This is a genomic window from Streptomyces sp. NPDC091279 (assembly GCF_044757465.1).
Classification (GTDB): domain Bacteria; phylum Actinomycetota; class Actinomycetes; order Streptomycetales; family Streptomycetaceae; genus Streptomyces.
Genome location: NZ_JBIVVA010000014.1, coordinates 1 through 54,609, shown reverse-complemented (window position 1 = coordinate 54,609; position 54,609 = coordinate 1). Strand labels below are relative to the sequence as shown.

Here is a 54,609-nt window from a genome sequence, read left to right as displayed (position 1 = left end):
CGGGACGAGGGATCGCACGGCAGTCAGGCCGCCATCTGTAGTGAACTCGGCTGGCCAGAATCCAAGTTGAGCCGCGTCGAGTCGGGTCGCTTGGGAATCAGCGAGGCCGACTTGGAGCTGTTGCTCGACCGCTACGACGTCAAGGACAAGAGCCTGCGCGGCTACGTCGTCGACCTGCGCCGACGGGGCAACGTTCGCGGCTGGGAGACCGATGTTCGCTCGGTCGTGACCGCGCCGTACGCCGACTACATCGGTTACGAGGCAGATGCCGCAGAGACGTATAACGCTCAAACGACTCTGATCCCTGGCTTGTTGCAGACCCACGAGTATGCGGCAGCTGTATTTGACCAGCAGAGTCCCGGTACAACTGAGGAAGAGCGCCGAGAGCGACTCGCGATCCGGGACAAGCGGCGTGAGGTGTTCGACCGTGCCCGTCCGCTGATCTTCTGGGGCGTCATTTCGGAGTCTGTGTTTCGGCACGCGATCGGCGGCCCTGATGTGATGGCTGGTCAACTTGGGTACTTGCTGGATCTTTCCAGGGACTACCCGAACACGATCAACCTTCATGTGCTGCCAGAGGACGCGCCGTCCCATGCAGCCCTGTTCGGCCCGTACGTAATCCTCACGTTTCCCCAGCGCTGGGAGCCTGACATCGTCTACTTGGAAGGCTTCACAGGCACGAGGTTCCTGGAGACCACGGACCAAGTGCAGCAGTACAGCCGGTTGTTCAGGCGCCTGATGATGACGGACTCGCTTCGAGGCCCGGAGTCGTTGAAGGTGCTTGAGCGTTACTTCAATGATTACCGCAAGGATGGATAGGGATGTCGCAGCGAAAGATTATGGACTCTTCGGCGATAGACGTTTCTTGGCAGAAGTCTTCGGCCTCCGGCAAGGAGGGCGACTGCGTCGAACTCGCCCCCTACCGGGGCGCCGTAGCCATCCGCGACAGCAAGGCCCCGCACGGCCCGGCGATTCTCTACCCCCGCGCCAGCGTCGCCGCGCTGATCGCCGGTATCCAAGCGGGCGCGCTCGGCTGCTAGTTGGCTGAGAGGGAGGGGGGCGGGGAGAGGCGTTGCAGTCTCCCCGCCCCCCTCTCGCGCGGCTTCGGCTCTGGCGGTCGTTGTGGGCCGGGCGGGATCTTGAGGCCCCGAGTAGCCCATGGCAGGCTCACGCCGCATGATCGACGAATTCGCGAAGGACAACCTGCACGCGAGACTGCGGCGGGACCGCAAGGCGTTGCTCTGGAAACTCGACGGCCTCTCCGAATACGACGGCCGTCGACCTCTGACCGCGACCGGGACCAACCTCCTCGGCCTGGTCAAACACGTGGCCGGCGTCGAGGCCAGATACTTCGGCGAGGTCTTCGACCGCCCGTGCCCGGAACCGCTGCCCCGTTGGCAGGACCCCGACGGCAGCGATCTGTGGGCGGCTGAGAACGAGACGCGCGATCAGATCATCGCGTTCTACCGACGCGCGTCGGAACACTCGGACGCGACGATCGACGAGCTTGCCCTCGACGCCCCCGGCCACGTGCCGTGGTGGCCGGAGCCTTATACCCGCACGAACCTGTTCGCCGTCCTGGTCCACGTCCTCGGCGAGACCAACCGGCATGCCGGGCACGCCGACATCCTCCGCGAAGGCGTCGACGGCCGAACCGGGATGCGCCCCGAACACGAGACGCAGGTCGATGAGGAAGCCCGCGCCGCCTACCGCGCGAAGATCGAACGGGCCGCCAGATCGGCCGCGTCAGCCAAGCGATAGAAGGCTGTGCCACGTGACTGCCGTGTCGGGTACGCACCCGCACGACGGTCTCGCCCTCAAACCGCTCCTCCTCGGCATTCCCGCCCTCCGGTCCCACCGGGGGCCACAGCGGCGCCGGCCTGTCGGACTGGGGTGCCGGTAAGAACGCTGTCACCAGCCGCAAATGAAGGGGCGTCACGTCCGGCGACGTGCGGCGGGGTCACGCTCGGCGACATGACGGGCGACGGCGTCGACGCCGGGGCGGGCGTACCGCTCCAGGGAGCGGACGGAGGCGTGGCGGGAGCGGGCCAGCAGCATCGGCGTGGACGTGCCGTCCTCGGCGTCGTGTGTGAGGGCACTGTGGCGTAGCCGGTGGAGGGTCCAGCCGTCCAGATCCTCGATGTCTTCGGGGGAGGCGAGCGGGTTGGCTAGCAGCCGGGTGTTCTCTTCGAAGATCTCTTCGGCCCGGCGGTAGGAGAGCCGGGCCCGGCCGGTCTCCGGGCACACGTCGAGCGTCGGTGTCCCGGCCGGGGCCTTGCGGTCGGTGAGGAACAGCGGTCCGCGGGTGCGGCGGGCGATGAGGCGGGGCAGCAGTTGGGCGGTGCCGGACTGCCAGTGGATCCACTCCGTGGCCCCGCCCTTGGCGGTGATCTTCCCGCGTTTGTCCTGCGGGTACAGGTCTTCCACGTTCAGGCACAGCACCTCGTCGGCCCGTGCGGCCGACTCGTAGAGCATCTTCCAGAACGTCTTCTCCCGTAGGGCGACGTCCAGGCGCCACAGGGCGGCGATCTGGTTCTCGGCCAGGGCCTTGGTGCGGTCTGGCGGTGCCGGCCGCCGCTCGATGCCGATCGTCGGGTCGCCGTCGATCCAGCCCTGGCGCTGCCACCAGCCGATCGCCTTGCGCGCGATGGACAGCTCCCGGTTGACGGTGTCGGCGTCCATCTCGTCCGCCCGCGCCGCCGCCAACTCGGCCAGCACTTCCGGCAGCGCCGGATCGTCGATCGCGGCGACGGGGAAGACGGGCGGCTTCGCGCCCCGGCGGGCCGGGCCGGTCGGCGCCGCCTCACCGGCGAGCATCCACCCCCACGTCGTCAGCGAGATCCGGTAGATCCGCGCGGAGGATTTCGAGATGCCCGCACCGGTGAGGTACCGCTCGACCGCCGCGGTGTACGACGAGGGCGGAGCGGACAGCGGCACCACCCGGGCACGCGGCAAGCGAAGCGCGCCCCCAGTCCCGAGTTCGGTCACTGGTTCGATCGCCGCGCCTGTCCCGTCCTTCCAGCGCTACCGCAGTAAATGCGTACACCTCGCCTGCGGCGGCCGGAGGGTCTGCCGCAGTAAATCCGGCATTTACTGCGACAGCAACCCAATGCAAGGTCGAGATCAGGCCCGCGGAGAGCCGTTCCACGGCAATGGGCTTGTGGAATGCCATAAGGTCCCAGAAGGAACGTATCGTCGGCCCCCATCACTGGAACGTGATCCCCGAGTCGGCGCCGTGTCCGCCACGGGAGGCAGTGATCCGTGGCAAGGACGGGGCAGGGGGTACGGGCATCAGCGCCGGTGGAGACGACACGGGAGGAAGACCATGCACGCGAACGGCAGCGCAAGGAGCAATGAGGCGGAGAGCAGCCGGCCATCGGCCCGCACGCCTACCGGCCGCGCCGCGACGCCGCTTCCTGCGCTCTTAGCCCTCCAGGGCAGGGTCGGCAACACGGCAGTCGTCCAGATACTCCGCCGGGCCGGACACCCCTGGGCCCAGGACCGACACCGGCACAGCGCCGGCTGTGGTCACCAGCAGGCCGAGCAGCCCGTACAGCGCTCCACGGGCCGCCCCCTCAGCGACGCCGCCGCTCGGCCGGTCCAGCGAATGCTCCAGGGAGGACGCAGCACCGTGCACGGGCCGGGCGGCGAGCTGGACGGCTTGGACTCCGAGGGTAATTATTATCGGTTTGGTCATCAGCATGTGCGCGCGAAGGCGTTGCACGACGAAGCGCACAATCTGATCGGGATATCTTTCCCGACCAAACCGGAGGACACGAGCCAGGTCACGGAGTGGGCAAGGCAGCCCCACCGGACCTCGGACGTGGAGGTCTACAACGTAACTGTCAGCGGCGATATTCGAACACCGACTTTCAGTGTCGAGCCCCCCGAGCCTGCACCATGGCGTAGTAGCCGTCCCCTGTATGTCCATGCTCATGCGGCCTATGAATTTTTTGACGTGCCGGTGGCAGTGGACAGGTCGACTGTCATGAAAATAAAAGTCGACGGGGCCACGTTCGGCGAGATCTTACGAAGTCACCCGGGGTACCAGCAGGCCGCCAGCAACAGCTCGGGTACAAACCCAAATGGCCTGCTCATGGCCTGTATGTCCGGCCATCCGCGAGCCACCGCGGCCGCAGAGATGGCGCAGTACATGCACGATCAAGGCTCGGACCGGACGTGGTACGCACCGACCGGAATGGGCACCCGGATTTATCCTTTTCCGGACAGGCCGAACGCATCCGGCTACGGCTCGACGCAGACTGTGGACGAAAATGGCAACGCGATACCCGGGGGTTTCGTCAGTTACCCTCCCCCTCGGAGGTAGACGTTCGGTTCTCACCCATCTAACCCTCGGCGTATGCACCCATGCCTTACCCGTCCAATTATGCGAGTCATACACCCGACCCTTACCAGGCCCACGGCCTCGGCAAAGTTCCGAGTTGAAGGCTTCTGCCTGCTGAGATTTGATTCGTGAGGTTATGTCTGGTCAAACGTCAGCTTCGTTTCGGCGAGGAAGCCGTCGATCAGGCCGTCGGTGCCGCCGAGCAGCGGCTTGAGGTTGACCAAGCCCAGCCGCAAGTTCGCCCAGACGTCCTCCTGCGGGTTCAACTCGGGCGCCTAACCGGGCAGCTGGAACAGCGTCAGCCACTCGCGCTGGGTGGTCATCTTCCGCATGGCGGCTCTCGCGCATCCAGCAGGACATGCACAAGCGGCTCCAGCAGACTTGGCGGTTGGTCCAGTAGGCGAGTTCGACGCCAGACCGGTGGGCATAGCGGTCATCGTCCGGCAGACGCCACCATGCGGGCGAGGCCAGCGCGGTGGCCCAGGCGCGGACCTCCGGGGCAGCCAGGGGTACGGGCCACGGTTGTCGATCGTCCTCTCGGGGCCTCACCCCGCGCAGCTGTACGACCCCAGACTCACCCACACGGGTGACACCCGCGCAAGATCACCACCGTTTGCGGCTGGTGACAGCGTTCTTACCGGCACCCCGAACTCCGTACCGCTACCGCCGCCTGACCGTCCGATTCGAACGAGAGGCCCGCGCCTCCTCGGCCTGGCCGCCGCCCTGACCCGCTAGAAGAAGCTCTCCCCCTTCTCGGCGAGCCTGGTCGGAGTTCCGTCCGGGGCGAACGAGTGGTGGAACGTGAAGGCGTGCGGCGCGGAACCATGGCCGTGGAGGCGTTCCAGCCTGGATACCCCGTCCTGCCAGCTGGGTATCACGCCGTCGGAGACCCACCAGCACACGTAATTCGGGTGCCCTGTCCTCTCGAACCAGTCGTAACGCCTGTTCAGCGCCTGGCGGTGCGGACCGGTGTAGACGGCGTCGAAGGCGGGGTGCAGGTCGGTCCAGAGTGAGAGGGACGCGGCCAGGGCGGTGGTCTCCGCCGTACGGCCCTTGACGTACCAGGCCGGTGCGGCGAACTTCCCCCACGCACCCCAGTCCGCCTCGAAGAGTTCGCCCTGTTCACCCTCTGCCGCTTCAGCGTGCGCGAGATATCCGGGGTGCTGACCGATCTTCCGGTAGACGGCCTCGCCCAGGTCGTAGAACTCGCGAGTGAGAGGTGCGGGGTCGGCGAGAGGCGACTTCAGGACGCCGAATGTGTACAGAGCAAGCTGGGGCATGCGTCTCTCCCTGATGGAGGCTGCCTGGCGTGCGCCCGGTTCGGTGACTTACGCGGGCGGCGAGGAGGCGTGGGGCGCGACCGACCCATCCCGTCACGGGTGGCTCAGCCTGACGGAACTCCCGCGAAATCGTGGGCGATCGCTGAGGACCAGGTGAAGGTAGCTGCCTCTGCGGGCCATGTCGACGTTGCGTTTTCCTCGCCCAAGTGGCCTCCCGCACTGGTCATTTCAGGGCCGTCCACGGTGACGTGCGCTTCGGCCAGGTAGACGAGCCGACAGGCAGGGGCCTCCGAGGTGAGCCGGACGGAAGCCGTCGCCTTCGTGCCGCCTTTCAGAGCATCGCCGCGCGACCGATCAGGGTCCCGATGTGTCGAGAAAAGTCGGTGCGGGTCTGTTGTGTCCGCCGGTCCCGATACATGAGGCGGAGCGGGAATCCGGCAGAGGTCGCCCGGGGCGCGGGCATGTACCCGGCGAGAAGTCGGCCTCCGGCAAGGAGGGCGACTGCGTCGAACTCGCCCCCTACCAGGGTGCCGTAGCCATCCGCGACAGCAAGGCCCCGCACGGCCCGGCGATTCTCTACCCCCGTGCCAGCGTCGCCGCCCTGATCGCCGGTATCCAAGCGGGCGCGCTCGGCTGCTAGTTGATTGAGAGGGAGGGGGCGGGGAGAGGCGTTGCAGTCTCCCCGCCGCCTCCAACCCACCCTCCAACTCCGCCCTGCGGCCCGTTCCAGCCCGGACTGGTCGAGCTGATCAGGCTGGATGGCCACCGTTCACGTACTCCTCGAACGGCACCGACTCCGCGATGGCGATGCGCTGGTACTCGACGAACGGGGAAACGTCGCCCTCGAACACCTCGCGGTTGATCTGAGCGCCGTCCACCTCATAATTCATGAGGACCACCTCTGACCGGTCGAACATCCAGAAGTCCTGCACCCCCTCAAGAGGGTTCGGCCGATCGGTCACGTCGAGGATACGAATGTGGTCGCCCGCCTGGACGTGCACCGCGTAGTAGCGACTGAACTCGAACCGCAGATAGTCGGAGAGCGGTCGCGTCACGATGTGCACGCGGCCCTGGTGCTTGCCCTCGGTCCGCTGGCGCGCGACGCGCTCGCTGTACGCGGACGTCGTGTAGGGAGCCAGCGGCCGCCCCTCACGAAAGGCCGAGAACTCTTCGGCCTCCTGCGGTACCAGGTACTGCGGGAGAGTTTCGAGCCGCCATGCCTCACGAGTGATCTCCGCGAATCGGCGGCTCCAGTTCTCACCGTCCAGGAACACGTACGGCCTCCCTCAACGTCTCCTCCGGAATCTCCACGAGTCCTTCCCCCTCCGGGGCGCCGAACGCGTGGGACACGTCGCCCTGAACCACGAACGATCCCTTCGCCGTACGGTAGACGTTCGGGCAGTCATCCCCTCCGCACGTGCCGTTTCCATTGCCGGTGAGCCGGGTCAGTTCCTCACGAGCCAGGATTGAACCCCTTGTGCCCGGGGCCGGTTGCCCCTGACGATCACGACGGTACGGACGTGCCCGCCGGGCGTCCACGCGAGGACGCGACTATGCACGTTGTGGCATAAACCCGCACGCCCGGAGGCATACGGAGCACCGAGCCGCCCCTCACAGCACCCCCGCAGGTCGACCACGTTCAGGGCGGCACCGGCGAGGTATCGGGATGCCCGGCCCGCGGCGAAGAGGTCGCGTCGATCAAGGGCACGGCCGTGCCACCCCCAACTCCGCTGCCAGCAGTTCCCGTTGCCCACCCGCTCACGCTCGCCCAACGGCCCAACGGCCCAACGGCCCAACGGCCCAACGGCCCAACGGCCCAACGGCCCAAGCGGGACTTGGACAGGGCCATCGGCCACCACGTCACCCTCGGCCACTGCCAGGGCGACGGCCCCGGCAGCATGACGATCTGCTACTCCTGACCCCGGTGGACAGGTGACGTTCTCACCGCAGGCCGGGCACCCGGCGCAGCTCCGTGACCTTCAGGAGCCGGGCGAGGACGAGGTACCCCACGGCTGTCGTGAGCGTCCCTGCCGCGAGGGCGACAGCCGTGGGCACCGTTCCGCCTTCTGGATCGGCGCACGCGCGCGCCACGGCCCAGCCCAGCCCCGCCGCCGGGCCCGCCGCGCAGAACAGCTTGACGTAGGTGCGGCGCAGGCCACCGTCGTCGAGGCGAACCCCGAGCCTTCGGCGCAGCAGGTACGCGGTGAGGGCGAGGCCGGCCACGTAGGAGAGGGTGTAGGCCCCGGCCATGCCCACCACCGCCCAGCGAGCGGGCAGCACCAGATGACAGGCGGTGGCCAGGGCGACGTTCACCCCCGCGATCCACGCCGCCATGAAGAACGGGGTGCGCGTGTCCTCGAACGCGTAGAAACCGCGCAGCAGCAAGTACTGGGCGGAGAACGGCACCAGCCCGAGCCCGAAGGCCTGGAGCATCTGCCCCAGCGGGCGGGCCGAGGCCGCGTCGGCCGCCCCGTGGGCGAACAGCAACGACGAGATCTGCGGGCCCAGGGCGAGGAAGAGGAACGCGGCGGGCACGATGACCACCCCGCTGATCCGCAGCGCCCGGGACAGATCCGCGCGCAGATCCTGGACGCGCCCCTCGGCGACGGACCGGCTCATCCGGGGCAGCAGCGCCGTCACCAGGGACACGGTCACGATCGACTGCGGCAGCATCCAGATGGTCTGCGCGTAGGTGTAGGCCGAGTAGCCCGCACCGGCCCGCGGCAACTCCTGGTCGGCGGCGTTGGCGTAGTTCGTGACAACGGTCAGGGCGACCTGGTTGGCCAGGACGAACAGCAGCGTCCACTTCGCCGCGTGCACGCTCCGCCCCAGCCCCGTACCCCGCCAGTCGAACCGCGGCCGGAACCGGAAACCCGCCGCCCGCGCGAACGGCACCAACGCCAGCGCCTGGACGACGATCCCGGCCGTCGACCCGATCCCCAGCAGCCGCACCTGGCCGGCGGTGATGTCCTCGACCCGGTCGGGCACCACCATCAGCCCCAGGTAGGCGGCGAACATGCCGACCAGCACGACGTTGTTCAGCACCGGCGTCCACATCATCGCGCCGAACTTCTCGCGGGCGTTGAGGACTTGGCCGTAGATGCTGAACAGTCCGTAGAAGAAGATCTGCGGCAACAGGAACCGCGCGAACGTCACCGTCAGCTCGAACGCGTCGTGACTGCCCGGGGTGTCCCGCATGTACAGGCCCACGATCTGCGGCGCCGCCCAGACCGCCAGCGCCGTCCCCACGCCCAGCACGGACACCACGAGCGTGACCAACCGCTGCTCATAGGCCCGCCCACCGTCGGGCTCCGTCGCCCTGGCCCGCACCAACTGCGGTACCAGAACGGCGTTGAGCGCGCCGCCGATCAGCAGGGTGTACAGGCTCGTCGGCACCGTGTTCGCGGTGTTGTACGTACTGGCCAGCAAGCCCGTGCCCAGCGCCGCGGCCTGGAGCACCTGGCGGATGAGCCCCGTCGCCCGTGACACCACCGTGCCGACCGCCATCAGCAAGGACGAACGAGCCAGCCCGCCCTTGTCGTTGTTCCGCCGGGCGCTGTGCCGCCCGCTCGCCTGCTGCTCCTGCGGCATGGTCCGCGCCGCCGAGTCCGCCCCCTCAACCATGCCCGCCAACCTACGCCTTCACGGTTCCCCGACCCCAACTGCCCACAGAGTCGGCAGACTTCGAGGAACCGAGGAGGCCCGTGTCACCAGAACACGGGCCTCCCCTTTTCGCGCGCATTCCAGGCTTTGAGGATGCGTCAGTACTTGATGACCCACATCATCTTCGGGGAATAGCTCTTCCCGTGGTTGATCAGAATGCGGCTGCCGCACAGGACCTGGCCGTTGACCACCTTGAAGTAGCCGCAGTGCGCTGCCCCGATGGTGGTCTTGGCCTTGTTCTGGAGGCTGGAGTAGAAGAGTTGCGGGGCGTCGTGGTAACTGCGCCCGTACACCGGCTTGTTCCGACCGGCCTCTCCCAGGCAGTAGTCACCGCCGATGGAGACGTAGTTGCACAACTTCGCGGAGTCGTTGGCCCACCACTGCCACTTCGTCTTCCGGCACTTCTCCTGCGTGATCTTCTTGTTGGTGCCGTTCCACTCCAGACACTTTCCCGTGTCCTTGCTGACGATGTAGAAGAATCCCGTCCCGGCGGCCTGCGCGGGCGCGGCCGGTGTGAGAACCGAGAAGCCGAGAACGAGAGCCGCTATCGCCAGCAGCATTTTCTTTACGTGTTTCATGAACTGTTTCCCCCGAGCTCATGTCGATCGTGCACGTGTCCGGCGATCCTCGCCGCGCCGAGGAGCCGAGGCAAAGAGACTTGAGCAACAATTGAGGCTCCCCATCCACCACATACCTTTTCCTTACCGAACCCCCCTCCGAGCCACCTTCCGGCCCCCTTCAGCGCCCTTCAGCTCCGCCCCGCGTCAACTCCCCTTCCTGGACACGGCCGTTGAGGAAACCCCGGGTGGCCGCGAGGCACTGGCGGAGCCGGACGTCGACCGGTCGGCGCCGCTCGATGCGATCCAGGCTCCCGTCGGCGCATCCGACGGCGAACCGGCGCAGCGGGCAGCCGCAGGACCCGGTGTGACCAGGGCCGTTCCGCTCAGTTGGGGAGCGGCGCCAGGGCTCGGCGGATGACGTCGGCGGGGGCCGCCGCGATGACGTCGTCCAGCGCGTTCATGGAGGACTGGAGGTCGTCGATGGCCTGCGCGATGCGGACGCGCTCCCGGTGGAGGTCGGCGACCAGGTCCGCGCAGGTGGGCACGAGGCGGTCGCCGGTGTCCCGCAGACACGGCAGCACCGTGGTGATCGTCGCCGTGCTCAGCCCCGCCGCCAGCAGACTGCGGATACGGCGGACGACGGCCACGTCCTCGTCGACGTACTCCCGATAACCGCTCGGCCGCCGCTCCGGGTGCAGCAGCCCCTGCTCCTCGTAGTAGCGCAGCAGATGCACGCCCACGCCGGTCCGCCGCGCCAACTCACCGATCCGCACGGGACCTCCCTGGTCCGCTCGGGCTTGACTCTCACATCAATATGAGACTTTAGCGTCTGCGGCATGAAGAGGAACGAGGGCTGCGCGACGCTCGCCGCCCCAAAACCGCCGAGTACCTGGCCGCCGGACTCCTCCCGCAGATCCCGGTGCTGCTTTCTCCCGCCTTTCGATTGAGTTGTTCTACAGAAGGAGATCGGCATGTACGCCGTTCAGATCGATCGTCACGGTGGGCCCGGCGTCCTGGTCGTCCGGGAGGTTCCCGCACCCGTTCCGGGTCCCGGCGAGGTGCTGATCCGCACCGTGGCCAGCAGCCTGAATCCGGTGGACTGGAAGACCCGCGCCCGGGACATCGGGCCCGAACTGCCCGCCACCCTGGGCTGGGACCTGGCCGGGGTCGTCGTCGCCTCCGAACACCCCGACCACCGGGCGGGCGACCAGGTGATCGCGATGTCCGCGCAGATCGCGACGGGACTCGGCACCTGGGCCGAGCAAGTCGTGCTGCCCGCACGGCTGTTGGCGCCCGCACCCACGACCGTTGCGTTGGCCGACGCGGCGGCGCTGCCGCTGGCCGGGGTGACGGCGTTGCAGGCGCTGGAGCTGGCGAAGGTCGGCGCGGGGGACCGGGTGCTGGTCACCGGCGCGGTCGGGGGCGTGGGCGGTATCGCCGTCCAGCTGGCCCGGCGGGCCGGGGCCACCGTCGACGGTCTGGTCTCGCGCCTCGAACACCTGGGCGCGGCACGGGAGTTGGGGGCCGTGGACGTCTGGCACACGCCGGTCGACCTGCCCGGCCGTACCTATACCGCCGTGCTGGACACGGTGGGGATCGACGCCGGTGCCGCCCTGGTGGAGGGCGGACGGTACGTCTCCGTCTCCGACGAGCCGCTGGCCGACATCCCGGGTGCCGCCGTGAGCTACGTCCAGGAGAACCAGGACCACCTGGCCCACCTCGCGGCTCTGGTCGACAGCGGCGAACTCCGGCTCCGCGTCGCCCACCGCCACCCCTTCGCGGAGGTCAGGGCCGCGCACGAGCGGTTCGAGGCGGGCGGGGTGCTCGGCAAGGTTCTGCTGACGTTCTGAGGCGGGCGGTCGGCACAGGCGGCGCAGGTCGGCTCAGGAACGGGGAGCGCCCCCGACCGGTGCGGGGCGAGGACGGTCGAGGTCCTTGTTCCCGCTGGTCAGGGGCGCTGGTCGAGGGCGTCGGTCTGGTGAGTTCGCCGGAACTCACCAGGCCGGTGCCGGGCCGGTCCTAGGTCAGGGCGTCGCCGGTCTCGCCGGTGGTGGCGGGCAGCGGCGTGGCCGCCTTCCGTCGGCGGAGTTCGCGGAACGCGGCCCACAGGACGGCCAGCAGGGCCAGCCCCATCAGGACGGCGGCGATCCGCATCTCCCACACCGCCCAGCTCGACACGGTCGACGAGCTGCCGCCGCCCATCCCGCCCGCCGGTCGCGCCCCGCCTCCGCCGCCGGGCCCGCCGCCGGAACCAGGTCCGCCGCCGGAACCGGGCGCTCCGCCGGGGAGGCCCCCGCCACCGGCGCCCCGGCCGCCACCGCCGCCCTGGCCACCGGGGCGACCGCCCCCGCCCGGGCCACCGCCACCGGGCCGCATACCGCCCGACCCCATGTCACCCGAGGCCGACAGGAACTGCCAGTACGCGCAGAACGACGCCGCCTGCACCAGCACCGGCACGTACCAGAGCCGACGCGGCAGATGGAACGCGGCCAGCACGCTGAACGCGTCGGCGAGATAGAAGTAGCGCTCGTGCATCGCGGGCAGCAGGTACGGCACGAGGATGACCGAGGCGGTGCCGAGCAGCACCAGCTGGTTCTGGGTGAGTTCGGGACGGCGCCAGCCGACCCACGGCGGCCTGCTCCCGGTGCGCCGCAGCGTGACCCAGGCCGTCAGCGCGAGCAGCACCACGCCGGTGGTGACGATGCCGGTCCTGCGCAGGACATCCGAGGTCTCGCCGCTCGCGAGGAACTGGTAGATGTTCGGCGCCCCGAGGGTCAGGGCCTGGTAACTGCCCGTCTGCCGGACGTAGATCGTCAGGAGTTCGGTCGGCGAGGCACCGACCAGGAGCGCTGGGACGTCGAGGAGCAGGAACGCCGCCGGTACCGCAAGCAGCGCCCGCCACGGAACCCACCGGCACAGCACCAGGACGAACAGCAACGGCAGGATGAAGATCGTCTGGAGCTTGAAGCCCAGCGCGAGCCCGATGAACACACAGGCCCACCAGGGCCGTCGGCGGACCAGGAAGTAGAACCCGCCCACCGCGAGCGAGCTGTAGATCGAGTCGGCCTGCGCCCACCAGCCGCTGTTGGTGGCCACGGTCGGCAGGAACAGCACGATGGCCATGGCCGCGATCGGCTGCCAGGAATTCTTTGCGTAGCGCAGTGCCACGATCCGGTGGACGAAGAACGCCAGCAGCAGATCGAAAACGATCGAAGCCGCCTTGACGCCCGCCAGCGCCGGAACCGGTATATACGTCACTATCGCCAGGAGATAGAGATAAGGGACGTTGTAATCGGAGAAACTCGGGTCCTTGAGGGCGCTGAATCCGCCGTTGCTCTTGATGTGCGCGTACCAGTTCGACACGAACACGTTGTAATCGAGCGACTGGTACCGGTACATCGTGGCCCGGACGGCCAGTGCGGCGATGACGATCACCGCGACGAGGACGGCCCGGCCGCTTCTCTTCTCCAGGAGGACGGCTCGCGCTCGGGCCGGCGCGTTACGGAGCCGATCCGCCGGAGGGGGTGCGGTGGAGACGTCCGACATGGGGGGTGACTGCCTTTCGTGAGCGTCAAGGCGATTGCAGACAGTCACCGGAAGGTAGCGGCCGGATATGTGAACTTCCTGGTCGCCAACTGAGAGTTCGCTGTCCCTGGTGGTGCCACGGTCCTGGCCGGTCCCGCGGACCGGGGGTGCGTGCTCGCGCGCGGGGAGACGGCGAAGGGGGACCCGGGCGACAGCTGCGGGTCCCCCTTCGGGTACGTTCCTGGCCGTCCGGGACGGCGACCTCGGAGCGGCCGCCTCGATGACGCTGGGTGCCGCTCAGTTCGTTTCCGGCCAGGGGGAATTCGTTTCGGCCAACCCTGTTGTCGGGGCTCGTGGTAGTGACTTGACGGAGTGGCGCGCGTGCGTTGTGCTATCCGGGAAAGGTTTCCCTGTGCAGTCATCGGTTGCGCCGGGGTGATGCCCGTCCCGTTCCCTTGGCGCCGGACGGTGTTTCCACGCATCTCCCCGCCCCGTTGGTCTCAACGCCGAGGCCGTCTCCAGGACGTGACCCGCGTGCGGGCGTTCCGGTCGGAACGCCCCGTTTCGGAAACCGTCACGGGCGCTGCCGTCGGAGTGCCGGGCCGCACGCCGGAAACCGAATCGGTAAAGAGTCGGCAAATGATGTGACGAGGATATCCGGGGGAGAACATGAAATCCATGGGAGAACGACCAGCATTCCTGGCGGAACACCCCGCCACCCGCGCCCACGAGGGCAACCTCCGCATCGGCGAGATGGTCGACCGCACCGGCGTCAGCGAACGGCTGCTGCGCTACTACGAGAGCCGCGGTCTGCTCAAGCCGGAGCGCACGTCCCAAGGACACCGCCTCTACCGCCCCAACGACGTCTCGCGCGTCCAGCTGATCAGGCTGCTCCTCGACGGCGGAATCAGCACGAAGAACATCCAACTGCTGATGGACTGCGTCCACGACGGCATGGACCTCTCGCGGATCTGCGCGGAACTGGACGAGACCCTCGACCGTGAGTTCACCCGCATCTCGCGCGAGATCGAATCCCTGGAGCTGACCCGCCGTTACATCGAGGCCCTCGCCGGCCGGGCCGTGCTCACCGAGCTGACCCTGACGTCGGCAGCACCGAGTTGACGTTGGCGTCCGCCGCGATGAGCGACAGCCCCCCGTCGATCACGAACGACTGGCCGGTGGTGTACCCGGCGTCCTCGGACGCGAGATAGCGGATGAGCCCGGCGACCTCGCCCGAGGCGCCGGGCCTGCCGAGCGGGACGACCGGGCGGACCAGCGAACGCGGGTCCACGCTGTCGGCATGGCCGTTCATCGGCGTCACCGTCTCGCCCGGGGCGACGGAGCTGACGGCGATGCCCTGCGGGCCCAGCTCAAGCGCCATCGTCTTGGTGAGCATGCCCAGGGCGCTCTTCGCCGCGCAGTAGGCGCTGCCGCCCGCGATGGGGATGTGCTCGTGCACGCTCGTGACGTTGATGATCCGGCCGCCGCGCCCCTGCCGCACCATCGCCCGGGCCGCCTCCTGAGCCAGCAGGAACGGGCCGGTGAGATCGATGGCCAGCACCCGTTCCCAGTCCTCCTGACTCTCCTCCAGGAACGACGCCCGCCGGTTGATCCCGGCGTTGTTCACGAACACGTCCACCCCACCGGCCTCCTCGACCGCCCCGCGCAGCGCGAGGACCGCCGACCGCGGTTCGGCCAGCGGCAGTTGCACCGGCCAGGCACGCCGGCCATGGTCCGTGACCAGCGCGTCGACGACCTCCTGGGCGCCCGCCTTGTTGTTCCCGTAGCCGACCACGACATCGAAGCCGGCCCGGCCCAGCTCCAGCGCGGTGGCGCGTCCGATGCCCGAACTGGCGCCTGTCACCACAGCCACTCGCCGTGTCATGTCGTTCCTCCGTAGCCGTCCCAGGCCGTGGGTTCTCCCCGGCCGACGGTCAGTCGTTCGTCAACAGCGTTCACATCAAGGACAGTTGAGGGGCGGTGCCGTCAACGGTCGGTCAGCAGATCCTCGTTCAGATCGACGACCAGACGCATCACCAGCGCGTCGTCCACCACCCGGCCGTCCTGCGCGATCATCCGGTTCATCAGGTCCGCGCCCGCCGCGAGGGACCGCCGATGGGTGAGCAGAACGTCGTACCCGCCCCCGGCGCGCTCCAGTTCCGCCGCCGCCGCGGCCAGCGCCTCGCCCCGCACCCCGCGATTGCCGGTGAAGCGGACCTCCGGCGTCGACCCGTCCGACCAGCTCACACTGTGCGGCGGGACCGGGCCCCCGGTGTTCGCCGCCCGCACCCCGGGGAGATCGACCCCCGGGAAGTACCGGCTCGCGGAGTCCGCGTACACGCCACCGACCACATGCACCGCCCGCACCGCCGAGCCGTACGCCGCGCGGACCAGGTCGAGGGCCTCGACCGTGCGGTCCCGGTGAGTGCCGATCAGCACCGCCACCGGGCCGCCCGCACCGGCGTCCGCCCGTGCCGCCAACTCCTGCGCGCCGACCTGACGGACCTCCCCGGGCAGATGCCGCGCCGACCAGTCCCGGCCGACGGCACCGCCGTGCACCAGCGTCACCCGCACCCCGCCGGAGCGGGCCGCCCGCAGCGCGGCGAGATTGCCGATCAGACCGTCCCCGACGATCACCAACTCCTCGTGCGGCGACAGCGCCAGACAGTCCGACGCGTACGTCACCACCGCCATCGGCTCCACCAGCGTCGCCGTACCGGAAGCGAGCGCGCCCCCGATCGGCACCAGCAGCCCCGCCGACACCGCCGACGACGCGATCCGCACCCGCTGCTGGAACAGACCGTCGACATTGTGGCCGAGCAGGAACGACGGGTCACCGGGATGGGTCGGGTTGACCACCACCCGGTCCCCGAGCGCCACGCGGGTGACATCCGCCCCGACCCCGACCACCCGGCACGCACCCTCGTGCCCGAGCACCGGCGACGGGTCGTCGCGCACCCCGCGCAGCATCTGGAGGTCGGTGCCGCACAGACTCACCGCCTCTGGAGCGAGCACCACCTCACCCCGGCCCGGCACGTGAGTGGGCCGCGTCGTCACCTTGCTGACCCCGCCGAGGCGTTCGATCGCCAGATGCTCCATGTCCGTGCTCCCTTGCCCGAGTTCAGCTGCGGTGACGTTCATGACGCGACGACGGTGAGGAAGCCGTCGGCCATGTGCTGGGCGCCCCGGATCGGGTCGACCGCGCCGGGCCCCAGCACCCGGACCGCGTCCCGGCCGCGCGTCCCGGCGCCGTCGGAATAGTTGGCGGGCTGCTCCAGATGCGCGTACAGGGCCCGCGCGTAGTGCTCCGTGAGCCCCTCCGCGACCCCGCCGCCGATCCCCACCAGGTCGAGCAGCGGCTGCGTCGCCCACAGCCAGCGGACCAACTGGGCCACCGGATACGTGATCACCCGCAGCAGCGCGCCCGCCTCCGGGTCACCGTCCGCCAACCGGTCGGCGAACCCGGCGGGTTCGAAGGCACCCATGCCCAGCACCGCCGCGACCCTCGGCACGGCCGGGCCCGACGCGAGGGAGGCGACGTGCCCGGTGCCGCCGCACTCGCACGGCAGCGCGAGCAGCCCCGGGAACCCGGCCGGGACCGGCGTCGCCAGATGACCCACCTCGCCCTGGAGGCCGTTGCCGTCGACCGCGATCCGGCGGCCCGGCAGATCCGCCACCTTCAGCGCGATGCCGCTGCTGACGGTGAGGTAGCCGACGTGCCGGTGCCCCTCGTCCGCCACCGACGCCGCGAAGTCCGCGAGCGCGCAGGTCACGTCGTTGTGGACGTACCAGTCGGCGTCGGGACGCCGCCGCCGCAACTCCCCGACCAGGTCGCGACGGAGCAGGGCGTCCCCCCACAGCGGGGCCGATCCGTAGACCCGCGCGGTGACGTCGTTCATGGCCGCGCCCAGCGACACCACGACCCGCCCGCCGGCCGGCGCCACCGGCGCCAGCGCGTCGAGCAGCATGTCCGTCAGCTCGGCGGTCGACCGCCCCGGATGGTTGAGCAGGCTCGGCGCGGGCCGCCGTTCGGTGCCGCCGTCGGTACGAATCCGCAGCCAGGTCCCGCCCACATCGACCCCGACCGTCCCGCCCACGCGACGCTCCGCCTCCCCAACGGTCATGACAGCTCCCCGAGTTCAGCGGCGACCGGCAGCCGCAGCTCCAGCAGCCCCGCGGTGTCGCGCCCGACGGCGAGCCCGCGCAGATCACTAACCCACGCGTGCGCCGACGACGACGGCGGCGCCGTTCCGACACCGACGCACCGCGCGCCCGCCGCCCGACCGGCCCGCAACCCGACCTCGGCGTCCTCGAAGACGACACACGCCGAGGGCGCCACCCCCAACTCCCCGGCCGCGCGCGCGAACCCTTCCGGGTCCGGCTTCCCGCGCGTCACCGACTCCTCCGCGACCAGCACGGCGGGCACCGGCAGACCGGCCGCCGCCAGCCGCGCCCGGGCCACCTCACCGGGCGCCGACGTGACCACCGCCCACCGCCCCGGCGGCAACGCGGCGACCAACTCCCGCGCCCCGGGCACCGGTTCGATGCCGTCGGCCGAACGGATCTGCGTACTGCGGATGCGGGCGGCCTCGGCACGCACCTCCTCGGGCGAGGCGAGGAAACCCGCCAGGATGTCCCGCGCGGTCCGCCCGGGCAGCGCGGCGAGCACCTCGGCCACCGGCAGCCCCCGGCCCACCGCGAACTCGGTCCACACCCGCTCGATCGACGCGGCCGAGTCGATCAACGTCCCGTCCATGTCGAAGAGGACGGCGGCACAGGAGAAAGCTGCGGTCATGACCTCACCGTTCGATCGACTGGGCGTGACGGAACACGTTCGTGGGGTCCCAACGGCGCTTCACCGCACGGAGACGCTCATAGTTCCCCCCGTAGTACAGCTCCCCGGCCGAGACCCCCGAGGTGTTGTACGCGGGGTCGGACAGATCGGCGTTGGGGTAGTTGACGTAACTGCCCGCCGTCACCTCGTCGTAGACGGGCGCCCCGCCGGTCTCCCGGAAGATCCCGTGGTAGGCGCCGCGCAGCCACGCCAGGTTCGGGGCGTCGTGCCCGGCGTCCTGCCAGAACGTCTGCACGAGCAGCTTCATCGTCGCGTCCCGCTGGAAGACGGCCGTGTCGCCCGCACCGGGCACGGAGATCGCCCCGCCCAGCGCCGCCACGTCGATCCCGGCGGAGAGCGACCCCTCGATCGGCTCGTGCAGCGCCCGGTACATCTCGGCCTGCTGCACCGGGGTGAACCGCCCCCGGAAGTTCGCGGAACCCTGCTTCCCGCGCCGGTTCGGGTTGCTGTTCTCGGCGCTCGCCGTGCCGATCAGACGCACCGAGTTGAGCCACGGCATCGACTCGGACGTGACATAGGAGGGCCCGCCGTCGTAGCCGAGCGCCGCCCCCAACTCGGCCACGAGCGCGTCCCCGACGGCCGTCGACGCCGGGTCCGCCACCTGCATCACCATGCCGATGCCACCGGTGTCCCGGTGCCGGACGGTCAGCCACGGGAAAACGGCGTCGGAGCCGGGGCTGCTCGCGTGGTGGCGGGCGCACCAGTCGGCGAAGACGGTGAGGAACGCGCCGAACCGCTCCGGGCCGACCCCCTCCCACGGCCAGTCACAGGTCACGATCCGCACCGAGCCCGGCGGCGAGATCAACGGCCGCTCCGCCCCCGGCGTACGGAAGTCGAACCGGGTGACCAGGCCGAAGTTCCCGCCGCCGCCTCCGGTATGGGCCCAGAACAGATCACCGAGCGCACCGGTGCTGTCCCGGTCGCAGTACGTCAAGGACGCCCTGCCCCGCTCGTCGACGGTCACCACTTCGACGCCGTGGAGATGGTCCACGGTCAGCCCGTGCAGCCGGGACAGCAACCCGTAACCGCCGCCCAGCACATGGCCGCCGACGCCGACCGAGTAGCAGACACCGCCGGGCACGGCGACGCCGTACTCGCGGTAGAGGGTGTCGTACACGTTCAGCAGGCGGGCGCCCGCACCGACCGTGTAGACGCCGCGCGCCGCGTCGTGGCCGACGTCGTCCAGGGCGTTCATGTTGATCAGGCACTCGACGTCGGGGGAGAGCGCGAAGTTCTCGAAGCAGTGCCCGCCGCCGTACGCGGTGAACCGGCGGCCCGCGTCCAGCGCCCGCTGCACCCCGGCGAGCACCTCGGCGGCGTCCCGCGGGGTCAGGATCTCCGCGGGCCGTATGTCGAAACGGCGGTTGTAGCCGACCCGCAGCGAGTCGTACTGCGGATCGACGCCCTCCCGGACCACCCGCACCTCGCTCGCCCGCACCCGGGGCGCCGCCCGCACCCGGGGCGCCGCCTTCGCCCGGGGCGCCGCCTGGGCGGGGGAGGCGTCCCGCACCGTCGCGACGCCCGCGATCCCCGCACCGGCCGCACCCGTCAGGAACCCGCGCCGGCCCAGACGTCCCCCGTCGGTCCCGGCCATCCCTACGACCCGGCCCGTATGCCGGACACGGACGCGACGCTGCGCTCGAACGGGGCCAGGAACGCGCGCAGTTCGGCAAGACCGACCGACGGCGCGAGGGTCGCGATCTGGTCCACCCCGGCGTCCGCGAGCGCCTCGACGACCTGGGCGTCATGCGGCACCCCCATCACCACGACCGGGATGTGCCGCCCCAACTCCTGCTCCAGCAACCGCAGTTCACCCAGCCGAGCGAACAACTCCGCAGGCGTGACCGACCCGTAGTCGGGCATCCAGCCGTCGCCGAACGCGCGGATACGGTCCAGCGCGCGCGGCCCGGCACCACCCACGTAGATCGGCGGACCCGGCGACTGCAACGGGGTGGGCAGCACGACGACGTCCTCGAAGTCGATGTGCTCGGAACGGACCGTCGTCGGCCGCCCCGACCACAGCGCCTTGACCGCCGTCGCGTGCTCGGTGAGCCGGGCGTTGCGACGCCGGGGGTCGACGCCGTGACGCAGCATCTCGTCCTCGATCCAGCCCGCCCCCACACCCACGTCGAGCCGGCCGCCGATCACCCGGTCCAGGGTCGCCAGCCGCTTCGCCATGGCGATCGGCTCGTGCTGCGCGAGCAGCGTCACCGCCGAGCCCACCCGCAGCCGCTCGGTGACGCCCGCGGCGGCCTGCGCGGCGACGAACGGGTCGAACGTCTCCTTGAACCGCCGTTCCAGGGTGGGCGCCTGGGCCGCGAACCGCAGCGACTGATGGGTGTGCTCGCAGAAGTACAGCGCGTCGTAGCGCGCGTCTTCGAGGTACCGGGCCAGCTCCGTCACCGGCGCGGTGTCGGCGGTCTGGAAAATCGAGATGCTGATCTTCATCAAGCTGCCGTGCTCTCCAGTTCGTGCATCGAGGACTTCAGCGCTCTGATCAACGAACCCGCACGATGGTCGTTGTTCCCGATGTCGAGCAGCCGATTCGGTGTGTAGGAAAGGGAGATACCACTCCCGGGCCACGCGAAGTGCGCGGAGCCGCCGCCGCCGTCGTGGCCGAACATGTCGCCGTCGACCCCGGTGCGGGGCACACCCTTCAGCCGGAACCCGCCCCGCCCGTAGGCGAACGGGAACCCGAGCGTCGGGTCGTCCTGCCGGACGAACAGGGTCAGCGCGTCCCGCACGGTCGACCGGCGGGCGATGTTGCCCCGGCTGTCGTCGTCGCGGTGCAGGTCCTCGACGATCAGCCCGTACATCCGGGCGATGTCCCGCGCGGTACCGACGACGTTGGCCGCCGGTATGTACGCGTCCCGCCGCCCGGCCGCGTTCCAGACGACCTCACCACGCGGGAACGGCACCGGGTTCGCCCATATCGCCTGGGCGAGGGCGTCCGTGCTGGTGTTGAAACGGTCGTACTGCGAGGTGAAGTCGTCGTCGTAGGTCACCGCGGCGACCTCGCGCGGCGTCCACGCGCTCCAGTCCACGTCGAGGGCGTGCGGCCGGGCGATCTCCTGGCGGAAGAAGTCCCGCAGGGTCTGCCCGGTGGTCCGCACACACAGTTCCTCAAGAATCCAGCCCATCGTGAACGGGCCGTAGATCAAACGGGGTTGAGTGATCGGCTCCTGGTCCGCGAGGTGGGCGGCCATCGCGCGGGCGTCGCCGATCAGCTCCTGGTCGACGGTGCGGGCGGTGACGGCGGGCAGCCCCCCGGTGTACGTGACGCACTCGCCCACGGTGACCGCGCCCTTGCCGTGCGCCGCGAACTCGGGCCAGTACCAGGACACCGGCCGGTCCAGGTCGAGGACGCCCGCGTCGACCAGCCGCAGCAGGGTCGTGGCGACGATGCCCTTGGACCCGGAGAAGATCTGCGCCCGGGTGCGTTCCGTCCAGGGCGCGCCGGTCGACACGTCGGCCGTGCCGCCCCAGAGGTCCACCACGCACCGGCCGTGCCGGAAGACCGCGAAGGCCGCACCGGCCTCCACCTCGCCGAGGTTCGTCTCGAAGCACTCCCGCACCGCTTCAAAACCGGGCTCGACCTGCCCGTGCGCGGTACGCGTCGGGTTCGGGTTCGGGTTCGTCATGCCACCGACTCCTGCCACGGGGCGAGCGAGCTGACGTACGACTCCACGAACGCCGCCCCGGCCGCGATCTGCGCCGGTGTCACGTCGTTGACGAAGACATGTGTGCCGATGCCGTCGGTGAGGGGCAGTCGCTGGAAACCGTCGCGGTGGCGCACGGTGTCCTCCAGGGCCTCGGTCAGCAGGCCCTGTCGTGCCAGTACGTCGTTCCACGGGGCCAGACCGAGCCCGGCGATCACATCGAGGACGCGGACCGCGTCGGGCTCGCTCAGGAGGCCGCGTTCGAGGGCGATGCCGGTGGTGAGCGCGATGTCGATGGCGACGGCCTCGCCGTGCAGCAGCTCCGCGACGGCGTGCATCTCGATGGTGGGGCTGAAGGTGTGCCCGTAGTCGACGCAGCGCTCCAGGGTGCCTTCCCAGAGGTTGGGCTGAAGCTCCTCCAGCATCAGGTGGATGGACTCCTCGATGACGTAGTCGGCGAGGCCGGCATGCTGGTCGTCCTCGAAGAGGACCCGCAGATCGCCGCGCGAGGCCCGCTCGACGTGCTCGAAGAGGGGGCGTGACTTCACCAGCGCCACCTTCAGGATCTCCGCCATGCCGTTGCTGATGTGCCGCACCGCCAGCGAGGACAGGAACCGGGTGTCGAGCAGGCTCAGCAGCGGCTGGGCGTAGGTCCCGATGCGGTTCTTGCCGGCCCGGTGGTTGACCCCGGTCTTGACCCCGACGCCCGCGTCCACGAGGCCGATCAGTGTGGTGGGGATACGGACGTAGGGGGTGCCGCGCCGGTAGATGCTGGCGGCGAAACCGACCACGTCGCACAGCACGCCGCCGCCGATCGCGATCACCGGCTCCCGGCGCCGGTCGACACCGAACTGATCCATGGCCGCGAGCACCGCGTCGACGCTGCCCCAGTTCTTGACCTGCTCGTGCGCGTCGAGGACGAGTTTGGCGGTGGTGAATCCATGGGCGATGAAATAGGCATCGATCGCCGGGCCGTACAACGTGTCGACCACTTTGTCGACGATGAGAAGACGCCGGTCGCTGGAGTTCCCGGCACCCGCGACGCAGCCCCGCAGGGCATCGGCGAGAAACGGGTCGTCGACCTTCAGCAGATCCCGGCGCACCAGGACGTCATAACTGACCTGCTTGACCGCGTCGACGGTCCAGCGGCCCCTGGAATCGCGTTCCAGGCCGTGTCGATAATCTTTAGCGCGGACCATACTCCACCCCCATGGATTCGAAATGAATTCGAGATTCCCTGATCCGATTGGTTACTCTGATTTATTTGTCAGAAACGGAAGTCCTGTCGCCGAAACAGGACTTCCGTTTCTGGTTCAGACGCCCCCGGTCGATCCGTCGACGAGAGCGTCCGCGTCGGACCGGCCCGGCTGCGCTGCGCGGGTCCGGCCGTAGGCGGTGTACAGGTACCAGGCGACGGCGGCGGCCACCGCGGCCGGCGCCGTCGCCAGCAGCGGCAGTCGCTCGACCGGCCCGTCGGAATTCAGGTAGGCCGAGCCCACCCAGCCCGCGAGGGCGATACCGACGTTGAAGGCCGAACTGTTCAGCGCCAGCGCGAGGTTCGGCGACAGGTCCTCGGAGTTCTTGGCGACCCAGGTGTTCAGCGCCGGGAACGTCGAGAAGTAGGCGAGGCCGACGAGGACCATCAGCACGACCGACGCGACCTTGTTGCCCGGCCACGCCGACAGCCCGATCAGGACCACCAGCGTCGCGGTGACCGTGATCGCCATCGCCCGGACGACCTGCCGGTTGGCGAGCCGCCCGCCGATCGTGTTGCCGACGATGCAGCCGATGCCGTAGGCGAGCATCACCCACACGATCACCGAGGAGTCCAGCCCCGCGCCGTCGGTGAGGAACGGCGCCACATAGGTGACGACCGTGAGGGCCGCCATCCCGGTGAGCGCCGTCGTGACGACGCCGAGGACGACCTGCGGGCGGCCGAGTCCGCGCAGGTTCGACAGCCGTCCGCCGGGCGCCCGTTCGGGCCGTTCGGCATCCGCCGGGAACGTCGCGACGACCGTCGCGAGGCTGATCGCGGTCAACGCGGCGACCAGCGCGAACGCCGACTGCCAGCCGACGTGCTGGCCGAGGAACACCCCGATGGGCACGCCGAGCACGGTGGCGACGGACAGGCCCAGAGTGATGGTGCCCGCGGCGGACGCCTGCTTCTCGGGCGGCGACAGACGCATCGCCGTCGTCATGAAGATGACCAGAACGGTGGTGTGCACGAGGCCGGTGAGGACGCGGGCGATGAGTGCCTCGGTGAAATTCGTGCTGACCGCCGCGAGCAGCGAACCCGCGAGATACAGGGCGATCGAGCCGATCAGCAGCCGTTTCGCCCTCACACCGTCGAGGAACATCGTCAGCAGCGGACCCGCTATCGTCACGGTGCCGGCGTAAGCGGTCACCAGCAATCCGGCCGAACCCTCGGACACACCGATTCCGTGGGCGATGTCGGGGAGGATTCCCGCGACCACGTTCTCGCTCGTGCCCAGGGCGAAAGCGCCGATGATGAAGCTGGCGAACAGCAATCGCCTGCTGGATTCCCGTAACGCTGTCTGAACCATGCCTAGACGCTAGGGCCTGACATCGTGTGAGGCTGAAGCGCGACTGGCGGTGAGGTGGGTCACATGGCGCTCGTGCCCCTCAACGGCGTTGTCCAGGGCCCTTGTTGTCAGGGCTGGAGCACTGGGTTGCCTGTCAGGTGGACGCCTGCCTTTGTCAGTTCCTCCAGGGCTCGGGTTGTTGTCTCCTGGGAGACTCCCGCTGTCAGGTCCAGCAGGACCCGGGTGTGGAAGCCCTCTTGGGCTGCGTCCAGGGCCGTTGCTCTGACGCAGTGGTCCGTGGCTATGCCGACGACGTCGACCTCGGTGATGTCGCGGGTGCGCAGCCAGGCGGCCAGGGAGGTGCCGTTCTCGTCGGTGCCCTCGAAGCCGCTGTAGGCCGCCGAGTGGGCGCCCTTGTCGAAGACGGCGTCGATGGCGCCGGAGGCCACCGCCGGGGCGAAGTTGGGGTGGAAGCCCACCCCTTCGGTGCCGGCGACGCAGTGGGCGGGCCAGGAGTGGACGTAGTCGGGGTGGGCGGCGAAGTGGGCGCCGGGGTCGATGTGGTGGTCGCGGGTGGCCACCACGTGCTGGTAGCCCGAACCCGCCGTCTGCCCGATCAACTCGGTGACGGCGGCGGCCACATCGGCGCCCCCGGACACGGCGAGGCTGCCTCCCTCGCAGAAGTCGTTCTGCACGTCCACCACGATCAGGGCTCGGCGCATGGGTCATATCCCTTCGAAGGAGGCGAGGCTACGGCCTGTCGTTCGGACTACCCGAGGTGCCCTGGACGTACTCCGTGGGCAGGACCGGTTCGCCGCGCGAGAGCTGGGTCGCCGACAGGGGCAGGCCCGCGCGGACCGACGCGTGCCGGTCGCGGACGACGTCCAGGGGCTCGCGGGCGACGACCTCGCCGCCCTTGACCAGCTCGACGAGGAGCTGCCGGTCGGCGAGGCCGGCCGGTACCGGGCCGGTGCCGACGACCTCGGCCTCGGCGACGCCGTACGCGTCCAGGCGCCGCGCCGCCCACTTGCGGCCGCCCATCGACGTCTTGCCGCCGCTGGACCGCTTCGCCACCGGCACCAGCGGCGCCGCCGGGTCGGCGGACTCGGCGCGGGCGACCAGCTTGTAGACCATGGAGCAGGTGGGGTGCCCGGAGCCGGTCACCAGCTGGGTGCCGACGCCGTACGCGTCCACCGGCGCCGCCGCCAGCGAGGCGATGGCGTACTCGTCGAGATCCGAGGTCACGACGATCTTCGTGCGGGTCGCGCCCATCGCGTCGAGCTGCTGGCGCACCCGGTGCGCGACCAGCAGCAGGTCCCCGGAGTCGATGCGGACGGCGCCCAGGTCGGGCCCGGCGACCTCGACCGCCGTGCGGACCGCCTCGGCGACGTCGTAGGTGTCGACCAGCAGGGTGGTGCCCCGGCCGAGGGAGTCGACCTGGGCGCGGAAGGCGTCGCGTTCGTGGTCGTGGAGCAGGGTGAAGGCGTGCGCCGAGGTGCCGACCGTCGGGATGCCGTAGCGGAACCCGGCGGCGAGGTCCGAGGTGGTGGCGAAGCCGCCGACGTAGGCGGCGCGGGCGGCGGCGACGGCGGCCAGCTCGTGGGTGCGGCGGGCGCCCATCTCGATCAGCGGGCGGCCACCGGCGGCCGAGGACATCCGGGACGCGGCGGCGGCGATCGCCGAGTCGTGGTTGAGGATCGACAGGATCACGGTCTCAAGCAGCACGCACTCCGCGAACGAGCCCTCCACCCGCAGCACGGGCGAGCCCGGGAAGTAGACCTCGCCCTCCGGATAGCCCCAGATGTCGCCGCCGAAGCGGTAGGAGGCGAGCCACTCCAGGGTCGGCCCGTCGACGATGCCCCGCTCACCCAGGAAGGCGAGGACATCGGCGTCGAAACGGAAGTTCTCGACGGCGTCCAGGACGCGTCCGGTGCCCGCGAGGACGCCGTAGCGGCGGCCGTCCGGCAACCGCCGGGTGAAGACCTCGAACACACTCCGCCGCTCGGCCGTCCCCGCTTTCAGGGCGGCCTGCACCATCGTCAGCTCGTACTGGTCCGTGAAGAGCGCGGTAGAGGGAACATCCACCGGCAGCCCGAGGTCCGCTGTGTTCATATGCGGATCGTACTCCCTTCTCGTCGGTGTGACGATTTCCGGGATGCGTGGCAGCATGGCCATGTGACGTCACCCGCTCCCCTAGAGACCGAACGGACCGAGCCGGCCCAGGAGGTCTTCGCCGTTCCCGAGCCGGACGTCCCCTGGGTCACGATCGTCCACAACGACCCGGTCAACCTCATGAGCTACGTGGCGTACGTCTTCCAGACGTACTTCGGCTACTCCAAGGAGAAGGCGAACAAGCTCATGCTCGACGTCCATCACAAGGGCCGCGCGGTCGTCTCCAGCGGCAGCCGCGAGGAGATGGAGCGCGACGTGCAGGCCATGCACGGCTACGGCCTGTGGGCCACCCTCCAGCAGGACCGCAAGTGACCCGCCCCCGCGGGACCCGCAGCAGCCGGCCCCGCCCCAGCCAGCAGGACCGGGAGTAGCGACCGCCTCCATGCCAGGAACCTTTGAACCGATCGCCGGTGGCGGTGCCGCCGTCGCCCTCGACGACGTCGAGATCTCCATCATCCGGTCGCTCGCCGTGCAGCTGCTGGAACTCATCGGTCCCGGCCCCGCCGAGGGGCCGTCCGACGACCCGCTGGCCGAACTGTTCACCGACGGGCCCACCGAGCCGCCCCAGGACCCGGTGCTGCGTCGGCTCTTCCCGGACGCCTACACCGACCCCGAGCAGGCGCCCGACTCGCCCGCCCAGGCCGAGGAACGCCTCGCGCACTCCGCCGAGTTCCGCCGCTACACCGAGAACGACCTGCGGGCCGGCAAGCGCGAGAGCGCCCTCGCGGTGATCCGCAGCCTCGACGTGCTGACCCCCGGCGGCGACGGCGGCGCCGTCCTCCATCTCACCCCGGACGAGTCCAGGCAGTGGCTCGGCGCCCTCAACGACCTGCGCCTCGCGATCGGCTCCCGCCTCGACATCACCGCCGAGGACGACACCGACGCCCTCTACGGCCTGCCCGACGAGGACCCCCGCAAGCCGATGGTGATGGCCTACCTCTGGCTCGGCGGCCTCCAGGAGACCCTCGTCTCCACCCTCATGGTGTGAGCCGCGCGCCCCTCGCCCGGGGTGCCGCGCCCGGGCATGTGGGGATCTCGTGCCCACCTCCGTGAGGCGCCGTGCGTTCGCTCAGAGGACGCTCAATTCCGGATAACGATCCCGTCACCGCCGTTGCCCGTATGGTCCACGGCGGTGTTTTTTGTCCGGCTCTCCCTGTGGCGCACGTCACAAACGTGGAGGGCGGTCAGTGTGACGGGCGTGATAAATCTTCACGATCGCCCGGCCGACACCACCCACTGTCCGGCCGGGTGCGCCACCGAGCCGACGACCGTCGGCCAGGCAGGAGCGGACTCCGAGCAGGCCGCTCGACTCCATCAATCCGGGGGGATCGAAACCCGATCCGGGGCCGAACGAGGCCACCGAATCGGCATGGAGAAAGGCGCACCACAGACAATGACCTCCGCTCAGGTCGACACGGAACAGACCCCCGAAGAAGAGGGGTACGAACGGGGCCTCGGCAGCCGCCAGGTCCAGATGATCGCCATCGGCGGCGCCATCGGCGTCGGCCTCTTCCTCGGCGCCGGGGCGAACATCGCCAAGGCCGGCCCCAGCCTCATCCTCATGTACGCGCTCGCGGGCGCCATCATCTTCTTCATCATGCGGGCCCTGGGCGAACTGCTCCTCTACCGGCCGGTCTCGGGCTCCTTCGCCGAGTACGCCCGGGAGTTCATCGGCCCCTTCTTCGGCTACTTCACCGGCTGGACCTACTGGCTGATGTGGGTCGTCACCGGCATGGCCGAACTGACGGCCGCCGCGATCTACGTCGACTACTGGTTCCCGGCGATCCCCCGATGGGTGACCGCACTGGTCTTCCTGGTCGTCCTCTTCGGGGTCAACCTGATCTCCGTGAAGGTCTTCGGAGAGCTGGAGTTCTGGTTCTCCATGGTCAAGGTCACCGCCCTGATCGGCATGATCGTGATCGGCCTCGGCGTCCTCACCTTCGGCTTCAGCAGCGCCGGTGACACCGCCGCCGTCTCCAACCTCTGGGCCTTCGACGGCTTCTTCCCCAAGGGCGTCGGCTCCTCCCTGATGACTCTCCAGGGCGTCATGTTCGCCTACCTCGCCGTCGAGCTGGTCGGCGTCACCGCGGGCGAGTCCGAGAACCCCGAGAAGACCCTCCCCAAGGCCATCAACACCCTGCCCTGGCGCATCGCCCTCTTCTACGTCGGCGCCCTCACCGTCATCCTCTGCGTCGTGAAGTGGACCGAGTTCGCACCGGACGTCAGCCCCTTCGTCGCGGCGTTCGCGAGGATCGGCATCCCGGCCGGCGCCGGCATCGTCAACTTCGTCGTCCTCACCGCCGCCCTCTCCTCCTGCAACTCCGGCATGTACTCGACCGGCCGCATGCTGCGCAACCTGGCGGCCAACGGCGAGGCCCCGCAGCGCTTCCAGAAGCTCTCCGGTACGAAGGCCCCCGCCTTCGGCATCACCGTCTCCGTCCTCTTCATGGGCATCGGCGTGATCCTCAACTACGTCGTCCCCGAGAAGGCCTTCGGCTACGTCACCTCCATCGCCACCGCCGCCGGCATCTGGACCTGGCTGATGATCCTGATCAGCCACGTCCTCTACCGCCGCGCGGTCGTCGCGGGCCGACTGCCCGCCTCGTCCTTCCCGGCACCCGGCGGCTCGGTGTGCAGCTGGATCGCCATCCTGTTCCTGCTCTTCGTCACCTGCCTGATCGCCCTCGACCAGGACGCCCGCGTCTGCCTCTACGTGATGGCCGGCTGGGCCGTCGCCCTCTCCATCGGCTGGGCCGTCCTCAAGCGCCGCAACCCCGAGGTCGCCCAGCGCCGCGACCACACCCTGGAGAAGGCGGTCTGACCCCGCCCCACCAGCACTGTCCGGCATTCGGGCCGGCCCGTACCACACCTCGGTACGGGCCGGCCCTTCTGCTTATCCTGTCCGGCATGCTGACCATCACCCAGGACCTGTACGACCGGATCGTCGCGCACGCCCGCGAGGACCACCCCGACGAGGCCTGCGGCATGATCGCCGGACCCGAGGGCTCCGACCGGCCGCAGCGGTTCGTCCGGATGCTCAACGCCGAACGGTCGCCCACCTTCTACAAGTTCGACGACGCCGAGCACAAGAAGCTCCACGACGAGATGTGGGACAACGACGAGGAGGCCGTCGTCGTCTACCACTCCCACACCGCGACCGAGGCCTACCCCTCCCGCACCGACATCTCCTACGCCCACGAGCCCCAGGCCCACTACGTCATCGTCTCCACCGCGGACACCGACGGCTTCGGCGACTTCCAGTTCCGCTCCTACCGCATCCTGGAAGGCGTGGTGACGGAGGAGGAGGTCACCGTGGTGGAAACCTACTGACCCCGCCCTCCACCACTTACCCCCCTCACGAATGCCCTCAAAACCCGCCGATCTCACACCCCGGACGGATTCGGTCCGATCCATGAGATCCCCCTCGGGAACCCGGACCGGGAATCGATACGATGAACCCATGGTTCTGAACGACGTGAGCGAGAAGACGCCGGGCACGATGCTCGTGGCGCGGCTGCACGTCGACCTGTGCAGGCTGAACAGCGCCATCTGTTGACGTACCCCGCCCTCCGCACGGCATGACGCCTGCGGTGGGCCGCAGGCGTGCCCATCCTTCCCATCCTCCCGACAGGAGCCCGCGACCATGGCCATCGAGGTCCGCATCCCCACCATCCTCCGCCAGTACACCGACGGCCAGAAGGCGGTGCAGGGCACGGGCGAGACCCTCGCCGACCTCTTCGCCGACCTGGAGAACGCCCACCCCGGCGTCCAGGCCAGGATCGTGGACAACGGCCAGCTGCGCCGCTTCGTCAACGTCTACCTGAACGACGAGGACGTCCGCTTCGTCGACGGCATCAACACCAAGCTGACCGACGGCGACATCGTGACGATCCTGCCGGCCGTCGCCGGTGGCATGGCCTGATCGTCGATGCGGTACGACTCCCCGCTGGCCGCGGTCGGCAACACCCCCCTGGTGCTCCTGCCGCGGCTCTCGCCGTCCCCCGAGGTCCGTATCTGGGCCAAGCTGGAGGACCGCAACCCGACCGGCTCGATCAAGGACCGCCCGGCCCTGCACATGATCGAACAGGCCGAGCAGGCCGGCCGGCTCACCCCCGGCTGCACCATCCTGGAGCCCACCTCCGGCAACACCGGCATCTCCCTGGCCATGGCCGCCAAGCTCAAGGGCTACCGCATGGTCTGCGTGATGCCCGAGAACACCTCGCAGGAACGCCGTGAGCTGCTCGCGATGTGGGGCGCCGAGATCATCCCGTCCCCGGCGGCGGGCGGCTCCAACACCGCGGTCCGCGTCGCCAAGGAACTCTCCGCCGAGCACCCCGACTGGGTCATGCTCTACCAGTACGGCAACCCGGACAACGCCGGCGCCCACTACGCCACGACCGGCCCCGAGATCCTCACCGACCTCCCGACGATCACCCACTTCGTCGCGGGCCTCGGCACCACGGGCACGCTCATGGGCGTCGGCCGCTACCTCCGCGAGCACAAGCCCGACGTCAAGATCGTCGCCGCCGAACCCCGCTACGACGACCTCGTCTACGGCCTGCGCAACCTCGACGAGGGCTTCGTCCCCGAGCTGTACGACGCGTCCGTCCTCACCACCCGCTTCTCGGTCGGCTCCGCCGACGCGGTCACCCGCACCCGGGAACTCCTCCAGCAGGAGGGCATCTTCGCCGGCGTCTCCACCGGCGCGGCCCTCCACGCGGCCATCGGCGTAGCCAAGAAGGCGCTCACAGCAGGCGAGACCGCTGACATCGCCTTCGTAGTAGCCGACGGCGGCTGGAAATACCTCTCCACAGGCGTCTACACAGCCCCCACAACAGAAGAAGCCATCAAAACCCTACAAGGCCAACTCTGGGCATAGACCCTCCAGTTGAGGCCGGGGGACTATCTAGGGAGACAGCCGAGCAGCCCACCTAGGGGCGCGGGGCTGTATCGATGTGCGGCTCCGCCGCGGGGCGCAACCAGCCCCCACGCACCCGCAGCGAAAAGACGGCCCGTCTTTTTAGGGGCGCGGGGCTGTATCGATGTGCGGCTCCGCCGCGGGGCGCGACAAGCCCCCACGCACCCGCACCCGAAAGCGGCCCCGCACCCGAAAAGCGGCCCCAGCAAGCGCAGCGCAACCTCACTGCGCAAGGTGACGGACCCGGTCCCACAAGGCCGGGTCCACCTCACCCACCCGCCGCCGAAACTCCCGCAAGGGCACCTGCCGAAGCTCCCCGGTCTCCAGATAGCTCGCCCGCCCCCGAGCATCCCCCACCGCCCCCGCAGGCAGCGCCAGCACCCCCGCCCGCTCCCCGTGATACCGACTGGTGATCTTCGCGACCGTCACCCGCCGCCCCCGCACAGCCAGCACCAGGCACGGCCGATCCTTCGCCCCCGGCCCCTCCTCGAACGGCACGTTCGCCCACCAGATCTCGGCAGGCCGAGGCCCCCCGGCCGCACCCGCCCGCCCGGACCCCGGCCCCCGCCGCCGCGCCGCCCCCCGCCCCCAGCCATCGACCAGCGCGGCCACCAGAGCGAGCAGAACGACCGCGGCGAACGCGAGCCACCATGACGTGTTCATACCGACGACGTTACCGGCGCCCCCCACCTCCCCACACCCAAGCTCCCCGCGCCCGACCGCCCCGCGCCGAACCTCCCCGACCCCACCCGCCACGCGCCCACGTGCGCCCCCATGTGCCTCATCCGCCCCGCTTCCAGCCGAACCGGTGACAGCACAGGTGAGTTCGCCCACAACAGCCCTTGGCGGAGGAGCTACCGCGGGTTTCGCGCCTTACGCTCGACAGCACCGCACGACCCCCGACGCCCCATTCCCTGATCTTCCGGATCTTCCGGGTTTCCCGCCAGCGGAGGTTTCTGCTTTATGAAGCTCACCGTCGTCGGCTGCTCGGGGTCGTTCCCGTCCGCGGAATCGGCCTGTTCGAGCTACCTCCTAGAGGCCGACGGCTTCCGGCTGCTCCTCGACATGGGCAACGGCGCCCTGGGCGAGCTTCAGCGCCACTGCGGTCTCTACGACCTCGACGCGATCTTCCTCAGCCATCTGCACGCCGACCACTGCATCGACATGTGCGCCTACTTCGTCGCCCGTTACTACCGGCACGACGGCGGCCGTTGCGACCCGATCCCCGTCTACGGCCCCGAGGGCACCGAACACCGGCTGACCACCGCCTACGCCGACACCCCGACCGCCTCCTCCATGAGCGAGGTCTTCGACTTCCACACGGTCAAGCCGTCGACGTTCGACATCGGCCCGTTCACCGTGCACACCGAACGCGTGGCCCACCCCGTCGAGGCCTACGGCATCCGGGTCGAGCACGGCGGCCGGTCCCTGACCTACTCCGGCGACACCGGCGTCAGCCCCGCCCTGGACGAACTCGCCCGCGACACCGACCTGTTCCTGTGCGAGGCCGCCTTCACCCACGGCAAGGAACACATCCCCGACCTCCACCTCAACGGCCGTGAGGCGGGCGAGACCGCGACCCGGGCCGGCGCCCACCGCCTGGTTCTCACCCACATCCCGCCCTGGACCGACCCGGAGGTCAACCTCCGTGACGCGGGCACCGCGTTCCACGGCCCGGTGGAACTGGCGATGCCCCGGCGGACGTACGTGATCTGAGGCGCGGCGCGCAGCCGAAAGGGCTCCGGAAGCAGGAACGTTCCGGAGCCCTTCGTCACGTCGCGGGAGGCGACCCTCACGCCTTGGTGAGGTCCTCCACTTCCTCCTCGGGCTCACGGCCCGGAGTGGCGAGGTCGAACTTGGTGATCGCGAACCGGAAGACCGTGTAGTAGATCACCGCGAACACCAGCCCGATCGGAATGATCAACCACGGCTTGGTCGCCAGGTTCCAGTTCAGCACGTAGTCGATCGCGCCCGCCGAGAACGTGAAGCCCGCGTGCACGCCCAGCGCCCAGGTGATCGCCATCGACAGCGCCGTCAGCACCGCGTGGATCGCGTACAGCACCGGCGCGATGAACATGAACGCGAACTCGATCGGCTCGGTGATGCCCGTGACGAACGACGTCAGCGCCAGCGACACCATCATGCCCATCACGGCCTTGCGACGCTCGGGCCGGGCGGAGTGCGCGATCGCGATCGCGGCGGCAGGCAGCGCGAACATCATGATCGGGAAGAACCCGGACATGAACTGACCGGCGGTCGGATCACCCGCGAAGAAACGGTTCAGGTCACCGTGCACGACCACACCGGCGGAGTTCTTGTAGTCACCGATCTGGAACCACGACACGGTGTTGACGAACTGGTGCATGCCGACCGGGATCAGCGCCCGGTTGATCAGCCCGAACAGCCCCGCCCCCAGCGCGCCGAGACCCGTGATCCACTCACCGAAGTCCGAGATGACCTTGCCGATCGGCTCCCAGACCAGCCCGAAGAAGACACCCATCGCGGTGCCCACGAACGCCATGACGATCGGCACCAGACGGCGGCCGTTGAAGAAGCCCAGCCAGTCCACCAGCCGCTTGCGGTGGTAGCGCTGCCACAGCACCGCCGACAGCAGACCCATCAGGATGCCGCCCAGCACACCCGGGTTGTTGTAGGTCGCGGCTATGTCCGCACCCGCCTGGACCTTGGCCTCGGTGACCGGGAACGCCTTGAGCACATTGCTGTAGACCAGGAAACCGACCAGCGCCGCCAGCGCCGTCGAACCGTCCGACTTCTTCGCGAACCCGATCGCCACACCGATGCAGAACAGCATCGGGAGGTTGTCGAAGATGGCCCCGCCCGCCGTTGCGAAGACCGCCGTCACCTTGTCGGGGAGGTTCAGCTTGTCATGGATGTCCTGCTGGCCGAGACGGAGCAGGATGCCCGCCGCCGGCAGTACGGCGATCGGCAGCTGGAGGCTGCGGCCGACCTTCTGAAGGCCCTGGAACAGGCCAGAACCCCGCTTCTTCGCGGGGGCCGCCGTATCGGTGGCGGTGCTCATAGACTTCCTCCGTCGTGGTGGTCTACACCACTCAGTGGTGTAGACCTTTTGTAGCACGATGAAGGCAAGATAAGGAACCCGCCGAAAACCGCGACCGGACCGCCGCCGAACGAGTCACAGAACCGACGCCACGCCGCCGTTCCCCACACCCCAGGACCGCACGCACTACGCCTTCGTGACGTCCTCGCGCACCTCCTCCGCCTCCCGCCCCGGCGTCTTCAGATCGAACCGCGTGATCGCGAACCGGAACAGCACGTAATAAACGACGCCGAAGCACACCCCGATCGGCACGATCGCCCACGGCCGCGTCGCCAGATTCCAGTTGATGACGTAATCGATCAGCCCCGCCGAAAAACTGAACCCGTCATGCACCCCAAGACCCCACGTCACCGCCATCGACACCCCCGTCAACACCGCATGCACCCCATACAGCACCGGCGCCACGAACAGGAACGAATACTCGATCGGCTCGGTGATCCCCGTGACGAACGACGTCAACGCCACCGACAACATCAACCCCCCGACCTCCTTACGCCGCCCCGGCCGCGCACAATGCGTGATCGCCAACGCCGCAGCAGGCAACGCGAACATCATGATCGGGAAGAACCCCGACGTGAACTGACCCGCACCCGGATCACCCGCCAGGAACATGTTGATGTCCCCATGCACCACCGTCCCGTCCGGCTCCGTATAACTCCCGAACTGGAACCAGATGGGCACATTCAGAAACTGATGCAACCCCACCACCAGCAACGCCCGGTTCGCCACCCCGAACACCCCCGCACCCCAAGCCCCCAGACCATCAAGCCAGTTGGAGAACGACTCCAGACCCGACCCGATCGGCGGCCACACCCACAGACACACCGCCGCCACCACGATCCCCACGAACGCCATGATGATCGGCACCAGCCGCCGCCCATTGAAGAAACCCAGCCAGTCCACCAACCGCGTCCGGTGAAACCGCGCCCAGAAGAACGCCGCCAGCAACCCCAGCACGATCCCCCCGAACACCCCCGGATTCTGATACGTGAACGCCGACACCGTGCCGTCCCCACCCTGGCACCCGACCCCCACCACCGCCTTCGCCCCACCCCCACACCCCTTCGGGAACTGCCGCAGCACGTTGTAGTAGACGAGAAACCCCGCAAGCGCCGCCAACGCCGTCGAACCGTCCGACTTCCGCGCCATCCCGATCGCCACACCCACACAGAACAACAACGGCAACCCCAGCGACCCGTCCAACAACGCACCGCCCGCCCCCGCCATCACCTTCGACACATTCGTCCAGCCCAACCCCTGATCCCCGAACACATCCGGCTGCCCCAGCCGATTCAGAATCCCCGCCGCAGGCAACACCGCGATCGGCAACTGAAGAGAGCGCCCCATCTTCTGCAACCCCTGGAACACCCCACCCCACTGACCCCGCCCCCCACCGCTGACCGTGCTGTCGGCCGTCATCGACATCCCTCCGCACTCCGCGTTTGGCGGCCGTCCCCCTTGTGGTGTAGACCAGTTGGCGCACGGTTCCGCTGTCGTGATCGCCATCCTTCGGCACCCGCGACACGACCGCTCGCAAAGATGGGCCAACTGTGGGTTACTGCGACAAAGCGGTTCGGATCAGGGAGAAAGACCATGGCCAGCAAGGCTGAGAAGATCGTCGCCGGACTCGGCGGCATCGACAACATCGACGAAGTCGAAGGCTGCATCACCCGCCTCCGCACCGAGGTCCACGACGCCGGCAAGGTCGACGAAGCCGCCCTCAAAGCCGCCGGCGCCCACGGCGTCGTCAAAATGGGCACCGCCATCCAGGTCGTCATCGGCACCGACGCCGACCCCATCGCAGCGGAGATCGAAGACATGATGTGAGCCCCCCCGCTCACCCCACAGGGCCCCTCCCCCCACCGGGCAGGGGCCCTACGCGCATGCCGATAGGCTCCACACCATGTCTCGCATCGACGGCCGCACGCCCGAACAGCTCCGCCCCGTCACCATCGAACGCGGCTGGAGCAAGCACGCCGAAGGCTCCGTCCTCGTCTCCTTCGGCGACACCAAAGTCTTCTGCACCGCCTCCGTCACCGAAGGCGTCCCCCGCTGGCGCAAAGGCAGCGGCGAAGGCTGGGTCACCGCCGAATACTCCATGCTCCCCCGCGCCACCAACACCCGCGGCGACCGCGAGTCCGTCAAGGGCCGCATCGGCGGCCGCACCCACGAGATCTCCCGCCTCATCGGCCGCTCCCTCCGCGCCGTCATCGACTACAAAGCCCTCGGCGAGAACACCATCGTCCTCGACTGCGACGTCCTCCAAGCCGACGGCGGCACCCGCACCGCCGCCATCACCGGCGCCTACGTCGCCCTCGCCGACGCCGTCACCTGGGCCCAGAACAAGAAACTCATCAAAGCCGGCCGCCGCCCCCTCACCGACACCGTCTCCGCCGTCTCCGTCGGCATCGTCGGCGGCACCCCCCTCCTCGACCTCCGCTACGAAGAAGACGTCAAAGCCGACACCGACATGAACGTCGTCTGCACCGGCGACGGCCGCTTCGTCGAAGTCCAAGGCACCGCCGAGGCCGAACCCTTCGCCCGCGACGAACTCAACGCCCTCCTCGACCTCGCCCTCACCGGCTGCGCCGACCTCGCCGCCGCCCAGCGCGCAGCCCTCGCCACCACCCTCGAAAAGTAAAGGGAACGCCAAGAAAGATCGCCGCCCGGCGCAACCCCCGCCACCGGCACCGCGTCCCTACCAGTGCGGGCGCACGGCACACCACCGTGCGCCCGACCAGCACACGGGGGCCCAACGGGCCAGGTACCAAGGGGAGCACACCGTCATGGCCGTCAGCCGCCGCCGTCGCCTCACCGTCACCGCCGCCCTCGCGGCCACCGTCCTCACCACGGGAGTGACCACCGGCTGCGCCGCCGTCGACAAGGCCCTGGACTGCGTCCAGACCGCCGACACCATCGCCGACAGCGTCACCCAACTCCAACAGGCCGTCGAGAACGCCTCCGACGACCCCACCCAACTCGACCAATCCCTCGCCGACATCGAGAAGAACCTCGACAAAATAGGCGACAAGACCGACAACGCCGACGTCAACAAAGCCGTCGACTCCCTCGGCGACGCCGTACAGAACGTCCGCACCGCCGTCAAGAACGGCGACGCCACCCCCGACATCAGCCCCGTCACCGCCGCCGCCGGCGAACTCACCAAGGTCTGCACCTCATAACCGACGCCGGCACGGGCACCGCCACGGCGACCGGAATACTGGCCCCATGACCACCCGCCTCATCCTCGCCACCCGCAACACCGGAAAGATCACCGAACTGCGGGCCATCCTCGCCGCGGCGGACCTCCCGCACGAACTCGTCGGCGCCGACGCCTACCCCGACGTCCCCGACGTCCGCGAAACCGGCGTCACCTTCGCCGAGAACGCCCTCCTCAAGGCCCACGCCCTCGCCCGGGCCACCGGCCTGCCCGCCGTCGCCGACGACTCCGGACTCTGCGTCGACGTCCTCGGCGGCGCCCCCGGCATCTTCTCCGCCCGCTGGGCCGGCCGCCACGGCGACGACAAGGCCAACCTCGACCTCCTCCTCGCCCAACTCGCCGACATCGACGACGCCCACCGCACCGCCCACTTCACCTGCGCGGCAGCCCTGGCGCTCCCCGACGGCACGGAACGCGTGGTCGAGGGCCACCTCAAGGGCGTCCTGGTCCACACCCCGACGGGCACCAACGGCTTCGGCTACGACCCGATCCTCCGACCTGCCGGAGACACCCGCACCTGCGCGGAACTGACCCCACCCGAAAAAAACACCATCAGCCACCGAGGCAAGGCCTTCAGATCCCTGGTACCAGCACTCCGTGAACTGCTGGGCTGAGCCGGCCTACGAAAACGGCCTGCGCATCGATCTTCGATTCGCAGGCCGTTCCTGTGCGGCGGAAGGGATTCGAACCCTCAAGCCCGATCAAGGGCCACAGATCCTAAGTCTGCCGCGTCGCCGTTGCGCCACCGCCGCTCATGCCGGTCACTGTCCTTGACTGGCGGTAGCCAGTGTACGGGGGGATCGCGTCACCCAGCGAGGGGCATCGACCCCTTCCGGCGGCACCACGTCTCTGTCAGCGCGTGGCAGTTGGGGCACAGGTATCGGAGATTCTCCCGGCGGTTGTCGCGCCACTCCCCGTTGACATGGTCGATCTGCAAAGTGATCGGCTGCCCCAGCCACTCGCCCTCGTTGCCACAGTTGGAACAGGCGTAGGGCACCCCGATCTCGCTCAACGCCCGGTGGAGTCGCGTCCTGTTGGTCCGTGCGGCGTGATCGGGGAGGACCACGAGAACTCGGTCGGCGGTCGGTTCGGGCGCCGGACGTTCCGGCCGTCCCCAGGCCCTGCGCGTGAAGTGGCCTGTGTCGAGGCCGAGTCGAGCCGCCGCCCGCCGGACTCGCCGGTGATTGGTGTCGTTGACGTCCAGGCCGAGGCCGCGCATCACATCGGCGTAGCTGGTGGAGCGCGCTACGAGATCGCGGAGTGCGTCCTCGGGGATCGGTACGCGTCGGTACGAGAAGTGCCCGGTGTCGATGTGCCGGGCGCGCAGCATGCGATGCAGGGTCGCTCGGGAGCGGCTGTCGTCTGGCACGCCCAGGATGCGAGCCACGCCGCGCACGCTGGTCGCTTCTTCGGCGGCGGCCCTCAGCTCTTCGGTGGTGAAGGGCAGGTCCAGATCGGCCCTGTTGATGCCGGGGAAGTGGCTGATGTCGATGCCCGCTGAGTGAATGCGGCGGCGGATATGGGACAGCGTGCCCGTGGCCGGGGTGGCGTGCAGCTTCAGTGCCACTTCGCGCAGCGAGGACGACGACGCGGCGGCTTCGGCGATGGCCGAGTCGGGGTACTTGCGCCATGGGCTGCGTTTGGCGAAGTGGCTCGTGTCGAGGCCGTGCCCGGCCACTTTCTCCTGCAACACGCGCCGCTGTCCCCCGCTTGTCCCGAGGCCGAGCCGCCTCATCAGGTCGGTCCAGTTACGGGCCTTGGCGACGACCGGCGCGAGTCGCTCCTTGTCGTACATGTACATCCCCCTCCGCTGTCGGCCAGACATTCGCAGTCCGGGCATGTGTTCGTTGCCCGTATGGAGTAACGAACCGGATGTCGGAGGGTTACGTCCGGAATGGGGAGTGGCCCGCGCCGGGGGTCCGGGGCGGGCCGTTGGGGGGGGAGGGGTCAGACGGCCAGGTCTCTGATGATTTTGGCTACGTGGCCGGTGGCCTTGACGTTGTAGAGGGCGCGTTCGACCTTGCCCGCTTCGTCGACGACGATCGTGGAGCGGATGACGCCGACGACCGTCTTGCCGTAGAGCTTCTTCTCGCCGAAGGCGCCGTAGGCCTCCAGGACCGACTTGTCGGGGTCGGCGAGGAGGGTCACCTTGAGGGACTCCTGGTCGCGGAACTTGGCGAGTTTCTCGGGCTTGTCGGGGCTGATGCCGATGACGTCGTAGCCCGCGCCGGTCAGCAGGTCGAGGTTGTCGGTGAAGTCGCAGGCCTGCTTGGTGCAGCCCGGGGTCAGGGCGGCCGGGTAGAAGTAGACGATGACCTTGCGGCCCTTGTGGGCCGAGAGGGACACCTCGTTGCCGTCGGCGTCGGGGAGGGTGAAGTCGGGGGCCAGGTCACCGGGCTGGAGTCGCTCGCTCATCCGGCAAGCGTAACCGGGGGTCCTGACCGTGCGGCGGCGGCTGGAACTGACAGACTGTGCGGGACAGAGCGACAGCAGACTTCGGAGGCCGAACGGTGGCGGACACGTCGGACACCAGGAACCCCGCGCAGATCGAGGCGGACATCAAGCGCCGCCGCGAGGTGCTGGCCGAGACCCTCGACGAGATCGGGGTGCGGGTGCACCCCAGGACGATCGTCGGCGACACGAAGGCCAAGGCGGTCTCCACCATCGACCACACGCTGGGGCGCGCCTATGTCGGCGTGAACCGTGCGGTGAGCGAGGTGAAGGCGCAGTTCGTCGATGAGGAGGGTGCGCCCCGGCTGGAGCGGGTGGTTCCGGCCGCGCTCGTGGTCGTCGGTGTCGTGGGGCTGATCGCCCTCGGCTCGCGGCGTCGCAAGGGCTGACCCGGCGGCGTACGGAGGTGGCCGGGACAGGTAGGTTCAGGGCGTGAGCGCCAACAGAAACGACCACAGCACGCAGCACGACAAGCTGCCCATCCGGATGCTGCACGACCGGGTTCTCGTGCGGCAGGACGTCGGTGAGGGTGAGCGGCGTTCGGGTGGCGGGATTCTGATCCCGGCGACGGCGGCCGTGGGCCGTCGGCTGGCCTGGGCGGATGTCGTCGCCGTGGGGCAGAACGTGCGGACGGTGGAGCCGGGTGATCGGGTGCTGTACGACCCGGAGGACCGTGCCGAGGTCGAGGTGCGGGGCGTGGCGTATGTGCTGATGCGGGAGCGGGATCTGCATGCGGTGGCCGCGGACCGGTTCGAGGGTTCCGAGGATTCGACGGGGCTTTATCTCTAGAGGGGGCTTTGTCTCCGGAGCGGTTTTTCTGAGCGGGTGCGGAAGGGCTGGTGACTGTGGTCACCGGCCCTTTTGTGTGGGCCTTTGTTAGCTTGGTGGGACCCGACGAGACGCGCCGTACCGGGTTGTCGAGGCTGTGGTGCCTCGGGGCAAAGACGACGCACCGATGTCCGTTGTCGTCTCGGAGGTGTGTCGTGGCGTGGGTTCTGTTGGTGGTCGCCGGTCTGCTGGAGGTGGGCTGGTCGGTGGGGATGAAGTACACCGACGGGTTCACCCGGCTGGTTCCCAGTGTGTTCACCGGTGCGGGGATCGTGGTGAGCATGGTGCTGTTGTCGTATGCGGCCCGGACGTTGCCGATCGGTACCGCGTACGGGGTGTGGGTGGGGATCGGGGCGGCTGGGGCGGCGGTGGTCGGGATGGTGGTGCTGGGTGAGCCGGTGACCGCCGCCCGGATCTTCTTCGTGGGTCTGTTGCTGGTCGCCGTCGTGGGGTTGAAGGCGACCGGCGGTCATTGATCGGTGCCTGGTCCCGCTGTGGTGCCGGTGCTGGTGGTGCCGGTGTCGGTGCCGGTCGTGGTGCCGGTGGAGGTGTCGCCGGTGGTGCCGGTGGTGCCGGTGGAGGTCGAGCCGTCGGTGGTGGTGCCGCCGGTGCTGGTGGTTGCGCCGTCGGTGGTGGTGCCGCCGGTGGTGGGGGTGGCTCCGGTGGTGCCGCCGTCGGTCGTGGTGCCGCCGTCGGTGGTGGTGGCGCCGGTGTCGCCGCCCGGGGTGGGGGTCTGGTCGTTCTGGCCGCCGGTGGTGGTGCCGCCGTTGTCCTGGGCGCCGGTGGTGGGGTCGGTGGGCTGCTGGGAGGGCGGGGCGACCTCGTCGGCGCCGGGCTGGAGGTCGAGGTCGAAGTCGGTGACCGGCGTGCCCTTGAGGGCGGCCTTGGTGAACTGTGCCCAGATCTGTGCGGGTGCGCCGCCGCCGTTGATGCGTTCCTGGCCGAGGGCGCCGTAGAGGGATTTGTGCTGGGCGGTGACCGGGTCCTGGCCCATCACGGCGACGACGGTGGCGAGGTCGGGGGTGTAGCCGGCGAACCAGGCGGCCTTGTCCTCCTCGGCGGTGCCGGTCTTGCCGGCGGCGGGGCGGCCGGCGGCCTGGGCGGCGGTGGCGGTGCCGTTCTCGACGACGCTCTGGAGGACGGAGGTGGTGGTGTCGGCGGCTTCGCGGGAGACGGCCTGGTGGGTCTTCTCGGCGGGCAGGGTGATCTTCTCGCCGTCCTTGGTGACGGAGTCGATCATCGTGTAGGTGCCGCGTTTGCCGTGGTTGGCGAGGGTGGCGTAGGACTCCGCCATGTCGAGGACGCTGGCGGTGGCGGTGCCGAGGGCGATGGCCGGGCCGGGGCTCAGGTCGGGGGTGCCGGCGGGGATGCCGAGGGCGACGGCGGTCTGCTTGACCTTGGCGGGGCCGACGTCGACGGCCATCTGCGCGTACACGGAGTTGACGGACTTGTCGGTGGCGGTGCGGACGGTGATGTCGCCGTAGTCGACCTCGTCCTCGTTCTCCGGGGCGTAGGTGCCGCCGTTCCAGCCTTGTACGGGGCGTTTGTTGGTGCCGTCGTAGTAGGTGTTGGGGGTGATGGTCTGGCCATCCTGGGTCTCGGAGTCGTTCTGGACGGCCGAGGTGAACACGAACGGCTTGAAGGTGGAGCCGACCTGGAAGTCACCGCGGGTGGCGCCGTTGGTGTACTGCTTCACGTAGTCGACGCCGCCGTACATGGCGACGACCTTGCCGGTCTTGGGGTCGACGGAGGCGCCGCCCGCGCGGACGTAGTCGTCGACCTTGTTGTCCTTGCTGAGTTTGTCCATCACCTGGTCGTTGACGGCGTCGACGAAGGCGTTCTGCTTGTCCTTGTCGAGGGTGGTGGTGATGCGGTAGCCGCCGGCTTCCAGGGATTCCTTGTCGACGATCTTGTTCTCGGTGAGGTAGTCCTTGATGGCGTCGACGATGTAGCCGCGCTGTCCGGACAGGCCGGTGGAGACGGTCTGTTCCTTCGGCATCGGGAATGTGAGGCCGGTGCGCTTGGCCTGGGTGAGCCAGCCCTGTTTGACCATGCCGTCGAGGACGTAGTTCCAACGGGCCTCGGCGGCGGCCTTGTTCTCGGGGTGGGCGATCACGTCGTACTCGCTGGGCGCGTTGACCAGGGCGGCCAGGTAGGCGGCGTGGGCCGGGTCGAGCTGTTCGGCGTCCATGCCGTAGTAGGCCTGGGCGGCGGCTTGGACGCCGTAGGCGTTGCGGCCGAAGTAGCTGGTGTTGAGGTAGCCCTCAAGGATCTCGTCCTTGGATTCCTCGCGGTCCAGCTTGATGGAGATGAAGAACTCCTTCACCTTGCGGGTGACGGTCTGTTCCTGTCCGAGGTAGTAGTTCTTCACGTACTGCTGGGTGATGGTGGAGCCGGACTGCTTGCCCTTGCCGGTCGCGGTGTTCCATCCGGCGCGGAGCATCGCCTTGGGGTCGATGGCGGACTCGGTGTAGAAGTCGCGGTCCTCGGCGGCGAGCACGGCGTGCTGGGCGTTCTTGGAGACCTGGGCGAGGGAGACGTTCTCGCGGTTGATCTCGCCGTCGCGGGCGAGTTGGGAGCCGTCGGCGTAGAGGTAGACGTTGGACTGCTTGGTGGCGAGGGCGTTGGCCGGCGGGATCTGCACCAGGGAGTAGCCGAGGAAGAAGAGGCCGATCAGGGCGAGCACGCCGAGCACCAGGATGCCGAGGGTGATGCGCCAGGTCGGGACGGCTCGTCGCCACCCGGTGCGCTTGGGGCGCTTGGGCTTGCCCCCCTCGTCGGCGGCCTGCGGCTCGCTCGGTGCCTGGCCGTCGGGCTGCTGCTGCTCGTCACTCATCTCGTGCACGGACTCCTGTTTCGCGTCGTACGTTCCCGTACGCCCTCAAACGCCTTCTGCGCCCCCTGTTGAAGACTCTCGCACCAGGCGTTCCGTTCCCGGATCACGGCACGCTTCCGGTCCGGAAAAGACGTGGTGTACCTCGCCACCTGCGGGCTAGGCTCCTGCGCTTTGGTGTCGGACCGGTGGGGAGGGCTGTGGAATGGGCTCGGGACGGTTGTACACGGCCGTCGCGGCGGGCGGATTCAGACGGTACGCGACGTACCGGGTCGCGACTGCCGCCGGGGTGTTCACGAACACGGTCTTCGGCCTGATTTTCGTCTACACGTACCGGGCGCTGTGGGACGCGAAACCCCACCTTGGGGGGTACACGCAGGCGCAGGCGATCACCTTCGTGTGGGTGGGGCAGGCGATGTTGTCGACGCTGGCGATCGGGGGGAGCCGGGTCGAGGCGGAGCTGATGGAGCGGATCAGGACAGGTGACATCGCGGTGGATCTGTACCGTCCGGCCGATCTTCAGTGGTGGTGGCTGGCGACGGATCTGGGGCGGGCGTCGTTCGAGCTGATCGGGCGGGGGGTGCTGCCGTTCGCGTTCGGGGCGCTGGTGTTCCCGTTGGCGGTGCCCGGGGAGTGGACGACGTGGGTGGCGTTCCTGGTGTCGGTGGGGCTGGGGATGGTGGTGAGTTTCGGGCTGCGGTATCTGGCGGCGTTGCTGACGTTCTGGCTGATGGACGGCGCGGGGGTGACGGCGATGGTGATGTTCGTGGGCCTCTTCTGCTCGGGGATGACGTTGCCGTTGAACGTGTTTCCGGGGGCGCTCGGTGAGGTGGTGCGGGTGCTGCCGTGGTCGTCGTTGTTGCAGCGGCCGGCGGATGTGCTGCTGGGGCGGGGGGATGTGTGGGGGACGTTCGTGTTCCAGGGGGTGTGGGCGGTGGTGTTGCTGGCGCTGGGGCGGTGGGTGCAGTCGGTGGCGACGCGGCGGGTGGTGGTCCAGGGTGGCTGAAACGGTGGGGCGGTCGCGGGTGGTGGAGGGGGTCCGTGCGTATGGGTTGATCACCGCGATGTGGGTGCGTTCGACGATGGCGTACCGGGCGTCGTTCGTGCTGACGACGCTGGTGGGGGTGGTGCTGACCGGCCTGGATTTTGTGACGATCTTGTTGATGTTCTCGCGGGTCGACACGCTGGGCGGCTGGCCGTTGCCGGAGGTGGCGTTCCTGTACGGGATGTCGTGTGTGGCGTTCGGGGTCGCGGATCTGGCGATCGGGTCGATGGATCGGCTGGGCACGCGGGTGCGGGACGGCACGCTGGACTCGTTGTTGGTGCGTCCGGTGCCGGTGCTCGGGCAGGTGGCGGCGGACCGGTTCGCGCTGCGGCGGGTGGGGCGGATCGCGCAGGGTGCGGTGGTGCTGGGGTATGCGCTGGTGGCCGTCGATGTCGACTGGGGGCCGCTGAAGGTGCTGCTGCTGGTGGTGGCGTTGGCCAGTGGGGCGGGGATCTTCTGCGCGGTGTTCGTGGCGGGGGCGGCGTTCCAGTTCGTGGCGCAGGACGCGTCGGAGGTGCAGAACGCGTTCACCTATGGGGGGACGACGTTGTTGCAGTATCCGCCGACGGTGTTCGGGCGGGAGTTGGTGCGCGGGGTGGTGTTCGTGCTGCCGCTGGCGTTCGTCAACTGGGTGCCCGCGGCGTATCTGTTGGGGCGTCCGTTGCCGTTGGGGCTGCCTGTGTGGGTGGCGTTCGGGTCGCCGTTGGTGGCGGTGGTGTGTCTGGCGTTGGCGGGGCTCGCGTGGCGGGCGGGGCTGAAGTCGTACCGGAGTACGGGGAGTTAGGGCGCGATGGATAGGAACGGCAAGAGCGGCAAGGGTGTGGGGGACGGGGACTTCATTCGGCTCGACGGGGTCGAGAAGGTGTTCCAGGTGCGGCGCAGGACCGGGTTCCTGCGGCGGGAGCGGCGTGAGGTGCGGGCGGTCGACTCGCTCTCGTTCTCGGTGGCGCGGGGCGAGATGGTCGGTTACATCGGGCCGAACGGTGCCGGGAAGTCGACGACCATCAAGATGCTGACCGGCATCCTGACGCCGAGCGGGGGTCGGCTGCGGGTCGCGGGTATCGATCCGGCGCGGGAGCGGACGCGGCTCGCGCGTCGGATGGGGGTGGTGTTCGGGCAGCGCACGACCTTGTGGTGGGACCTGCCGCTGATCGATTCCTATCGGCTCGCGCACCGCATGTACCGCATCCCGGACGCCCGTTACCGGGAGAACCTCGACCGCTGTGTCGAACTCCTCGAACTGGGCGACCTGTTGGAGACTCCGGTGCGTCAACTCTCCCTGGGGCAGCGGATGCGCGGGGACATCGCGGCGGCGTTGCTGCACGATCCCGAGGTGCTGTACCTGGACGAGCCGACGATCGGTCTGGACGTGATCTCGAAGGCGCGGGTGCGGGGTTTCCTGCGGGACCTGAACGCCGAGCGCGGCACGACGGTCCTGCTGACCACGCACGATCTCCAGGACATCGAGCAGCTCTGTTCCCGGGTGATGGTCATCGACCACGGGCGGTTGATGTACGACGGTCCGCTGGCCGGGCTGCACGAAGTGGGCGAGAGCGAGCGGCTGTTGGTGGTGGATCTGGAGCGGGAGTCGCCGCCGATCGAGGCGCCGCCCGCGCGGGTGGTGAAGGTGGAGGGGGCGCGGCAGTGGCTGGCGTTCCCGGCGGGTGAGTCGGCGGCGGCGCTGGTGGCGCGGGTGGCCGCCGGGTATCCGTTGCTCGATCTGTCGGTGCGGGAGCCGGACATCGAGGCGGTGATCGCGAAGATGTACGAGGGCGGGGCCGAGGGGGCCGCCGGTGCGGGTGGGGCGGTGGGTTCCGGGCTCGTGGCCGACGGGCGGGGGACCTCGTAGGCTGCTGTCCATGACCGACGATGCCGTCCCGGACCTGAGAGCCTCCGACGACGACCGTGATCGGGTCGCCGAGATACTGCGGGACGCCGTCGCGGAGGGGCGCCTCGACCTGGCGGAGTTCGATGAGCGCCTGGAGGCCACCTATCGGGCGCGTACCTACGGTGAGTTGGCGCCGCTCATCCGTGATCTGCCGGTCTCCGGGGGGCCGTTGCCGCCGTCGCTGCCGGTGTCGCTGGTCAAGGAGCCGCTGGCGCTGGGGGGTTGGGCGGGCCGGGTGGTGGGGGACCGGGGTGCCGCGCCGTGGGCGGTCGCGGTCCTGTCGGGGTTCCAGCGCAAGGGCCGCTGGACGATGCCGAAGCGGCTGAACTGCTTCGCCTTCTGGGGCGGCGGTGAGATCGACCTGCGGGAGGCGGACTTCGCCGATCGTGAGGTCCAGATCAACTGCGTCGCGATCATGGGCGGCGTCAACGTCGTGGTGCCGCCGGGCGTCGAGGTCGTGATGCGGGGTGTCGGCATCATGGGCGGCTTCGACAGTGGCGAGGAGGGCGTGCCGGGTGACCCGGGCGCACCTCGCGTGACCGTCACCGGCTTCGCCTTCTGGGGTGGCGTCGGCGTCGAACGCAAGGTCACCAAGGCGGAACGCCGACGTCTGAAGGAGGAACGGCAGCTCCTGGAGGAAGAACGCCGCCGAGCCGGGCTGGAGGGCGGGGCACCGATGCGGGGACGTCCCGACGCCGGTACGGACTCCGGCGGCTCCGACGCCGGCCGCCGCGCTCTTGAGGGCCGGTCCGGTGGGCAGGCCCATGAACGCCGTGAGGAGCGTCGGGAACGGCACGAGGAACGCCGCGCACGCCACGAAGAGCGCCGGGAGCGTCACCGGGAGCGCCGCGAGCGGCGGGGGCGGCGCCGGAACGGGGAGTACGGGGAGCACTGAGGGGGCGGGGGAGCCTCCGGGGTTACAGCTCTGCCGGGGCTGAGCCGCGCAGGCTGTTCAGGTCGAAGGTCTGGGCCATGCGGGCGTAGCCCTGGTCGCTGGGGTGGAGATGGTCGCCGGAGTCGTACGCGGGCTTGAGGCGGCGCGGGTCGAACGGGTCGCGCAGGGCCTTGTCGAAGTCGACGACGGCGTCGAAGACCTTGCCGGACCGGATCACGGCGTTCACCTGCTGGCGGACGGTGTCGCGGGCGGGCGTGTAGCCGCGGTGGCCCTCGAACGGCATGAGGGTCGCGCCGACGACCTTGATGCCCCGGGCGTGGGCCTGCCGGACCAGGGTGCGCAGCCCGGTGACGATCCTGTCGGGGTCGGCGAGTTTCGGGTTGCGCAGGATGTCGTTGACGCCGAGGTCGATGACGACGACCTTCACGTTGGTGCGGCCGAGGACGTCGCGGGGGAAGCGGCCGAGGCCGCTCTGGTTGTCGGCGGGGCGGCCGAGACCGTCGGCGAGGATCTGGTTGCCGCTGATGCCCTCGTTGACGACGCTGTAGCGGGGCAGGTCGTGGCCCGACTGGATCGCGGTGTGCAGCCGCCCGGACAGGACGTCGGTCCAGCGCCGGTTGGTGTTCAGGGTGGAGGTGATGCCGTCGGTGATGGAGTCGCCGAAGGCGACCACGGTGCCGTCGGACTCGTTGCTGAGCACGTCCACGGCGGTCAGGTAGCGCCAGTACGGGGTCGGCGTGGTGTAGGCCGTGCCGGTGACGTCCTCGGTGAAGTCGCCGTCGGCGAGGTAGGAGATCTGCCGGGCGTGCGGGTGGTAGGTGACCGGCCCCGAGGCGGTGGGGGAGTACGTGGTGACGAGGAGGTCGCTGTCGTGCGGGACGAGGAGGCGGACGGCGTCGCTGAGGACCTGCTGTCCGGCCGGGATGACGACCGAGGTGTTGCCGTCGAAGGTGAGGCGCCGCATGGTGTCCGCGACCGCGCCGGCCGTCCGGGTGCCGGCGGCGACGGCGATGCTGGCGTGCGCGATGGTCAGCGCCGACTGGCCGTACAGGTTGGACAGGGTGATGCGGGCGTTGGTGCCGCTGACGTCGGTGTGGATGACGTTGCGGACCGAGCGCCCGGCGTAGCCCTGGGTCTCGGTGCCGGGCTCGGCGCCCGCCGGGGACGCGGACCAGGTGCCGACCCAGTCGCCGGTGGAGGCGGGGGCGGCGGAGTTGTGGGGTCTGGCGCCCTGGGCGAGGCTGCTCCGGCCGGTTTCACCGCCGTTCTCGTCGGCTGCGACCCCCACGTATATGGCGGCCGACAGGCCCACCACCAGCGCGATGATCGCGGAAAGCAGGGCATAACCGTGACGCCTGGTCATGCGGCGCGTGTCTCCTCGGGCGAACGGGAGCCCCAGGCTCCGATGTGATCATCCCATGATGCTCCATGGGATGAGGGGTAGTGGAACAGGACCCCCCATTGGGTCACCGGAGTTCACGGACGAACTTCCCCTCCAGCATGACGCCGGGAACTCCTGTTCCGTTCCAGGAGTCGGTCAGGAAGGGACAATATGTGCAGCAGATCACGAGCGGGTGGAGTGGATGGAACGCACGGAACCAGAACAGACCGGGACAGGTGACGTGGACAAGCATGCCCGTCCGGCGCCCGCCGATAACGGGCGCGGACCCGCCGACGCGACCACTCCTGTGGCCGGCGCCACCCGCGTCGACGGCGCTCCCACCGCCCCCACCGGCACCGGAGCCGCCGCCGCAGCCGCCGTCGACAGCGGCCTGCCCGCTTCGGCCGTCCGTGCGATGACGACGTTCAGCGCGGCGGACGAGGAGAAGCAGCGCGGGGTGCGCCGGATGAAGCTCACCGCGACCGGCCTGCTGCTGCTCGTGGCCGTCGTCTACGTCCTGGCGAAGTGGGCGCAGAACTCCGGCGCGGGACCCTGGGCCGGGTATGTCGCGGCGGCGGCCGAGGCGGGCATGGTGGGCGCGCTCGCCGACTGGTTCGCGGTCACCGCGCTCTTTCGGCACCCGCTCGGCCTGCCGATCCCGCACACCGCGATCATCCCGACCAAGAAGGACCAACTCGGCGTCTCCCTGGGCGAGTTCGTCGGCGAGAACTTCCTCTCCGAGACCGTCGTACGGCACCGGCTGCGCTCCGTCGGCATCGGCAACCGGCTCGGCACCTGGCTCGCCGACCCCGACCACGCCGACCGCGTCACCGCCGAACTGTCGGCGGCCCTCAGAGGCGCCCTGACCGTGCTGCGGGACGCCGACGTCCAGGCCGTCGTCGGGGAGGCGATCACCCGCCGGGCCGACGCCCAGGAGATCGCGCCCGGCATCGGCAGGATGCTGGAGCGGATCGTCGCCGACGGCGGCCACAAGCGCGTCGTCGACCTGGTCGTCGCGCGGGCGCACGACTGGCTCGTGCTGCACGACGGGCAGGTCATGGACGCCGTCCAGGGCGGGGCGCCCGGCTGGACGCCGCGGTTCGTCGACAAACGGGTCGGCGAACGCGTCTACAAGGAGCTGCTGCGCTTCGTCACCGAGATGCGCGACATGCCCGCGCACCCGGCCCGCGGCGCCCTCGACCGGTTCCTCTCCGACTTCGCCGCCGACCTCCAGGCCGACACCGAGACCCGCGCGCGCGTCGAACGCCTCAAGGGCGAGGTGCTGGGCCGCGGCGAGGTCCAGGACCTGATCGCCTCCGCCTGGACGGCCGTACGGTCCATGATCGTCTCGGCGGCGGAGGACGAAGGCAGCGAACTGCGGCTGCGGGTGCGGGCCGCGCTGCTGTCGCTGGGGCAGCGGATGGCCCACGACGCCGGGCTCCAGGCCAAGGTGGACGGCTGGGTGGAGGGCGCGGCGGTGTACGTCGTGGCCACCTACCAGGGGGAGATCACGTCCCTGATCACGGACACGGTGGCCGGCTGGGACGCCGAGCACACCACCCGGAAGATCGAGGCGCACATCGGGCGCGATCTGCAATTCATCCGGATCAATGGCACGGTGGTGGGATCACTGGCGGGTCTGTTGATCTACACGGTGTCACGGGTCCTGGGAGCGTAGGCCGGCGGCGGACTACGCCCTGGGCGTGGGTGCGGGCGTGATCGCGAACGTGGTTGCGGATGGGATCGCGGGCGGGGCCCGTAGTACGCGGGTGCCACCCCGGTGGGCTTATCCCTTCGGGGGTGTGGTCCCTCGAAGGGCGTGATACCCGGGTACGTGGGCATCCGGCAGGGGTCCGGGCAGCGGTGCTGGTAGGGGTCCGGGCAGGAGTCTTGGAAGGAGTTCGGCACCGGTCCGTTCCTGTTCGGCGGATCGGTTCGTTGGTTCGCTCGACGAGGAGGGAGCCCATGACCGGAGCGCAGGCCTCGGCCGCCCGCACCATCACCACCGACATCCCGGCCCGCCTGGACCGACTTCCCTGGTCGCGCTGGCACTGGACGATCATCATCGGCCTCGGCACCGTGTGGATTCTCGACGGCCTGGAGGTCACGGTCGTCGGCAACATCTCCGGGCGGCTGTCCGAACCCGGCAGCGGACTGGCGATCAGCTCCGGCCAGATCACCGGCATCTCCGCCGCGCTGTACGTGGCGGGCGCGTGCGTCGGCGCCCTCTTCTGGGGGCGGCTGACCGACACCTGGGGCCGCAAGAAACTCTTCATGATCACCCTGGCGGTGTATCTCGCGGCCACCGCGCTGACCGCCGTGTCCTTCTCCAGCTGGTGGTTCTTCACGTTCCGCTTCCTGACCGGCTTCGGCATCGGCGGCGAGTACGCGGCGATCAACTCCGCGATCGACGAGCTGATCCCGGCGAAGTACCGGGGCCGCGTCGACCTCGCGATCAACGGCAGCTTCTGGGCGGGCGCGTTCTTCGGCTCACTGCTGGCCATCCTCGCCCTGGACGAGTCGCTGCTTCCGAAGGACGTCGGCTGGCGACTGACGTTCGCCCTCGGCGCCGTTCTCGCCCTGGTGATCCTCCTGGTCAGGCGGCACGTCCCGGAGAGCCCACGGTGGCTGCTGATCCACGGCCGTGAACAGGAGGCGGAACGGATCGTCGCGTCGATCGAGAAGAAGGTGGAGGCGGAGACCGGCGAACGGCTGCCCCGCCCCGAGTCCGAGATCACCATCGAGCAGCGCGGAAGCGTCGGCTTCGGCGAGATCTCCCGGACCATCTTCTCGACCTACCGCAAGCGGGCCGTCCTCGGCTTCTCGCTCTTCATCGGGCAGGCGTTCCTCTACAACGCCATCACCTTCGGGTTCGGCGCGATCCTCACGAAATTCTTCAACGTCCCTACCGGCAACACCGGTTACTACTTCGCCGTCATCGCGCTCGGCAACTTCTTCGGCCCGCTGCTGCTCGGCAGGCTCTTCGACTCGGTCGGCCGCCGGGTGATGATCTCGTCGACGTATCTGGTCTCCGGCGTTCTTCTCTTCGCTACCGCCTGGCTGTTCAGCCGGGGCTCGCTCAACACGACCACCCTGACGGCCTGTTGGTGCGTGGTGCTGTTCTTCGCGTCGGCGGGGGCGTCCAGCGCCTACCTCACCGTCTCGGAGATCTTCCCGATGGAGACCCGGGCGATGTCCATCGCCTTCTTCTACGCCCTCGGCACGGCGGTCGGCGGCATCAGCGGACCGCTGGTCTTCGCCGACCTCACCGAATCCGGCGTGATCGGCGACGCCGCCCTCGCCTTCCAGATCGGCGCGGGGCTGATGTGTGCGGCGGGGCTGGTCGCGCTGTTCCTCGCGGTGAACGCGGAACGCCGTTCCCTGGAGGACATCGCGAGGCCGCTGTCGGCGGTGGCCGGGGTGGCGGCTACGGCGGTGCGGGCGGCGAAGGAGAAGGGGGCGGGGCGCAAGGGGCCGGGGAAGGGGCCGGGGAACAGTTCGGGGAAGGTGTCGGGTGAGGGGGGTGCGGGAGGTGGGGGTGTGCCTCCGGCGGCGCCGGGGTCGTTGGACTCGGCGCCGTGAGGGGCGTTGGGCTGTGGGCCCGTGGGCCCGTAGGGGGCTGGGGGTTGGATCTCGGGGGAGCCCGTAGCCCTGTGCGGGTGTGCGGGCGGGGCGGGGGGTTCGTGGAACCCCCTTCCCCTGCGGGTGCTACTCGGCGTTGCTGCGGCGGACCTTGTCGCGGCGGCGGAGGAGGAGCAGGCCTCCGGCCACGGTGGTGAGCCCTGCTGCTGCGGCCCAGCCGAGGGCGTCGTTGGAACCGGTGTCGGCGAGGTCGCGGCCGGCGGCGGGGGAGGCGCCGGAGGAGGGGGACGCGGCGGAGGAGGGGGATGCGGCGTCGGCGTCGGGGGCGGCCGAGGCGGCGGCGCTGGCGCTGGCGCTGGCGGAAGGCGTGGCGGCTCCGGCGTCCGGCACGGTTCCCGTGCCGTTCCGGTCCCTGGTGAACGCCAGTGTGCCGAAGCCGAGTTGGTCGTAGCCGCCGCTGTCGGGCCCGTAGTCGCCGCCGCCGCCCTCGGGGGCCGACTTGGCGGCGATCTGGGTGAGATAGGTGGCGCTCAGTCCGCGTCGCTTGGTGTAGTGGTTGGCGATCATCGCCCAGATGGGCCGGATCATGTTGGGGTTGACGCCGGCCGCGGCCGTGGCGGTCTCCTTGCCGGACCACCCCGCGACCGCACCCTTGCGCCGGGTGTTGGGGGTGTAGGGCACGGTGCCGCCCATGCTCCACTTGGCCACGTACTGGGCGCCCTTGAGGAAGCGGCTGTCGTCGTAGCCGTAGAGGTCGATACCCTGGTTCCAGGCCATCTCGCAGACGGTGCCCATGAGTCCGACGCCGAGCAGCGCGTGCCCCTGGTCGCGGCCCGCCTCCAGCCACTCACCGAGACCGTCGGCGTGCAGGACGGGGATGGCGTTCTTCACGGAGCCGAGTCCCTCGCCGTGCTTGAAGTACTCGACGGCACGCGTGACTTGGGCCCGGTCGTCGTTGAAGATGCCGACCGCGAGAACGCAGGCGACGGCGGCGAGGTCCCAGTTCGTCCAGTAGTTGCTGGGGACAGCGTCGTTGTGCTTGACGAGGAAGCTCTCGCTCAGCGGCGCGAACACGTCACGGAGCATCTGCTGGAACTTCCCGAGCTGGAAGTCCCCGTGATCACGCACGAGTTCGGCGGCGTTGGCGAACTGATACCCGTACAGCCCGGCCGCGAGGAACCGGTCGGCCGTTCCCTGCACCGAAGTGAGCGTGTTCGCCCAGGCGTTGAGGATCGCTACGGCAGTGTCGGCGTGCGCGCTGTCGCCACTGACGTGGTAGCGCAGGGCGTTCTGGTAGGCGGCGTGGATGTCGTTGTAGAGGGAGGCGTAGTTCTGCGGGCTGCCCGACCCTCGGTAGACGATCTCCTTCGGACTGGCCCCCCAGCCGCTCTGCGCATGCCGGTTGGCGGTCAACTTGGCGAACCCGGCGGTGTAGGGGGCCGCCCCGGCCTTCACCTTGGCGGCCATGCGGGCGAGGTCGGTGCGGGTGTGGAGCAGCCCGGGGTGCGCGAGGCCGCCGGCCGCCGAGGCCGGGGCGACCCCCGCGACTCCGACGGCGGCTGCGGCGACACCGGAGGCCTTGAGGAGGGTACGGCGGCTGAAGTCTCGTGACGCGTGCATGCGTGGGAGACGGGGAGGGAGGGGGTGGATAACGAAAACTGGGGGTGCGAGCCTTGGCGTGCGCGCCTGGTGGGTGCCGGGTCGTGCCGGGGGGTGCCGGGTCGTGCCGGGGGGTGCCGGGGGGTGCCGGGGGGTGCCGGGTCGTGCCGGGGGGTGCCGGGGGGTTGTGGGGGTGTCGGGGGGGGGGGGGGGGGGGGGGGGGGGGGGGGGGGGGGGGGGGGGGGGGGGGGGGGGGGGGGGGGGGGGTGGGGGGGGGGGGGGGGGGGG

General features: G+C 69.6%; 56 protein-coding genes and 1 tRNA gene (1 of these 57 only partly in view). 27 read left to right on the top strand and 30 right to left on the bottom strand.

All coding sequences use genetic code 11. From position 1 onward, the window contains the following. The 3 genes from ACIQOU_RS30825 to ACIQOU_RS30815 form a co-directional block, all read left to right on the top strand. Positions 1–819: the 3' portion of a helix-turn-helix domain-containing protein gene (locus ACIQOU_RS30825; RefSeq protein WP_401541931.1), read on the top strand. The gene continues 69 nt to the left of window position 1, outside the view; the window shows 819 of its 888 coding nt (coding positions 70–888); its start codon lies off the left edge, out of view; its stop codon occupies positions 817–819. Between the two features lie 2 nt (positions 820–821). Continuing rightward, positions 822–1,040: a DUF397 domain-containing protein gene (locus tag ACIQOU_RS30820; protein ID WP_401541928.1), complete on the top strand. Its 219-nt coding sequence runs from the start codon at positions 822–824 to the stop codon at positions 1,038–1,040. A 136-nt stretch (positions 1,041–1,176) separates the two neighbouring features. Next, complete coding sequence (locus tag ACIQOU_RS30815; RefSeq protein WP_401541926.1) at positions 1,177–1,761, top strand: DinB family protein; 585 nt, start codon at positions 1,177–1,179, stop codon at positions 1,759–1,761. A 174-nt stretch (positions 1,762–1,935) separates the two neighbouring features. Here ACIQOU_RS30815 and ACIQOU_RS30810 read toward each other — a convergent pair whose 3' ends face one another. The 4 genes from ACIQOU_RS30810 to ACIQOU_RS30795 all read right to left on the bottom strand — a co-directional run bounded on the left by ACIQOU_RS30810 (position 1,936) and on the right by ACIQOU_RS30795 (position 5,625). Continuing rightward, entirely contained in the window at positions 1,936–2,955 is a 1,020-nt protein-coding gene (locus ACIQOU_RS30810; protein ID WP_401541923.1) for a tyrosine-type recombinase/integrase, read from the bottom strand. A gap of 469 nt (positions 2,956–3,424) precedes the next feature. Beyond that, complete coding sequence (locus ACIQOU_RS30805; RefSeq protein ID WP_401541920.1) at positions 3,425–3,736, bottom strand: hypothetical protein; 312 nt, start codon at positions 3,734–3,736, stop codon at positions 3,425–3,427. 743 nt (positions 3,737–4,479) lie between these two features. Continuing rightward, the gene (locus tag ACIQOU_RS30800; RefSeq protein ID WP_401541918.1) at positions 4,480–4,611 is read right to left on the bottom strand and encodes a hypothetical protein; all 132 of its coding nucleotides are present in this window, start codon (positions 4,609–4,611) and stop codon (positions 4,480–4,482) included. Between the two features lie 465 nt (positions 4,612–5,076). Continuing rightward, positions 5,077–5,625 (bottom strand): DUF3291 domain-containing protein, encoded by a 549-nt coding sequence (locus tag ACIQOU_RS30795; RefSeq protein WP_401541915.1) that lies wholly within the window; start codon positions 5,623–5,625, stop codon positions 5,077–5,079. Between the two features lie 367 nt (positions 5,626–5,992). Here ACIQOU_RS30795 and ACIQOU_RS30790 point away from each other — a divergent pair, with 367 nt between their 5' ends. After that, positions 5,993–6,265, top strand: coding sequence for a DUF397 domain-containing protein (locus ACIQOU_RS30790; RefSeq protein ID WP_401541914.1), 273 nt, complete (start codon positions 5,993–5,995; stop codon positions 6,263–6,265). A gap of 109 nt (positions 6,266–6,374) precedes the next feature. Here the strand turns inward: ACIQOU_RS30790 and ACIQOU_RS30785 are convergent, their stop codons facing one another. The 5 genes from ACIQOU_RS30785 to ACIQOU_RS30765 form a co-directional block, all read right to left on the bottom strand. Continuing rightward, the gene (locus ACIQOU_RS30785) at positions 6,375–6,899 is read right to left on the bottom strand and encodes a DUF6879 family protein (protein ID WP_401541912.1); all 525 of its coding nucleotides are present in this window, start codon (positions 6,897–6,899) and stop codon (positions 6,375–6,377) included. Continuing rightward, positions 6,883–7,089: a hypothetical protein gene (locus ACIQOU_RS30780; RefSeq protein ID WP_401542199.1), complete on the bottom strand. Its 207-nt coding sequence runs from the start codon at positions 7,087–7,089 to the stop codon at positions 6,883–6,885. Before ACIQOU_RS30780 ends, ACIQOU_RS30785 begins: the two co-directional genes overlap by 17 nt. 477 nt (positions 7,090–7,566) lie before the next feature. Beyond that, the gene (gene murJ / locus ACIQOU_RS30775) at positions 7,567–9,249 is read right to left on the bottom strand and encodes a murein biosynthesis integral membrane protein MurJ (RefSeq protein ID WP_401541911.1); all 1,683 of its coding nucleotides are present in this window, start codon (positions 9,247–9,249) and stop codon (positions 7,567–7,569) included. A 137-nt stretch (positions 9,250–9,386) separates the two neighbouring features. Next, complete coding sequence (locus tag ACIQOU_RS30770) at positions 9,387–9,866, bottom strand: RICIN domain-containing protein (protein ID WP_401541909.1); 480 nt, start codon at positions 9,864–9,866, stop codon at positions 9,387–9,389. Between the two features lie 365 nt (positions 9,867–10,231). Beyond that, positions 10,232–10,621: a MerR family transcriptional regulator gene (locus tag ACIQOU_RS30765; RefSeq protein ID WP_401541908.1), complete on the bottom strand. Its 390-nt coding sequence runs from the start codon at positions 10,619–10,621 to the stop codon at positions 10,232–10,234. A gap of 198 nt (positions 10,622–10,819) precedes the next feature. Between ACIQOU_RS30765 and ACIQOU_RS30760 the strand changes: the two genes are divergently transcribed. Next, entirely contained in the window at positions 10,820–11,698 is an 879-nt protein-coding gene (locus ACIQOU_RS30760) for an NADP-dependent oxidoreductase (RefSeq protein ID WP_401541906.1), read from the top strand. Between the two features lie 169 nt (positions 11,699–11,867). Here ACIQOU_RS30760 and ACIQOU_RS30755 read toward each other — a convergent pair whose 3' ends face one another. Continuing rightward, positions 11,868–13,394, bottom strand: coding sequence for a glycosyltransferase 87 family protein (locus tag ACIQOU_RS30755; RefSeq protein ID WP_401541905.1), 1,527 nt, complete (start codon positions 13,392–13,394; stop codon positions 11,868–11,870). Positions 13,395–14,051: 657 nt separating this feature from the next. Here ACIQOU_RS30755 and ACIQOU_RS30750 point away from each other — a divergent pair. Continuing rightward, positions 14,052–14,495 (top strand): MerR family transcriptional regulator, encoded by a 444-nt coding sequence (locus ACIQOU_RS30750; RefSeq protein ID WP_401541904.1) that lies wholly within the window; start codon positions 14,052–14,054, stop codon positions 14,493–14,495. On the opposite strand, the gene ACIQOU_RS30745 is transcribed toward ACIQOU_RS30750, so the two are convergent. From ACIQOU_RS30745 to ACIQOU_RS30695, 11 genes are all read right to left on the bottom strand, one after another. After that, positions 14,458–15,258, bottom strand: coding sequence for an SDR family oxidoreductase (locus ACIQOU_RS30745; protein ID WP_401541902.1), 801 nt, complete (start codon positions 15,256–15,258; stop codon positions 14,458–14,460). The two genes, ACIQOU_RS30750 and ACIQOU_RS30745, sit on opposite strands and share 38 nt — an antisense overlap. Before the next feature lie 101 nt (positions 15,259–15,359). Then, the gene (locus tag ACIQOU_RS30740) at positions 15,360–16,472 is read right to left on the bottom strand and encodes an alcohol dehydrogenase catalytic domain-containing protein (protein ID WP_401541899.1); all 1,113 of its coding nucleotides are present in this window, start codon (positions 16,470–16,472) and stop codon (positions 15,360–15,362) included. Positions 16,473–16,510: 38 nt separating this feature from the next. Then, complete coding sequence (locus tag ACIQOU_RS30735) at positions 16,511–17,497, bottom strand: ROK family protein (RefSeq protein WP_401541897.1); 987 nt, start codon at positions 17,495–17,497, stop codon at positions 16,511–16,513. After that, complete coding sequence (locus ACIQOU_RS30730; protein WP_401541894.1) at positions 17,494–18,168, bottom strand: HAD-IA family hydrolase; 675 nt, start codon at positions 18,166–18,168, stop codon at positions 17,494–17,496. The genes ACIQOU_RS30735 and ACIQOU_RS30730 overlap by 4 nt, the downstream gene beginning before the upstream one ends. Before the next feature lie 4 nt (positions 18,169–18,172). Beyond that, positions 18,173–19,822: an FAD-binding oxidoreductase gene (locus tag ACIQOU_RS30725; protein WP_401541892.1), complete on the bottom strand. Its 1,650-nt coding sequence runs from the start codon at positions 19,820–19,822 to the stop codon at positions 18,173–18,175. A gap of 2 nt (positions 19,823–19,824) precedes the next feature. Further along, complete coding sequence (locus tag ACIQOU_RS30720; protein ID WP_401541890.1) at positions 19,825–20,676, bottom strand: TIGR03619 family F420-dependent LLM class oxidoreductase; 852 nt, start codon at positions 20,674–20,676, stop codon at positions 19,825–19,827. Next, complete coding sequence (locus ACIQOU_RS30715; RefSeq protein ID WP_401541887.1) at positions 20,676–21,869, bottom strand: serine hydrolase domain-containing protein; 1,194 nt, start codon at positions 21,867–21,869, stop codon at positions 20,676–20,678. The genes ACIQOU_RS30720 and ACIQOU_RS30715 overlap by 1 nt, the downstream gene beginning before the upstream one ends. Then, a complete protein-coding gene (locus tag ACIQOU_RS30710; protein ID WP_401541884.1) occupies positions 21,866–23,086 on the bottom strand; it encodes a sedoheptulose 7-phosphate cyclase in 1,221 nt (406 codons plus the stop codon). The genes ACIQOU_RS30715 and ACIQOU_RS30710 overlap by 4 nt, the downstream gene beginning before the upstream one ends. A 114-nt stretch (positions 23,087–23,200) precedes the next feature. Continuing rightward, a complete protein-coding gene (locus tag ACIQOU_RS30705) occupies positions 23,201–24,451 on the bottom strand; it encodes an MFS transporter (protein ID WP_401541881.1) in 1,251 nt (416 codons plus the stop codon). A gap of 107 nt (positions 24,452–24,558) precedes the next feature. Next, positions 24,559–25,152 carry a nicotinamidase gene (locus ACIQOU_RS30700; protein WP_401541879.1) on the bottom strand — a complete coding sequence of 198 codons (594 nt, stop codon included), beginning with the start codon at positions 25,150–25,152 and terminating at the stop codon, positions 24,559–24,561. Positions 25,153–25,180: 28 nt separating this feature from the next. Then, positions 25,181–26,542 (bottom strand): nicotinate phosphoribosyltransferase, encoded by a 1,362-nt coding sequence (locus ACIQOU_RS30695; protein ID WP_401541877.1) that lies wholly within the window; start codon positions 26,540–26,542, stop codon positions 25,181–25,183. Here ACIQOU_RS30695 and clpS point away from each other — a divergent pair, their 5' ends adjacent. From clpS to ACIQOU_RS30660, 7 genes are all read left to right on the top strand, one after another. Beyond that, complete coding sequence (gene clpS / locus ACIQOU_RS30690; RefSeq protein ID WP_401541875.1) at positions 26,543–26,914, top strand: ATP-dependent Clp protease adapter ClpS; 372 nt, start codon at positions 26,543–26,545, stop codon at positions 26,912–26,914. It begins immediately after the preceding gene. Positions 26,915–26,984: 70 nt separating this feature from the next. Then, positions 26,985–27,590 carry a DUF2017 domain-containing protein gene (locus ACIQOU_RS30685; RefSeq protein ID WP_401541873.1) on the top strand — a complete coding sequence of 202 codons (606 nt, stop codon included), beginning with the start codon at positions 26,985–26,987 and terminating at the stop codon, positions 27,588–27,590. A 405-nt stretch (positions 27,591–27,995) separates the two neighbouring features. Next, a complete protein-coding gene (locus ACIQOU_RS30680; protein WP_401541871.1) occupies positions 27,996–29,423 on the top strand; it encodes an amino acid permease in 1,428 nt (475 codons plus the stop codon). A gap of 86 nt (positions 29,424–29,509) precedes the next feature. Continuing rightward, positions 29,510–29,932 carry a Mov34/MPN/PAD-1 family protein gene (locus ACIQOU_RS30675; RefSeq protein ID WP_401541868.1) on the top strand — a complete coding sequence of 141 codons (423 nt, stop codon included), beginning with the start codon at positions 29,510–29,512 and terminating at the stop codon, positions 29,930–29,932. A gap of 130 nt (positions 29,933–30,062) precedes the next feature. Further along, the gene (locus ACIQOU_RS30670; protein WP_401541865.1) at positions 30,063–30,158 is read left to right on the top strand and encodes a putative leader peptide; all 96 of its coding nucleotides are present in this window, start codon (positions 30,063–30,065) and stop codon (positions 30,156–30,158) included. 87 nt (positions 30,159–30,245) lie between these two features. Further along, positions 30,246–30,524: a MoaD/ThiS family protein gene (locus ACIQOU_RS30665; protein ID WP_401541863.1), complete on the top strand. Its 279-nt coding sequence runs from the start codon at positions 30,246–30,248 to the stop codon at positions 30,522–30,524. A 6-nt stretch (positions 30,525–30,530) separates the two neighbouring features. Continuing rightward, positions 30,531–31,481, top strand: a complete 951-nt coding sequence (locus tag ACIQOU_RS30660; protein WP_401541860.1) for a PLP-dependent cysteine synthase family protein — start codon at positions 30,531–30,533, stop codon at positions 31,479–31,481. A 261-nt stretch (positions 31,482–31,742) separates the two neighbouring features. On the opposite strand, the gene ACIQOU_RS30655 is transcribed toward ACIQOU_RS30660, so the two are convergent. Beyond that, positions 31,743–32,183 (bottom strand): type II toxin-antitoxin system PemK/MazF family toxin, encoded by a 441-nt coding sequence (locus ACIQOU_RS30655; protein WP_401541858.1) that lies wholly within the window; start codon positions 32,181–32,183, stop codon positions 31,743–31,745. A 300-nt stretch (positions 32,184–32,483) separates the two neighbouring features. On the opposite strand from ACIQOU_RS30655, the gene ACIQOU_RS30650 reads away from it, so the two are divergent. Continuing rightward, positions 32,484–33,236 carry an MBL fold metallo-hydrolase gene (locus ACIQOU_RS30650; protein WP_401541855.1) on the top strand — a complete coding sequence of 251 codons (753 nt, stop codon included), beginning with the start codon at positions 32,484–32,486 and terminating at the stop codon, positions 33,234–33,236. 76 nt (positions 33,237–33,312) lie between these two features. Here the strand turns inward: ACIQOU_RS30650 and ACIQOU_RS30645 are convergent, their stop codons facing one another. Both ACIQOU_RS30645 and ACIQOU_RS30640 read right to left on the bottom strand, forming a co-directional pair. Then, positions 33,313–34,560, bottom strand: coding sequence for a PTS transporter subunit EIIC (locus ACIQOU_RS30645; RefSeq protein ID WP_401541852.1), 1,248 nt, complete (start codon positions 34,558–34,560; stop codon positions 33,313–33,315). Between the two features lie 165 nt (positions 34,561–34,725). Beyond that, positions 34,726–36,018 carry a PTS transporter subunit EIIC gene (locus ACIQOU_RS30640; protein WP_401541849.1) on the bottom strand — a complete coding sequence of 431 codons (1,293 nt, stop codon included), beginning with the start codon at positions 36,016–36,018 and terminating at the stop codon, positions 34,726–34,728. A 174-nt stretch (positions 36,019–36,192) separates the two neighbouring features. On the opposite strand from ACIQOU_RS30640, the gene ACIQOU_RS30635 reads away from it, so the two are divergent. From ACIQOU_RS30635 to rdgB, 4 genes are all read left to right on the top strand, one after another. Further along, positions 36,193–36,426, top strand: a complete 234-nt coding sequence (locus tag ACIQOU_RS30635; protein WP_401541846.1) for a glucose PTS transporter subunit EIIB — start codon at positions 36,193–36,195, stop codon at positions 36,424–36,426. Between the two features lie 76 nt (positions 36,427–36,502). After that, the gene (rph, locus tag ACIQOU_RS30630; RefSeq protein ID WP_401541843.1) at positions 36,503–37,240 is read left to right on the top strand and encodes a ribonuclease PH; all 738 of its coding nucleotides are present in this window, start codon (positions 36,503–36,505) and stop codon (positions 37,238–37,240) included. 145 nt (positions 37,241–37,385) lie between these two features. Continuing rightward, positions 37,386–37,781, top strand: coding sequence for a hypothetical protein (locus tag ACIQOU_RS30625; RefSeq protein ID WP_401541840.1), 396 nt, complete (start codon positions 37,386–37,388; stop codon positions 37,779–37,781). 46 nt (positions 37,782–37,827) lie between these two features. Next, positions 37,828–38,433 (top strand): RdgB/HAM1 family non-canonical purine NTP pyrophosphatase, encoded by a 606-nt coding sequence (gene rdgB / locus ACIQOU_RS30620; protein WP_401541837.1) that lies wholly within the window; start codon positions 37,828–37,830, stop codon positions 38,431–38,433. A 54-nt stretch (positions 38,434–38,487) separates the two neighbouring features. Here rdgB and ACIQOU_RS30615 read toward each other — a convergent pair. The 3 genes from ACIQOU_RS30615 to bcp form a co-directional block, all read right to left on the bottom strand. After that, positions 38,488–38,571, bottom strand: a tRNA-Leu gene (locus ACIQOU_RS30615). A 53-nt stretch (positions 38,572–38,624) separates the two neighbouring features. Further along, on the bottom strand, positions 38,625–39,614 hold the full coding sequence (locus ACIQOU_RS30610) for an HNH endonuclease (protein ID WP_401541834.1): 990 nt from the start codon (positions 39,612–39,614) through the stop codon (positions 38,625–38,627). 152 nt (positions 39,615–39,766) lie between these two features. Next, the gene (bcp, locus tag ACIQOU_RS30605; RefSeq protein WP_401541831.1) at positions 39,767–40,234 is read right to left on the bottom strand and encodes a thioredoxin-dependent thiol peroxidase; all 468 of its coding nucleotides are present in this window, start codon (positions 40,232–40,234) and stop codon (positions 39,767–39,769) included. A 95-nt stretch (positions 40,235–40,329) separates the two neighbouring features. On the opposite strand from bcp, the gene ACIQOU_RS30600 reads away from it, so the two are divergent. From ACIQOU_RS30600 to ACIQOU_RS30590, 3 genes are all read left to right on the top strand, one after another. Then, positions 40,330–40,659 (top strand): DUF3618 domain-containing protein, encoded by a 330-nt coding sequence (locus ACIQOU_RS30600; RefSeq protein ID WP_401541828.1) that lies wholly within the window; start codon positions 40,330–40,332, stop codon positions 40,657–40,659. Between the two features lie 97 nt (positions 40,660–40,756). Next, positions 40,757–41,059 (top strand): GroES family chaperonin, encoded by a 303-nt coding sequence (locus ACIQOU_RS30595; protein ID WP_401542197.1) that lies wholly within the window; start codon positions 40,757–40,759, stop codon positions 41,057–41,059. A 194-nt stretch (positions 41,060–41,253) separates the two neighbouring features. After that, entirely contained in the window at positions 41,254–41,574 is a 321-nt protein-coding gene (locus ACIQOU_RS30590) for a DMT family transporter (RefSeq protein ID WP_401541825.1), read from the top strand. On the opposite strand, the gene ACIQOU_RS30585 is transcribed toward ACIQOU_RS30590, so the two are convergent. Next, a complete protein-coding gene (locus tag ACIQOU_RS30585; RefSeq protein ID WP_401541822.1) occupies positions 41,568–43,934 on the bottom strand; it encodes a transglycosylase domain-containing protein in 2,367 nt (788 codons plus the stop codon). The two genes, ACIQOU_RS30590 and ACIQOU_RS30585, sit on opposite strands and share 7 nt — an antisense overlap. Before the next feature lie 202 nt (positions 43,935–44,136). Between ACIQOU_RS30585 and ACIQOU_RS30580 the strand changes: the two genes are divergently transcribed. Genes ACIQOU_RS30580 through ACIQOU_RS30565 form a run of 4 tightly spaced genes read left to right on the top strand, consistent with a single transcriptional unit; the run spans position 44,137 to position 47,759 of the window. Continuing rightward, entirely contained in the window at positions 44,137–44,937 is an 801-nt protein-coding gene (locus ACIQOU_RS30580; RefSeq protein WP_401541819.1) for an ABC transporter permease, read from the top strand. After that, positions 44,930–45,760, top strand: a complete 831-nt coding sequence (locus tag ACIQOU_RS30575) for an ABC transporter permease (protein ID WP_401541816.1) — start codon at positions 44,930–44,932, stop codon at positions 45,758–45,760. The genes ACIQOU_RS30580 and ACIQOU_RS30575 overlap by 8 nt, the downstream gene beginning before the upstream one ends. 6 nt (positions 45,761–45,766) lie before the next feature. Further along, positions 45,767–46,825 carry an ATP-binding cassette domain-containing protein gene (locus ACIQOU_RS30570; protein WP_401541813.1) on the top strand — a complete coding sequence of 353 codons (1,059 nt, stop codon included), beginning with the start codon at positions 45,767–45,769 and terminating at the stop codon, positions 46,823–46,825. Positions 46,826–46,835: 10 nt separating this feature from the next. After that, complete coding sequence (locus tag ACIQOU_RS30565) at positions 46,836–47,759, top strand: DUF1707 domain-containing protein (protein ID WP_401541810.1); 924 nt, start codon at positions 46,836–46,838, stop codon at positions 47,757–47,759. Positions 47,760–47,781: 22 nt separating this feature from the next. Here the strand turns inward: ACIQOU_RS30565 and ACIQOU_RS30560 are convergent, their stop codons facing one another. Continuing rightward, a complete protein-coding gene (locus ACIQOU_RS30560) occupies positions 47,782–49,122 on the bottom strand; it encodes an SGNH/GDSL hydrolase family protein (protein ID WP_401541808.1) in 1,341 nt (446 codons plus the stop codon). Positions 49,123–49,342: 220 nt separating this feature from the next. Between ACIQOU_RS30560 and ACIQOU_RS30555 the strand changes: the two genes are divergently transcribed. Together ACIQOU_RS30555 and ACIQOU_RS30550 are read left to right on the top strand one after the other, a co-directional pair. Then, entirely contained in the window at positions 49,343–50,818 is a 1,476-nt protein-coding gene (locus ACIQOU_RS30555) for a DUF445 domain-containing protein (protein WP_401541805.1), read from the top strand. 287 nt (positions 50,819–51,105) lie between these two features. Next, a complete protein-coding gene (locus tag ACIQOU_RS30550) occupies positions 51,106–52,722 on the top strand; it encodes an MFS transporter (protein WP_401541803.1) in 1,617 nt (538 codons plus the stop codon). Positions 52,723–52,848: 126 nt separating this feature from the next. Here ACIQOU_RS30550 and ACIQOU_RS30545 read toward each other — a convergent pair whose 3' ends face one another. Next, positions 52,849–54,342 carry an alginate lyase family protein gene (locus ACIQOU_RS30545; protein WP_401541800.1) on the bottom strand — a complete coding sequence of 498 codons (1,494 nt, stop codon included), beginning with the start codon at positions 54,340–54,342 and terminating at the stop codon, positions 52,849–52,851. Positions 54,343–54,609 lie beyond the last annotated feature (267 nt).

Excerpts from the sequence above, each read along its gene's own strand:
- ACIQOU_RS30695 (WP_401541877.1), bottom strand. The coding sequence starts at position 26,542 with ATGAACACAGCGGACCTCGGGCTGCCGGTGGATGTTCCCTCTACCGCG.
- ACIQOU_RS30635 (WP_401541846.1), top strand. The coding sequence starts at position 36,193 with ATGGCCAGCAAGGCTGAGAAGATCGTCGCCGGACTCGGCGGCATCGAC.
- ACIQOU_RS30570 (WP_401541813.1), top strand. The coding sequence starts at position 45,767 with ATGGATAGGAACGGCAAGAGCGGCAAGGGTGTGGGGGACGGGGACTTC.
- ACIQOU_RS30735 (WP_401541897.1), bottom strand. The coding sequence starts at position 17,497 with ATGACCGTTGGGGAGGCGGAGCGTCGCGTGGGCGGGACGGTCGGGGTC.
- ACIQOU_RS30680 (WP_401541871.1), top strand. The coding sequence starts at position 27,996 with ATGACCTCCGCTCAGGTCGACACGGAACAGACCCCCGAAGAAGAGGGG.
- ACIQOU_RS30645 (WP_401541852.1), bottom strand. The coding sequence starts at position 34,560 with ATGAGCACCGCCACCGATACGGCGGCCCCCGCGAAGAAGCGGGGTTCT.
- ACIQOU_RS30720 (WP_401541890.1), bottom strand. The coding sequence starts at position 20,676 with ATGAAGATCAGCATCTCGATTTTCCAGACCGCCGACACCGCGCCGGTG.
- ACIQOU_RS30795 (WP_401541915.1), bottom strand. The coding sequence starts at position 5,625 with ATGCCCCAGCTTGCTCTGTACACATTCGGCGTCCTGAAGTCGCCTCTC.
- ACIQOU_RS30815 (WP_401541926.1), top strand. The coding sequence starts at position 1,177 with ATGATCGACGAATTCGCGAAGGACAACCTGCACGCGAGACTGCGGCGG.
- ACIQOU_RS30700 (WP_401541879.1), bottom strand. The coding sequence starts at position 25,152 with ATGCGCCGAGCCCTGATCGTGGTGGACGTGCAGAACGACTTCTGCGAG.
- ACIQOU_RS30660 (WP_401541860.1), top strand. The coding sequence starts at position 30,531 with ATGCGGTACGACTCCCCGCTGGCCGCGGTCGGCAACACCCCCCTGGTG.
- ACIQOU_RS30730 (WP_401541894.1), bottom strand. The coding sequence starts at position 18,168 with ATGACCGCAGCTTTCTCCTGTGCCGCCGTCCTCTTCGACATGGACGGG.
- bcp (WP_401541831.1), bottom strand. The coding sequence starts at position 40,234 with ATGAGCGAGCGACTCCAGCCCGGTGACCTGGCCCCCGACTTCACCCTC.
- ACIQOU_RS30740 (WP_401541899.1), bottom strand. The coding sequence starts at position 16,472 with ATGGAGCATCTGGCGATCGAACGCCTCGGCGGGGTCAGCAAGGTGACG.
- ACIQOU_RS30820 (WP_401541928.1), top strand. The coding sequence starts at position 822 with ATGTCGCAGCGAAAGATTATGGACTCTTCGGCGATAGACGTTTCTTGG.
- ACIQOU_RS30745 (WP_401541902.1), bottom strand. The coding sequence starts at position 15,258 with ATGACACGGCGAGTGGCTGTGGTGACAGGCGCCAGTTCGGGCATCGGA.
- ACIQOU_RS30565 (WP_401541810.1), top strand. The coding sequence starts at position 46,836 with ATGACCGACGATGCCGTCCCGGACCTGAGAGCCTCCGACGACGACCGT.
- murJ (WP_401541911.1), bottom strand. The coding sequence starts at position 9,249 with ATGGTTGAGGGGGCGGACTCGGCGGCGCGGACCATGCCGCAGGAGCAG.
- ACIQOU_RS30555 (WP_401541805.1), top strand. The coding sequence starts at position 49,343 with ATGGAACGCACGGAACCAGAACAGACCGGGACAGGTGACGTGGACAAG.
- ACIQOU_RS30650 (WP_401541855.1), top strand. The coding sequence starts at position 32,484 with ATGAAGCTCACCGTCGTCGGCTGCTCGGGGTCGTTCCCGTCCGCGGAA.
- ACIQOU_RS30705 (WP_401541881.1), bottom strand. The coding sequence starts at position 24,451 with ATGGTTCAGACAGCGTTACGGGAATCCAGCAGGCGATTGCTGTTCGCC.
- ACIQOU_RS30610 (WP_401541834.1), bottom strand. The coding sequence starts at position 39,614 with ATGTACGACAAGGAGCGACTCGCGCCGGTCGTCGCCAAGGCCCGTAAC.
- ACIQOU_RS30550 (WP_401541803.1), top strand. The coding sequence starts at position 51,106 with ATGACCGGAGCGCAGGCCTCGGCCGCCCGCACCATCACCACCGACATC.
- ACIQOU_RS30560 (WP_401541808.1), bottom strand. The coding sequence starts at position 49,122 with ATGACCAGGCGTCACGGTTATGCCCTGCTTTCCGCGATCATCGCGCTG.
- ACIQOU_RS30545 (WP_401541800.1), bottom strand. The coding sequence starts at position 54,342 with ATGCACGCGTCACGAGACTTCAGCCGCCGTACCCTCCTCAAGGCCTCC.
- ACIQOU_RS30760 (WP_401541906.1), top strand. The coding sequence starts at position 10,820 with ATGTACGCCGTTCAGATCGATCGTCACGGTGGGCCCGGCGTCCTGGTC.
- ACIQOU_RS30710 (WP_401541884.1), bottom strand. The coding sequence starts at position 23,086 with ATGGTCCGCGCTAAAGATTATCGACACGGCCTGGAACGCGATTCCAGG.
- ACIQOU_RS30625 (WP_401541840.1), top strand. The coding sequence starts at position 37,386 with ATGGCCGTCAGCCGCCGCCGTCGCCTCACCGTCACCGCCGCCCTCGCG.
- ACIQOU_RS30675 (WP_401541868.1), top strand. The coding sequence starts at position 29,510 with ATGCTGACCATCACCCAGGACCTGTACGACCGGATCGTCGCGCACGCC.
- ACIQOU_RS30750 (WP_401541904.1), top strand. The coding sequence starts at position 14,052 with ATGGGAGAACGACCAGCATTCCTGGCGGAACACCCCGCCACCCGCGCC.
- ACIQOU_RS30685 (WP_401541873.1), top strand. The coding sequence starts at position 26,985 with ATGCCAGGAACCTTTGAACCGATCGCCGGTGGCGGTGCCGCCGTCGCC.
- ACIQOU_RS30755 (WP_401541905.1), bottom strand. The coding sequence starts at position 13,394 with ATGTCGGACGTCTCCACCGCACCCCCTCCGGCGGATCGGCTCCGTAAC.
- ACIQOU_RS30595 (WP_401542197.1), top strand. The coding sequence starts at position 40,757 with ATGCTGCACGACCGGGTTCTCGTGCGGCAGGACGTCGGTGAGGGTGAG.
- ACIQOU_RS30670 (WP_401541865.1), top strand. The coding sequence starts at position 30,063 with ATGGTTCTGAACGACGTGAGCGAGAAGACGCCGGGCACGATGCTCGTG.
- rph (WP_401541843.1), top strand. The coding sequence starts at position 36,503 with ATGTCTCGCATCGACGGCCGCACGCCCGAACAGCTCCGCCCCGTCACC.
- rdgB (WP_401541837.1), top strand. The coding sequence starts at position 37,828 with ATGACCACCCGCCTCATCCTCGCCACCCGCAACACCGGAAAGATCACC.
- ACIQOU_RS30770 (WP_401541909.1), bottom strand. The coding sequence starts at position 9,866 with ATGAAACACGTAAAGAAAATGCTGCTGGCGATAGCGGCTCTCGTTCTC.
- ACIQOU_RS30585 (WP_401541822.1), bottom strand. The coding sequence starts at position 43,934 with ATGAGTGACGAGCAGCAGCAGCCCGACGGCCAGGCACCGAGCGAGCCG.
- ACIQOU_RS30580 (WP_401541819.1), top strand. The coding sequence starts at position 44,137 with ATGGGCTCGGGACGGTTGTACACGGCCGTCGCGGCGGGCGGATTCAGA.
- ACIQOU_RS30655 (WP_401541858.1), bottom strand. The coding sequence starts at position 32,183 with ATGAACACGTCATGGTGGCTCGCGTTCGCCGCGGTCGTTCTGCTCGCT.
- ACIQOU_RS30665 (WP_401541863.1), top strand. The coding sequence starts at position 30,246 with ATGGCCATCGAGGTCCGCATCCCCACCATCCTCCGCCAGTACACCGAC.
- clpS (WP_401541875.1), top strand. The coding sequence starts at position 26,543 with ATGCGGATCGTACTCCCTTCTCGTCGGTGTGACGATTTCCGGGATGCG.
- ACIQOU_RS30715 (WP_401541887.1), bottom strand. The coding sequence starts at position 21,869 with ATGACGAACCCGAACCCGAACCCGACGCGTACCGCGCACGGGCAGGTC.
- ACIQOU_RS30640 (WP_401541849.1), bottom strand. The coding sequence starts at position 36,018 with ATGACGGCCGACAGCACGGTCAGCGGTGGGGGGCGGGGTCAGTGGGGT.
- ACIQOU_RS30725 (WP_401541892.1), bottom strand. The coding sequence starts at position 19,822 with ATGGCCGGGACCGACGGGGGACGTCTGGGCCGGCGCGGGTTCCTGACG.